Source organism: Chryseobacterium sp. NRRL B-14798 (genome assembly GCF_050470705.1).
In the GTDB taxonomy this organism is placed as follows: Bacteria; Bacteroidota; Bacteroidia; order Flavobacteriales; family Weeksellaceae; genus Chryseobacterium; species Chryseobacterium cupriresistens.
Window position 1 is genome coordinate 4,835,687 of the sequence record NZ_JBFLUL010000005.1, and the last position, 57,671, is coordinate 4,893,357.

At 36.6% G+C, this 57,671-nt stretch carries 46 protein-coding genes (2 of these 46 running past the window's edge); 30 read left to right on the plus strand and 16 right to left on the minus strand.

Annotated elements, in window-relative coordinates; translation table 11 throughout:
• From AB1278_RS22225 to AB1278_RS22240, 4 genes are all read left to right on the plus strand, one after another.
• Window positions 1-377: the 3' portion of a carbonic anhydrase gene (locus AB1278_RS22225; protein WP_110008437.1), read on the plus strand. It extends 259 nt beyond the left edge of the window; 377 of the gene's 636 nt are visible here — the last part of the coding sequence; its start codon lies beyond the left edge, outside the window; the stop codon is at window positions 375-377.
• 673 nt (window positions 378-1,050) lie between these two features.
• The gene (locus AB1278_RS22230; RefSeq protein WP_429817074.1) at window positions 1,051-1,506 is read left to right on the plus strand and encodes a hypothetical protein; all 456 of its coding nucleotides are present in this window, start codon (window positions 1,051-1,053) and stop codon (window positions 1,504-1,506) included.
• Window positions 1,507-1,511: 5 nt separating this feature from the next.
• Entirely contained in the window at window positions 1,512-7,862 is a 6,351-nt protein-coding gene (locus AB1278_RS22235) for an RHS repeat-associated core domain-containing protein (protein WP_429817077.1), read from the plus strand.
• A gap of 2 nt (window positions 7,863-7,864) precedes the next feature.
• Window positions 7,865-8,209 (plus strand): hypothetical protein, encoded by a 345-nt coding sequence (locus AB1278_RS22240; protein ID WP_002982852.1) that lies wholly within the window; start codon window positions 7,865-7,867, stop codon window positions 8,207-8,209.
• A 254-nt stretch (window positions 8,210-8,463) separates the two neighbouring features.
• On the opposite strand, the gene pth is transcribed toward AB1278_RS22240, so the two are convergent.
• From pth to mfd, 7 genes are all read right to left on the minus strand, one after another.
• Window positions 8,464-9,027 (minus strand): aminoacyl-tRNA hydrolase, encoded by a 564-nt coding sequence (pth, locus tag AB1278_RS22245; RefSeq protein ID WP_343639708.1) that lies wholly within the window; start codon window positions 9,025-9,027, stop codon window positions 8,464-8,466.
• Between the two features lie 87 nt (window positions 9,028-9,114).
• Window positions 9,115-10,047: a hypothetical protein gene (locus tag AB1278_RS22250; protein ID WP_227941096.1), complete on the minus strand. Its 933-nt coding sequence runs from the start codon at window positions 10,045-10,047 to the stop codon at window positions 9,115-9,117.
• Window positions 10,048-10,146: 99 nt separating this feature from the next.
• Complete coding sequence (locus AB1278_RS22255) at window positions 10,147-11,022, minus strand: hypothetical protein (protein ID WP_429817080.1); 876 nt, start codon at window positions 11,020-11,022, stop codon at window positions 10,147-10,149.
• 151 nt (window positions 11,023-11,173) lie between these two features.
• On the minus strand, window positions 11,174-11,911 hold the full coding sequence (locus tag AB1278_RS22260) for a hypothetical protein (protein WP_202841701.1): 738 nt from the start codon (window positions 11,909-11,911) through the stop codon (window positions 11,174-11,176).
• Between the two features lie 8 nt (window positions 11,912-11,919).
• Window positions 11,920-12,747 carry a hypothetical protein gene (locus AB1278_RS22265; protein ID WP_137904401.1) on the minus strand — a complete coding sequence of 276 codons (828 nt, stop codon included), beginning with the start codon at window positions 12,745-12,747 and terminating at the stop codon, window positions 11,920-11,922.
• On the minus strand, window positions 12,747-13,568 hold the full coding sequence (locus tag AB1278_RS22270) for a hypothetical protein (protein ID WP_202841702.1): 822 nt from the start codon (window positions 13,566-13,568) through the stop codon (window positions 12,747-12,749). The genes AB1278_RS22265 and AB1278_RS22270 overlap by 1 nt, the downstream gene beginning before the upstream one ends.
• Window positions 13,569-13,940: 372 nt before the next feature.
• Entirely contained in the window at window positions 13,941-17,309 is a 3,369-nt protein-coding gene (gene mfd / locus AB1278_RS22275) for a transcription-repair coupling factor (protein WP_429817084.1), read from the minus strand.
• A gap of 252 nt (window positions 17,310-17,561) precedes the next feature.
• On the opposite strand from mfd, the gene AB1278_RS22280 reads away from it, so the two are divergent.
• The 13 genes from AB1278_RS22280 (at window position 17,562) to AB1278_RS22340 (ending at window position 35,232) form a co-directional block, all read left to right on the plus strand.
• The gene (locus tag AB1278_RS22280; protein WP_227941101.1) at window positions 17,562-17,957 is read left to right on the plus strand and encodes a hypothetical protein; all 396 of its coding nucleotides are present in this window, start codon (window positions 17,562-17,564) and stop codon (window positions 17,955-17,957) included.
• A gap of 181 nt (window positions 17,958-18,138) precedes the next feature.
• A complete protein-coding gene (locus tag AB1278_RS22285; protein ID WP_202841708.1) occupies window positions 18,139-18,429 on the plus strand; it encodes a hypothetical protein in 291 nt (96 codons plus the stop codon).
• A gap of 134 nt (window positions 18,430-18,563) precedes the next feature.
• Complete coding sequence (locus AB1278_RS22290; RefSeq protein ID WP_429817088.1) at window positions 18,564-20,063, plus strand: GH3 auxin-responsive promoter family protein; 1,500 nt, start codon at window positions 18,564-18,566, stop codon at window positions 20,061-20,063.
• 69 nt (window positions 20,064-20,132) lie between these two features.
• Window positions 20,133-20,495 (plus strand): hypothetical protein, encoded by a 363-nt coding sequence (locus AB1278_RS22295; protein WP_110008421.1) that lies wholly within the window; start codon window positions 20,133-20,135, stop codon window positions 20,493-20,495.
• 92 nt (window positions 20,496-20,587) lie between these two features.
• Window positions 20,588-21,823 (plus strand): MFS transporter, encoded by a 1,236-nt coding sequence (locus tag AB1278_RS22300; protein WP_429817417.1) that lies wholly within the window; start codon window positions 20,588-20,590, stop codon window positions 21,821-21,823.
• 303 nt (window positions 21,824-22,126) lie between these two features.
• Window positions 22,127-22,732: a tetratricopeptide repeat protein gene (locus AB1278_RS22305; protein WP_343639719.1), complete on the plus strand. Its 606-nt coding sequence runs from the start codon at window positions 22,127-22,129 to the stop codon at window positions 22,730-22,732.
• A gap of 139 nt (window positions 22,733-22,871) precedes the next feature.
• Window positions 22,872-24,944 carry a T9SS type B sorting domain-containing protein gene (locus tag AB1278_RS22310; protein WP_202841714.1) on the plus strand — a complete coding sequence of 691 codons (2,073 nt, stop codon included), beginning with the start codon at window positions 22,872-22,874 and terminating at the stop codon, window positions 24,942-24,944.
• A 103-nt stretch (window positions 24,945-25,047) separates the two neighbouring features.
• Window positions 25,048-27,195, plus strand: a complete 2,148-nt coding sequence (locus AB1278_RS22315) for a T9SS type B sorting domain-containing protein (RefSeq protein ID WP_411414206.1) — start codon at window positions 25,048-25,050, stop codon at window positions 27,193-27,195.
• A 154-nt stretch (window positions 27,196-27,349) separates the two neighbouring features.
• Window positions 27,350-28,936, plus strand: coding sequence for a replicative DNA helicase (gene dnaB, locus AB1278_RS22320; protein WP_110008416.1), 1,587 nt, complete (start codon window positions 27,350-27,352; stop codon window positions 28,934-28,936).
• 61 nt (window positions 28,937-28,997) lie between these two features.
• On the plus strand, window positions 28,998-29,474 hold the full coding sequence (gene rnhA / locus AB1278_RS22325; RefSeq protein WP_202841718.1) for a ribonuclease HI: 477 nt from the start codon (window positions 28,998-29,000) through the stop codon (window positions 29,472-29,474).
• 165 nt (window positions 29,475-29,639) lie between these two features.
• The gene (locus tag AB1278_RS22330) at window positions 29,640-31,898 is read left to right on the plus strand and encodes a lectin-like domain-containing protein (RefSeq protein ID WP_429817092.1); all 2,259 of its coding nucleotides are present in this window, start codon (window positions 29,640-29,642) and stop codon (window positions 31,896-31,898) included.
• 159 nt (window positions 31,899-32,057) lie between these two features.
• Window positions 32,058-34,316, plus strand: a complete 2,259-nt coding sequence (locus AB1278_RS22335; RefSeq protein WP_429817095.1) for a T9SS type B sorting domain-containing protein — start codon at window positions 32,058-32,060, stop codon at window positions 34,314-34,316.
• Between the two features lie 172 nt (window positions 34,317-34,488).
• Window positions 34,489-35,232 (plus strand): nucleotidyltransferase domain-containing protein, encoded by a 744-nt coding sequence (locus tag AB1278_RS22340; protein WP_202841724.1) that lies wholly within the window; start codon window positions 34,489-34,491, stop codon window positions 35,230-35,232.
• Here the strand turns inward: AB1278_RS22340 and AB1278_RS22345 are convergent.
• From AB1278_RS22345 to AB1278_RS22365, 5 genes are all read right to left on the minus strand, one after another.
• A complete protein-coding gene (locus AB1278_RS22345; protein ID WP_202841725.1) occupies window positions 35,229-37,424 on the minus strand; it encodes a peptidase domain-containing ABC transporter in 2,196 nt (731 codons plus the stop codon). The genes AB1278_RS22340 and AB1278_RS22345 overlap by 4 nt on opposite strands.
• A gap of 18 nt (window positions 37,425-37,442) precedes the next feature.
• A complete protein-coding gene (locus AB1278_RS22350) occupies window positions 37,443-40,541 on the minus strand; it encodes a lantibiotic dehydratase (protein ID WP_202841727.1) in 3,099 nt (1,032 codons plus the stop codon).
• A 20-nt stretch (window positions 40,542-40,561) separates the two neighbouring features.
• Window positions 40,562-41,761: a lanthionine synthetase C family protein gene (locus AB1278_RS22355; protein WP_202841728.1), complete on the minus strand. Its 1,200-nt coding sequence runs from the start codon at window positions 41,759-41,761 to the stop codon at window positions 40,562-40,564.
• An 81-nt stretch (window positions 41,762-41,842) separates the two neighbouring features.
• Window positions 41,843-42,130, minus strand: a complete 288-nt coding sequence (locus tag AB1278_RS22360) for a class I lanthipeptide (protein WP_202841730.1) — start codon at window positions 42,128-42,130, stop codon at window positions 41,843-41,845.
• A 47-nt stretch (window positions 42,131-42,177) separates the two neighbouring features.
• Window positions 42,178-42,465, minus strand: a complete 288-nt coding sequence (locus AB1278_RS22365) for a class I lanthipeptide (RefSeq protein WP_202841732.1) — start codon at window positions 42,463-42,465, stop codon at window positions 42,178-42,180.
• 177 nt (window positions 42,466-42,642) lie between these two features.
• Between AB1278_RS22365 and AB1278_RS22370 the strand changes: the two genes are divergently transcribed.
• The 7 genes from AB1278_RS22370 to AB1278_RS22400 all read left to right on the plus strand — a co-directional run bounded on the left by AB1278_RS22370 (window position 42,643) and on the right by AB1278_RS22400 (window position 51,172).
• Complete coding sequence (locus tag AB1278_RS22370) at window positions 42,643-43,269, plus strand: NAD(P)H-dependent oxidoreductase (RefSeq protein WP_202841733.1); 627 nt, start codon at window positions 42,643-42,645, stop codon at window positions 43,267-43,269.
• Between the two features lie 31 nt (window positions 43,270-43,300).
• Window positions 43,301-44,872, plus strand: coding sequence for an L-aspartate oxidase (nadB, locus tag AB1278_RS22375; protein WP_137904406.1), 1,572 nt, complete (start codon window positions 43,301-43,303; stop codon window positions 44,870-44,872).
• 13 nt (window positions 44,873-44,885) lie between these two features.
• Window positions 44,886-45,746 (plus strand): carboxylating nicotinate-nucleotide diphosphorylase, encoded by an 861-nt coding sequence (gene nadC / locus AB1278_RS22380; protein ID WP_202841735.1) that lies wholly within the window; start codon window positions 44,886-44,888, stop codon window positions 45,744-45,746.
• 208 nt (window positions 45,747-45,954) lie between these two features.
• Entirely contained in the window at window positions 45,955-48,528 is a 2,574-nt protein-coding gene (locus AB1278_RS22385) for a TonB-dependent receptor (protein WP_202841737.1), read from the plus strand.
• Window positions 48,529-48,614: 86 nt separating this feature from the next.
• Window positions 48,615-49,046 carry a hypothetical protein gene (locus AB1278_RS22390; protein ID WP_034691532.1) on the plus strand — a complete coding sequence of 144 codons (432 nt, stop codon included), beginning with the start codon at window positions 48,615-48,617 and terminating at the stop codon, window positions 49,044-49,046.
• Window positions 49,047-49,113: 67 nt separating this feature from the next.
• A complete protein-coding gene (locus AB1278_RS22395; RefSeq protein WP_062673335.1) occupies window positions 49,114-50,106 on the plus strand; it encodes an aspartate-semialdehyde dehydrogenase in 993 nt (330 codons plus the stop codon).
• 58 nt (window positions 50,107-50,164) lie between these two features.
• A complete protein-coding gene (locus AB1278_RS22400) occupies window positions 50,165-51,172 on the plus strand; it encodes a cation diffusion facilitator family transporter (RefSeq protein ID WP_202841739.1) in 1,008 nt (335 codons plus the stop codon).
• 8 nt (window positions 51,173-51,180) lie between these two features.
• Here the strand turns inward: AB1278_RS22400 and AB1278_RS22405 are convergent, their stop codons facing one another.
• The gene (locus tag AB1278_RS22405; protein ID WP_202841741.1) at window positions 51,181-51,627 is read right to left on the minus strand and encodes an exosortase F system-associated membrane protein; all 447 of its coding nucleotides are present in this window, start codon (window positions 51,625-51,627) and stop codon (window positions 51,181-51,183) included.
• Window positions 51,614-52,144, minus strand: a complete 531-nt coding sequence (xrtF, locus tag AB1278_RS22410; RefSeq protein ID WP_202841743.1) for an exosortase family protein XrtF — start codon at window positions 52,142-52,144, stop codon at window positions 51,614-51,616. Before xrtF ends, AB1278_RS22405 begins: the two co-directional genes overlap by 14 nt.
• Before the next feature lie 227 nt (window positions 52,145-52,371).
• Between xrtF and AB1278_RS22415 the strand changes: the two genes are divergently transcribed.
• The 6 genes from AB1278_RS22415 to AB1278_RS22440 all read left to right on the plus strand — a co-directional run bounded on the left by AB1278_RS22415 (window position 52,372) and on the right by AB1278_RS22440 (window position 56,833).
• On the plus strand, window positions 52,372-53,391 hold the full coding sequence (locus AB1278_RS22415; RefSeq protein WP_202841745.1) for an aminoglycoside phosphotransferase family protein: 1,020 nt from the start codon (window positions 52,372-52,374) through the stop codon (window positions 53,389-53,391).
• A 109-nt stretch (window positions 53,392-53,500) separates the two neighbouring features.
• On the plus strand, window positions 53,501-53,908 hold the full coding sequence (locus AB1278_RS22420) for a RapZ C-terminal domain-containing protein (RefSeq protein ID WP_202841747.1): 408 nt from the start codon (window positions 53,501-53,503) through the stop codon (window positions 53,906-53,908).
• A 92-nt stretch (window positions 53,909-54,000) separates the two neighbouring features.
• Window positions 54,001-54,714, plus strand: a complete 714-nt coding sequence (locus tag AB1278_RS22425) for a nucleotidyltransferase family protein (RefSeq protein ID WP_202841749.1) — start codon at window positions 54,001-54,003, stop codon at window positions 54,712-54,714.
• An 8-nt stretch (window positions 54,715-54,722) separates the two neighbouring features.
• The gene (locus tag AB1278_RS22430) at window positions 54,723-55,475 is read left to right on the plus strand and encodes a TIGR00730 family Rossman fold protein (RefSeq protein WP_110008400.1); all 753 of its coding nucleotides are present in this window, start codon (window positions 54,723-54,725) and stop codon (window positions 55,473-55,475) included.
• Between the two features lie 58 nt (window positions 55,476-55,533).
• On the plus strand, window positions 55,534-56,004 hold the full coding sequence (locus AB1278_RS22435; RefSeq protein WP_227941116.1) for a DUF6702 family protein: 471 nt from the start codon (window positions 55,534-55,536) through the stop codon (window positions 56,002-56,004).
• A gap of 277 nt (window positions 56,005-56,281) precedes the next feature.
• The gene (locus AB1278_RS22440) at window positions 56,282-56,833 is read left to right on the plus strand and encodes an inclusion body family protein (RefSeq protein WP_110008398.1); all 552 of its coding nucleotides are present in this window, start codon (window positions 56,282-56,284) and stop codon (window positions 56,831-56,833) included.
• Between the two features lie 59 nt (window positions 56,834-56,892).
• Here AB1278_RS22440 and AB1278_RS22445 read toward each other — a convergent pair whose 3' ends face one another.
• Both AB1278_RS22445 and AB1278_RS22450 read right to left on the minus strand, forming a co-directional pair.
• Entirely contained in the window at window positions 56,893-57,390 is a 498-nt protein-coding gene (locus AB1278_RS22445) for a DUF7336 domain-containing protein (RefSeq protein ID WP_429817103.1), read from the minus strand.
• A gap of 141 nt (window positions 57,391-57,531) precedes the next feature.
• Window positions 57,532-57,671, minus strand: the end of a protein-coding gene (locus AB1278_RS22450; protein ID WP_429817106.1) for a DUF5689 domain-containing protein. It continues 1,267 nt past the right edge of the window; only the last 140 of its 1,407 coding nucleotides appear in the window; the start codon falls outside the window, past its right edge — the gene reads right to left on this strand; the stop codon is at window positions 57,532-57,534.

Genomic DNA, 57,671 nt, shown 5'->3' on the forward strand with positions numbered 1-57,671 from the left:
ATCAGGACATTCTGGGATCCATGGAATTTGGTTGTAATGTTGCCGGTTCCAAGCTTATTGTAGTATTAGGACACACCAAATGCGGGGCGTTGAAAGGAGGCCTTGATGCCGCACAAATTGAAGGACTGGGAATGGATAACCTAAACCACCTTATCAACCATTTCAACCCGATTATCAATGAAATCATTGAAGAAAACGAAGAACGTTCATCAAAAAACAGCTCGCTTCTTGAAAGGCTTAATCAGCAAAACGTAAGAAGTGCGATTGAAGATATCCGTAAGCAAAGTTCAACACTTAAAAATCTTGAAACTGAGGGTAAAATTAAAATCGTGGGAGCCAATTATGACGTTGAAACAGGTGCAGTAACCTGGTTGTAAAAAGTAATATTTTTTTAAAATTCAATTATAATTTACAGAAAATGTCACCGGAATTCCGGTGGCATTTATTTTTTATCGTATATCATCATAAAATAAGATAATTATAAACCTATCTTGTCAATAAATTGGCTTAAACAGCAATATATTTCATTTCAAAGAGATTTAATTTTAATTATTGAAGATTAATTATATATTGCAGTTTCGTTTCTTTTTAAAGAAAAAAGATACGACATAATTTGTAGCTATTATAAGCTATAGCTTTGAAACTAAAAAAACTAAAACTTATATCTCAAAAAAAAAGACTATAACCTGAAATTTTTATTATAAAACATACCTCAAACACTGCAGTTTTACTTTTTAGTAATTTAAATTAATGTGTATTAAAAATTAACAAGAGAAAAAGAAATTATATTCCTCTAATTAATTTCTTGTATGCACAACAATCAAGGATATCTCTCTAATTGTTTGTGCAGGGCTTCAGCCTTAGTGTCCCATAAAGACTATTGTATTGCGATATCCTGCTTTGTAGCCGGATTATAGTATTATACGCTAAAAACACAAGCTATGAAAAAAATCTTCCTGTCAGGATAAGCCTTATCCTGTAATCCCAAAGTAATAGGGATATTCCTCATTTGGAATAAATACTAAACACTAATTCTTATAAAAATTACCCATGAATAAAATTTATTTAAGTGCATTATTATGCACTGGGATAGGCATGTCCTATGCCCAACAAACAGAAGTCTATTTCAAATATGACGAAGCAGGCAGCCAGCGCTACCGGGGGCCTGAAGATATTGCAGGAAAATCTGCAACACAACTTAAAAGTGCTTCCCTTTCCAAAAACCAATTGATAGATGAAAAAACTTTCTGGAAGCAGATACGTCTATATCCGGTTCCGGTAAATGACATCTTAACCATTGACTGGACGGAACAAACGGACACGCTGATAGAATCAGTTTCCCTATATCAACATAGTACAGTACACTGGAAATTTCAGCAGAAGAATATGCCAGGACTTAACAGGCAGTTGAAAATCAATATGACTGGTTATGATTGGGGCGTATACATATTGCGCTTTACCCTGAAAGACGGAAGAATTTTCAGTAAAAACATCACTAAAAGGTAATGGCTATGAAAAAATACAATCATAAGAAAATACAGATATTTTCAGCGTTGTTATTATCTTTCACTTCAATTTTCTGCTTTTCTCAGTATTTTCATGATACTAAGGGAAATATTGAAGTCAACAGAGCCGGACAGCTACAGTTTTCTTTGCCTCTGGACTTGCCTCCCGGTATTAAAACTGTTTCACCTCAGGTAGGTTTAGTGTACAACAGTGAGACAGGGAACGGTATTGCCGGATATGGATGGAGTATTTCAGGAATAACCACTATCAGCAGAACAGGGAAGAACATTGAAAATGAAGGAGAGGTAAAGGGAGTTCAGATGGATTACTCTGATTATTACAGTTTTAATGGTAAAAGACTGGTACTGAAATCAGGTGTATATGGCAAAGACGGAGCTGAATATGTAACAGAGAAATATTCCAACACCAAATTTAAATCAATAGGAGCCGCAGCCGGATGGTCTGGCCCGGAATATTGGGAAGTAACTTTTGAGGATGGTTCTCAGGCATGGTATGGCCGTAATCCGGTTGCCAGAATACCCAATGAATATAATATAAGCGAATGGAAAGATTCACAGGGAAATTACATTACTTACAGTTATGTCCAGGGAACCCGTACTGCCATGATAAGCAGCATAAGCTGGGGTGGGAATATGGATCTGAATACCCCTCATATGAACACCATACAGTTTTCCTATAATGACAGAGACTTAAAAGAGGAATCATATGTACAGGGCCTCAAATCTTACCAAAATAAGATTCTTTCAGAGATAAAGGTACTTACCAATAATAACCAGTTTAAGCGGTACAGCATAGAATATACAGGCAATGGAACCAATTATCAGTTTGTCGGGAAGATCACCGAATATAATGCTAATAACGAGCCTTCCAATCCGGTTACTTTCACTTATCCGGGTATGGTCAATTCTTCTTATGCAGAATATACGGCTGAGCCAGAACCTTTTAATGATGTTAAATTGGTTGCAGATTTAAATGGAGATTCTTATCTGGACTTCCTGATGAATAATGGTACAGTAAAGCTGGGGGCTTTTAACGAAACTTTTACTACAGTTTCCACAGGTAAAACTTTTGCTGGTAATGCTAAAGTAGTCAGTACACTATTAGACGAAGAAGGACAGGTATATAATGGGAATGGAATTGTTGAGTTTAAGGATGGCAGGATCTATGGCTATATTTTTAGAAACAATGCTTTTGTAAAGGTATTCGATAAAAGTCTTGGCAATACTGTTTTTAATTCAGCTGGTGATAATTTAATTCTTGAAGTAGGTGATTTTAATGGCGATGGTATACCTGATGCTTTTCTTGATGATGGCGCACCTGCAGGGTTTAATGTAAAAGGTATTGTAGACCTTAAAAATTCGGCTACTCCTTTAATTAGTCTGCTACTTGATGCTGGAATCAATGAAAATGATTATAAAGAACGAAAGTATACGGATATAGATGGGGACGGAAAAGTGGAAATCATTAATGTATCTGGTACGCAATATACCGTTTTTGAATTTGTAAAAAACAGTGCCGGCCAAAACATACAGAAAATAAGATTTTCCGGAACACTTCTTGAAACCAGAGATCCTGAATTCCCTGTCTTATATGGTGATTACAATGGAGACGGAAAACTTGATTTCGCAATCCCTATTACCGATTATGTGATAGGAAAGCCTGACGACTGGAGATTCTATATGGGCACAGACAAGGGGTTTGTTCCTTTCCTGAAGAAGGAATTCTTCACCTACAGGAAATTCCAGAAAGAAGTGACAGTTGATTACGCCAAATTTGCCAGACAATATTTCTTTTCGGTTACCGATATGAACAAAGACGGAAAATCTGATATTGTTCAGGTATTTTCCTATAACCAGATCAATATGTATAACGCAGCTGGTTCAAGGGATTTCGGTTATGTTGTAAGTGCAAAGATGGCTAATGGATCAGATGTTAGCGGAACACCTAATTTTACTCCCAACTGGTCATTTCAAAGCCCGGTATATGGTACCCCGGATATTCTGGATCTTACTCTCTTTACCCCGATTACCAATTCAATAAAGTCCGGGAATAATTATTATAATGTCTTTTTATACTGGAAGCAGTTCCTGAAAAAAATAAAAGGGCCTACCCCTGTTTCTGAATTGGCAAGAATGACTTCGATTACTCAGGGAGGGGTGACTACATCTGTAAAATATCTGGAAGTAGTTCCGGGTAATACTACGACTCCTGATTTCTACAAGAAAGAAAAGAAAGAGATTTATCCTAAGTATGCTATGACCAGGGTAGATCAGGCATATGCGGTATCCCAGCTTATAGAAGAAGGCAGAAAGCAGGATTTCCGTTACAGAGGCCTTGTAGGAAACCTTCAGGGAAAAAAATTATTGGGATTCCAACAGATAGCCCGTTCTTCCTGGTATGCAGATGGTTTTGAAAATACTAAAATATGGTCCGGATCACAAATAGATCCAAATTTAGATGGAGCACCGGTAAAAGAATGGAGTATCAGGACTAATAATGAAAGTAATATTTTTCCTGCAGATATTTCAGAGAATAATAACCAGCTGCTGAGCTTCGAATCTGTAGACTACAAAGCAGATAAGCTGTTGAATGGTCAGGTAATTACTTCTATTCCCACTGGTAGTCAGTCCAAAATTGTTACTGCCATTGTTCCTAAGTTTGTCAAAACAAAAGATTTTTTAACCGGAAAATTTGTTCAGAAAGTAACAACCTATGAGAACTATTACCTGCCAGCCAAAATTGAAATCAGTACGAACAATGGTTACGGAGTATCTACCACTGAGTTTGACTATACCCATAATATCTGGGGAACCGGAAATAATTATTATGTAGGAAGACCGACAAACAAGGCTGAAAAGAATGAAGCATATGGTGATATACAAAATACCTTTACCACGTATACCTATGAGAATAACCTTTTAAAAAGCAGCCAGTTTTATCCGGGAAATAATGCGACCCAGGCAGTAACAGAAGAATTTTCTTATGACGGGTTTGGGAATATCACGGGTAAAAAGACCATTTCAGGATTAGACGGAAATTCAAAAACTCAGAAAGATGAGTATGATCCTACGGGAAGATTTATCATAAAAAAAACGGATAATCTCGGACTGGAAACCGGGTTTACTTATAACAGCCTTGGACAGGTCCTGACCCAAACAGATCCGAACGGCAATACCCTCACCAACAGCTATGATGTATGGGGTAAACTCCAGAGTTCGGCTTCCAGCTTAACAGGAACTACAACATACCTGTACACTAAAGACAGCCAATACAATGAAACCATTACCCGTAATGATCCCGATGGAGAGGTAGTAAAAGTGTTTACCAACAAGCTGGGACAGGAATATAAAACATCTTCCAAAGCTTTCGCACAGGGGCAGTATGTGTCTAAAGACGTTCAATACGATATCCTGGGTAGAAAGACCAAAGAATCTGAACCTTATTTTGACGGACAGGGAGCCTCTCAATGGAACACCTTTGCATATGATGATACGGTATTCCCGGCTAAGGTAAAAGCCACAGCATTTACCGGGAAGCAGACAGAGACCATTATATCGGGATTGACCACAACAGTAAAAGAAACCAGTCTTCTGGATTACGGCAGAACAACTTCCCAGACACTTGACGCTTTAGGAAATGTACTATCATCTTCCGATAAGGGCGGTACCGTTCAGTTTTCTTATAATGCAGCAGGTCAACAGATCCAGGCTAAATATGCGGAGCATATTGTAACCACAATGTATGATGACTGGGGAAATAAAATACGGGTAGAAGATCCTTCTACCGGGGTATATGAATATCAGTACCTTGGGTATATGGGCGCTCTGTCAAGAGCAATAAGTCCAAAAGGTGAAAAAAGGTTTCAATACAACAGCCTTGGGCAGCTTATCCTACAGAATGAAAAGTCCACCACCGGAAGTGAAACTGATAAAGCGATTAATTTTTCCTATAACAATAAGGGAAGACTTACTGTAAAAGAGGGAACATCCAATGGAAAGAAATATACGTACACGATAAACTATGATCCACAGGGAAGGACTATTTCTTCTTTCCAGGAAACTCCTGAAGCCTACTTTTCACACAAAAATGTTGTCTATGACAGCAAGGGACGAATAAGCTCCTACGAAAAGGCAATACAGACATCCGTTGGAACAACAACAGTTTCGGTGGAAAATCTTTACAATGCGTGGAATGGTGAGCTTTACCAAGTTAAGGAGAAAACCTCAGGGAAAGTTTTATGGGAACTGAAAGAAGCCAACGCAAAAGGACTGCTGGTAAAAGCTAAATTGGGAGCAGCTGAAATTAATAATGAATATGATGGTTACGGATTTTTGACCAATGTTAATCATTCCTCGCTGATAAAACCAGATATTTATAAGGCCTCTTACAGTTTTGATGCGATTAAAAACGAACTCAAAAGCAGAAAATCTCTTCTCCCTTTTGAAACAGAATATTTTGATTACGACGACAACAATCGTCTGGTTAACTGGACAGATCCTGTTTCTGGATTAAAGCCTCTTACCAATAGAAATATTTATGATGCGAAAGGCAGAATACTGGAAAATGACCAGGTGGGAACTATCAAGTATGAAAATGCTGACAAGATCTATCAGGCTACCGGTATGACACTTAATAATGAAGGGCTGATGAATTACGATCATGATTTGGTGCAGACTGTCCTTTATAATGAGAATAATGATCCGGTATATATTGTTGGGGAAAAAGGGACGGTGGCTTTCCAGTATGGTTTAACGGGTATGAGACAAAGAGCTACCTATAAAGGAATTTTTGATCCGGAATCTGATGGAGAGTTTACCAAACTATATAGTGAAGAAGGTAGTTTTGAAGTTGTAAAGAACAATATCAATGGAAAAGAAAAACATACAATTTATATTGAGGGTACTCCATATGAAAGCAATATTGTATTTTTGAAAAACTTTGATGAGAATAGTGGTTCTTTTAAATTTTTGCATAAAGATTATCTCGGAAGCATCCTAGCCATTAGTGATGAAGCAGGAAATATGCTTGAACAAAGGCATTTTGATGCATGGGGTAATCTCACTCATCTTCGCATTGGAAAAAGTAAATTAGCTGTAGGCAAAGCCAGCATCGATGTCCTGATAAATGCCTCCGGAGGATTATTGATAGACAGAGGATATACTGGTCATGAGCATTATATGGAGGTGGGGATTATCCACATGAACGGAAGACTCTACGACCCGCTTCTAAGAAGATTTTTGAATGCAGATGAAAATATCCAGGACCCGTTCAATACTCAGATCTATAACAGGTATGGGTATGTGATGAATAATCCGCTAATCTACACTGATCCAAATGGAGAATTTGCATGGATTGTTGTAGGAGCAGTAATAGGCGGCTATTTAACAGGAGTAAAAGCGAATGGTTCATGGAATCCAGTAAAATGGAACTGGGGAGCGACCTGGGGAAAAATTGCGATGGGAGCTGCTGTAGGGGCATTCACTGGAGGTGTTGGAGCAGCTGTTGGTTCAGCATCCCTTGCTGCCGCAGGCGCCTATGGAATCCAGGGCGGTCTTCTGGGAGGAGCTATTGCAGGAGCTTCAGGAGGAGCCGTTGCAGGAGCTATTAACGGATTTGCCACTGCCGTAATGTTTGGAGAAGATGTGATAGAGGGAACGGTAATGGGCGGCTTATCCGGTGCTGCTATAGGAGGAGCTGCAGGTGCAATCACTGGAGGTATTGGCCAAATTCTCCAAAATGCAAAGGCAGCTCAAATAGGAGCTCCACAAGGAACAATCTTAAAAGGTGCTCCAATTGAAGTAGGAAGGACTCAATGGACTCTAAACAATACACCAAAAACTACCACTGTTGGAGCAACTCCTGTGAAAACTACCCCTATAGAAATTGGGGATATTGGTGTCAGTACTGATCAATATGTAGCGACAAAGATTGTGAACGAACAACCAGTAAAAGTTTATGAGGAAGGGCCACAAAAAATATTCAAAGGAAATTATGCTAGTAATGAAGGAGCATCAAAGACAACCACTTCATTACGCAAAGTTGGCACAGTTTTAGAAAGTGTTGATGATGTTATGGCTAACCCTAATCTTTTAGATGGAAAATCCTATGGATATGTACGTAGCATTTTAGGTAATTCAAAGAATTGGGTTAATGATGTTATGAGACGAAGTACTCGAGCAAATGGTTGGGTACTTCGTGAAATGAATCAGACAGGTAATGATTTTACAGGAAGAATGATACAATATCATCCAGGTACCCCAAGACATTTCAATGGTATGCCATATTGGAAAGTATCATCAGGAAATGGAACTTTTAGAATACCCTTAAATCCATAAATATGAAAAATCAATATAAAAAAATAGTAGAAAGTTTAAAATTATTAGCATCTTCGTTAGAGGAACAGGAGAAATATTTACCCGATTTTGCAGATGTTCCAGATGATGTTACATCAAGTTTTGAAAATGTCTTTTTATTATTACCTTCTCTTATCGAAAATAATAAATTTTCCAACGCTTCAATAGCATCGATTTTACGTTTGAATATTAAAATACAATGGTGTTTAAGAAATGTTGATTTGGATGATTTTTCAAATTCAGAGTGGAATAAAGTAAGAGAAATGGCAAAAAATACTCTTCAAATAATGGGGGAACCTTTTGGAAAACCCGATCTCAATTATATATGAAAAAACTTATAAAAAATTCACAAGTTTAGCAAAATAATATTATAAATGATTTGAAGAGTCAAACATTTTAGCAAAGTGGAAAAAATTGATATTTCTAAATCAGAAGATTTTACCTAAGATTTTAGGAAATCCAGTATAGATTTAGCTAATAAATCACTCTTAAAATGATCAAAGATGACTACCTCTTTTTTGAGATAGTCATTCTTTTAAATAAAATATTATTATATTTAGATCCTCTTGATTCCAATTCTGAATTATTTTCCGTTAAAAGCAGACATCGTATTATTCAATCCGGCAAAAACGAAAGAAAGACCGGCCTTTGCAAAGGTTTCTATTCTTTCCGTAAGCTTTTCAGCTTCTTCTTCATTCCAGGTTCCTAATACATAGTCTACCTGTCTTCCGGCAGCAAAATCTGCAGAGATTCCAAAGCGAAGCCTTGCATAATTTTGAGTCTGCAATACTTCATTGATATTTTTAAGTCCGTTATGCCCTGCATCTGAACCTTTTCCTTTCAATCTTAAAGTCCCGAAAGGTAAAGCAAGATCGTCAGTTATAATAAGAACATTCTCCAAAGGAATATTTTCTTTCTGCATCCAGTATTTCACTGCATTTCCGGAAAGGTTCATATAGGTGTCCGGTTTCAGAACAAAAACTTTTCTGCCTTTGTGCTTTCCTTCTGCCAGCCAGCCAAAATTGGAGGTATTGAATGATGCTTCAAGGGTTTCCGCTATTTTCTCAGCTACTTTAAATCCTATATTATGTCGTGTATTTTCATATTCAGAGCCTTTATTACCAAGCCCCACAATTAAATATTTCATCAGAAATTTTTTGCAAAATTAAGGTATAAAAAATAAAAAACTCAATCTTAGGAAAGATTGAGTTTGAATATTGTTAAAAAAATTCTTCTATTGTGGTTTATAGATGTAATTAACGCCATATCCTTTTGTCATGTAAGTCTGAGGATCATAAACGTAATTGGTACTCTTTACAACCGGTGTTGGAATTGGCGGCGTAAGATCTGTTACCGACCATCTCTTAGGGTTGTTCGGAGACAAGATAAGGCTTTCTTTATCATTGATTATTGTAGATAATAATCTTGAAATTTTATATACATGCGGTAACAATGTGAATGGGCTTACCTGCTCATCATATGCGTAGTATTCGTAGCTGTATTTTCCGGTAACAGCACCAAATGCTCCTCCTGTCATTGTTCCGTAGTGTCTTACTACTTTAGAAACATTATCTCCTACGTAAGTATAAGCTGTCTTAGAATAATCGGTGAAATTAAGTGGGGCCCCGGGAACATCCGGACCGTTTCTCATAATGATTGAATCCAGTTTTCCTGTCGCAGTGCTATACTTAACCTGATAAGATGTTTTCTCTTTTCTCAACAAAGTCTGTGGTCCCGGAGGATCTCCAGGTATTACAGGTGGAGGTCTTCTGAAAATAGAACGGTTTTCAGAAATCGTCTGAAGTTTGCTGTTGTTTCCGTAAGAGAATAATTGAGTGTAGGATACACTGTCTTTATCCAGTTTCCCGTTTCCGTCCAGATCAAGGAAACCATTAAAATTAATCTGGCTGATTTTATCGCCACTGTACATAATATCAGTGATAGAAGCACTGTCTGTGATTACTTTAGTCACGAGAAGCCCGCTATAACGATATTCTGCGATGGTATCTTTATCTGTAATTTCTCTGTATAATGCTCTGGGACCGCTTAACCCTCCTGTTTCGTTAAGATCCAGCAAAGGATTTCCATCCTCATCCAGCATATCCTTGCAGGAATGTACTGAGGAGAAACCTGCGATCAGTAAAATAAAATAGAAAATTTGCTTCATTTCCTTGTAATTGATTATTTTTTTGACAAATATAATTTTTTTTTGCCTAAAATTTGTAATACTATTTATATTCTGGTAAGATTAATAACTATATTTCTACTATAAATTTTTATAGGTAAAAGTTACATTCTGATTTTTCTCAACAACCACATACCCCTGATTATCATAAGAATAGCTTTGAGCCGTATTAACAGGCGCAGCCGGTGATGGTAATTCTATAAACATAGAAGTGGGATTGTTTGGAGATATTTTGTAGAATTGTGCCGGATTGATCAGACTTCGGGTGATGAAATAAACTGATGGCAAGGTAGAATACGGGCTTTTCTGACTATCATAGTTCTGGAAACTATACTTGCTTATTACGGCCGTACTCATATTCGGGTTTCCGTTGATATCCAGCAGACCTTTGGAACAAACAACCTGAATAACATTATCACCATTGTACACAAAACTGTAGTCAATAAATCTGTTATAGGCACTGATTCCACCTTCTTTTCTCTTCTCAAGAATTTTGGTAAGCTTATTGGTGGTCGCACTATAGGTAAATGCATAGTCACTTACAACAGATACAGATGGCGTTGCTCCGGTGGCTGTAGAAGTAGCATTATAAATCTTTTTACCTGTAGCATCAGGAACAATATTAAATTCGTAAGAGAGGCTGGATGCTGCTGAACTTACATATTTGACTTTAGTGATATTTTTATTGGTGTATGTTACCGTTGCTGTATAATAAGCACTTCCGCTAAAAGACTCATCTTTAGATACTGCAGTCTGCAGATCTCCGGTTACCGCTGTAGTAGCATATTCTTCCTGAGAAACATTATTCGAACTAACCTTCGATAAAATCTTTTTAGGAGGTGGCCCGTCATCCAGATTCGGGATGGATTCTGTGGGATCAGAGGTAGTAGTACATGCTGTCAGCAGCCCAAGAAAAGCAATACCGGCAAACATTTTAAAAAAATAGTTTTTTACCATATAGAATTTTTTTAGCTTGTCCAAATATAATTCAATTTTTGATAATACACTTTACTTTATCTGAACAAATTCACAAGAAATAGAGTTAATAAACAAAAAAATCTAAAAACATAACGTTTTTAGATTTCCTATTATTGTATGATCGTGAAAATTAATAAGGCTGCAATATGGATGTCGTCAAAACAGACTGCGACATATCACTGTTGAGAAAAGCTGTATCCACCGCTGTTCCTATTCCAAGTACTGTTCCTGCAATAGCCCTTTTTATACAGGCTACTTTAACGGAATACTGATTTTGGGGAGTAAGATTGGTAAGAGTAGCATTAAGGTTAAAAATCTTATAAGCACCGCTGTCCCCCAATAACACATCCGTTCTCACTGCTCTAAGGGCATCATTTATAAAAACACCACAGGCAAAACTTGCAGAATTTGTACCTGTCTTCTGAACAGTGGTCTGAAATGAAAAAGTAGCTTTGTTTGTACCGTTGGTAACAGAAAATGTATCTACTGTTCCTGGGATTACAGTCCAGCCTCCCGTCAGAGGATCTCCATTACCATAGGGGCTGGTAGCACCACTGGCACCAGAAAAGCTGATTCCGGTTTTATCCGCAACGGTGTTGATAGAAAAAAGAGACATACTTCCCTGCCCGTCAGCAATTTTAATAGCTTTCCAGTCATTTGTACCTAAATCTGCATTATTGTGAAATATATCACCAGCTGTACCGGCAGAACCTTTCAGTAAATCAGTGCCTCCTGTTCTTAATTCTTTTCCTACGTTAAGATCTCCGTTCACATCCAGCATATTAGTCGGATTAGGAGTATTAATACCCACCTGGGCATTTGTTGCAGCTGCTAACAAAAGAGATGTAACAAATAATATTTTTTTCATAATCCTTCTTAATTTATAATCGTGTTAAATACTTCCGGAACTTCATACACATCTATTTTAAGGGAAGACTGTGAAATAAAGCTGTTGATATTGCTATACACATTAGTTCCAATGGTAAGTTTATTTCCTGTACCTGAAGCACCATAGGAACCTAGTCTTGTACATGCAACACTTACCGTATGGTCTCCTTTGGAAAGATTATCTACAATCCCGATCTGAGTATGAGTAAGGAAAGGATATGACGTAGTAATGGCTTTCAAATTTCGCTGTCTCAGGTTGACCAGTTTGTCATCCACAAAAATTCCGCAAGCATAGTCTATAGAGTTGTCTGTACTTCCTGCCGCCCCAAAATCTGCCTGTACAACAGTTTCAAACTGAAAATAAGCTTTACTTTGGGTACTGAATACACTGATTACATGTGAAAGCCCGTCTATTTTCTTGAAGTTGGTAAGAGTACTATATTGTTTTCCCTGTGTAAATGTTCCTCCTCTCGAAGTCATACTTACCGAAGAGTTTTCGGAAGAGGTAAAGGTAATTCCTGTATTATCCGAGAATGAGTTGTTATAAATCAGGTAAAATTTATTAGGTTCGTATTCAGGAATTCGAAGTGATTTCCACATCGGTGGAAAACCTTCACCCTGAGAAACCAGTATCTGGTCATTATTTCCATGAAAAACAGAATTATCAGCAGAATTAAAAACCCCGATTTTATTTCTGAAATTCACATCTCCGTTTACATCAAGTTTTGCTTTTGGGGACTCTGTTTTTATTCCTACCTGAGCTGTCGCCAAAAGACTTATGCTAAAAAGCAGTGTTGATAATAGTTTTTTCATCATTAGTTGTTTTTATAGCTCACGTATTCGATAACATCCATTTTCATGGTAGATTCCAGAGTAAATGCACTGGAAGCTCCATTTGAAGACTGTACATTACGTCCGATCGCAAATTGCGCGGCAGTGCTTGAAGTATCAATCTTTCTGCATGCAATATCAATATTATGAACGCCTACAGGAACGTTCTGCTCAGTATAGTTAAGTGTAAAGATATAATCCTGAAGTCCGGCTTTTCCGCTGTTATTATTGGAAGCGATTCTATCCGGGCGTACGGCTACCAGTGCTCCGTTTCTGAAAACACCGCAGGTAAATCTGACATTTTGTATTGTAGTAGCTGTGGAAGCCTTCATCTCAATACCGGTCTGGAACTGGTAAGTAAGCCTGTTCCTCCCGTTTTTGATGGTAAAAGTATTGCTAAGCCCGTCTATTTTTTTCCAATTCCCTTTTGTGATATCAGAAATGTTATCCCCAACTTTGTTGGTGTAGATACCATCACCGGCAACACCGTCCGTAAGTGAAATAATACCCGTTTGATCCGACGACAGATAAGAATTAATCAGCTTATACTGTCCCTCTTCCATAAAGGAAACATTCAAAGATTTCCACACAGGAGGCAAACCCTCGCCCTGAGAAACCAAAACCTGGCCGTTTAACCCGGCCTCTCCAGCCTGAGTTGAAGTACCTCCTACTCTAAGTTCTTTTCTTAAGGTGGTTTTTCCGTTCACGTCAAGAACGGATTTAGGTTTTGCAGTACCGATTCCCACCTGTGCGTTGGCATAGATTGAAAGAAGTCCAGCCACGCAGCAATGTATTATTGTTTTCATAATTAAGGACTGCAAAGGTACACAACGAAGTCCAAAAAATTCCAGTTATACATCTATAAACCTATAGAAATAAACACATTACAGAATAGAATTAATCACACATAAAAGTAGAATTATTTCTACATAACTCCACTTTTTATAACTCAAAAAAACATTTAACGTCTCAAACCCTTACTGTACGGGGATTTACAGAATTTTTTTAATCATTGAAAAGTGATTTTAAATGCTCAAAAACCGCCTTAATTCTCTTTAACAGGAATATTACAATATAAAAACATGATAAGAATCACAAAAAAACGTGTAAAAAATTAAGTTTTTTACACGTTTCTAATAATTTTTATGATATTATTTCCAGTAACCAGGAATTAAAATTTAATCATGTTCAATGATTGCTTTCAACAAAAGATTAACCTCATCTACATTTTTAACTTTTTCTTTTCTCATCATTAACTGATTACCTTCTTTTCCGGACTTTTCTTTAAGCTGGGCCTCAGAAGGATTCCGGGTCAGATAATTAATAATATGTCTGAATCTGTCTGTCTGATAAAACTTATCCTGAGGATTCCCCGGGAAGTAGCCTAAAAATACTCCGTTTTTCATGACAATCTTTTCAAAACCAATTTCAGCAGCAAGCCATTTCAGGGAAACACTTTTTAAGAGATTGACAGCTTCTTTCGGCAAAGCTCCAAAACGGTCAATCAGCTCCAGTTCAAACTGATGAAGATCTTCTTCGTTGGTAATTTCAGCAATTTTCTGATACAGGAGCAGCCTTTCTTCAGTATTGGAAATATAGAAATCCGGTAGCATCAACTCTAAATCAGTATCAATATTGACATCCTTTACAGATTTGAAAAGCTTTTGTCTGTCTTCTTCATTTTCAAAAAGACTTTCAAAATCAGCATCATCTTTCAGCTCTTCCAAAGCTTCCTGCATTAGCTTCTGATAAGTTTCGAACCCCATTTCATTGATGAACCCGCTCTGTTCGGCACCCAGAAGATCACCGGCACCCCGGATTTCCAGATCTTTCATCGCAATCTGGAAACCACTTCCCAGATCTGAAAACTGTTCAATAGCTTCCAGACGTTTTCTGGCATCGGAGGTCATCATGTCATAAGGAGGAGTGATCAGATAACAGAATGCTTTTCTGTTGCTTCGCCCTACCCTTCCTCTCATCTGGTGCAGATCCGCCATCCCAAACCGATGTGCATCATTGATAAAAATAGTATTGGCATTCGGAACATCTACCCCACTTTCTACTATGGTAGTGGATACTAGAACATCATATTTCCCTTCCATAAAATCCAGAACATTCTTTTCAAGCTGTTTTCCTTCCATCTGCCCATGTCCTGTAATTACTCTCGCATCCGGAACCAGCCTTTGAATAAGCCCTGCAATATCTTTCAGGTTTTCGATTCTGTTATTGATAAAATATACCTGGCCATCTCTCTGCAGCTCATAAGAAACCGCATCACGAAGCGTTTCTTCATTGAATCCTATTAACTGTGTATCCACAGGCTGCCTATTCGGCGGCGGTGTTTTGATAACGGATAAATCCCTCGCCGCCATCAATGAGAACTGCAGAGTCCTCGGAATAGGAGTGGCTGTAAGGGTAAGGGTATCAACATTATTCTTCAAGGTTTTCAATTTATCTTTTACTGAAACTCCGAATTTATGTTCTTCATCAATAATCAATAAACCAAGATCTTTAAATTTCACAGAACTGCTTACCAACTGATGCGTTCCGATAATGATATCTACTTTTCCGTTCTTTAAAGCCTCTAAAGTCTCAGATTTCTGCTTGGCTGTCCTGAATCTGTTGACATAAGCAACATTTACCGGAAAATCTTTTAGCCTTTCTTTAAAGCTTCTGTAATGCTGAAAAGCAAGAATAGTTGTAGGCACTAATACTGCAACCTGTTTTCCATCTGTAGCCGCTTTAAATGCCGCCCTGATTGCAACTTCCGTTTTACCGAAACCTACATCTCCGCACACAAGCCTGTCCATTACCGTATCAGCTTCCATATCTCTCTTTACATCTACGGTAGCCTTTTCCTGATCCGGAGTATCTTCATAAATAAAGCTGGCTTCCAGCTCATTCTGCAGATAGGAATCCGGAGTATACGCAAACCCTTTTGCCGTTTTTCTATGGGCATATAACTGAATAAGGTCAAAAGCAATCTGCTTTACCTTCGCTTTTGTTTTCTGTTTTAAAGATTTCCACGTCGGAGATCCCAGTTTACTCAGAACGATCTCTTTTCCATCCGGCCCATTATATTTTGAGATCTTATGTAAAGAGTGAATACTTACATATAATAAGTCTCCATTTTTATAGGTCAGTTTGAAACATTCCTGAATCTTTCCGTCATTGTTCACTTTCACCAATCCCATAAACTTCCCGATTCCATGATCGATATGGGCAATATAATCTCCGATTTTCAGAGACATCAGGTCTTTCAGGGTAAGCTGTTCAGATTTTGCAAAGGTATTTTTCGCTTTATATCTCTGGTAACGGTCAAAGATCTGATGATCCGTATAAACCAGCAGTTTGTGCCCATTATCGACAAATCCTTCGTGCAGTTCAGACTTAAAGCTTTTAAATGGGAGTTCATGCTCAAGTTCTTCAAAAATAGACTCCAGCCTTTCTTTCTGCTTTTCTGTTGAAAAGGAAATCCAGGTATCAAATCCGTCATTCTGCTTTTCTTCGATATCTTCAATCAGCAGTTCAAAGTTTTTATGAAAAGAAGGCTGTGGAAGCTGCTCCATTTTTACTTCAGTTACTTCTTTCAATCCTTCAATAACTATTCCTCCAAAATCAACCGTTTTGAATTTTTTATAATCGAACAAAAACTCCTGATCAGAAATAAAAAGTTCCTGCGGAGTCCTGTGAGCAATATCTTTACTTAAGCTATCATATTTTTCCAGAGACTTTTCGTAGAACGCTCTTATCTTCTGCATTCCCACCATTCCGTTTCTGGAAATTACAAAACTTTCCGCAGGCAATAACTGCAGCAAAGAAACTCTGGTTCCCGTCACAGAAAAGTTCATATTGGACACCAGCTGAAAATCTTTTACTTTATCTACCGAAAGCTGGGTTTCGATATCAAAGGTTTTAATACTTTCCACTTCATTACCGAAGAAAGTAATTCTGTACGGCTTTTCATGTGAATAGGAAAAGACATCTACAATTCCTCCTCTTACAGAAAACTCTCCCGGTTCTGAAACGAAATCAGCCTGCTGGAAATGATAATGATTAAGCAGTTCATCCACAAAATCAAAATCAAGCTGATCCCCAACTTTTATATGATGGGAAATTGCTTTAAAATCTTCCTTTTTCAATACCTTTTCAGATAAAGCTCCAGCATAGGCAACAATCACTTTGGGAGACCTCCCGGAATTTATTTTATTCAGGACCTCCGTTCTTAAAACCAGATTCGCATTCTGAGTTTTTTCTACCTGGTAAGGTTCAAGGTGGGTTGCCGGAAAGTATAACACTTTATCCTTACCCAAAAGATCCTCCATCTCCGTATTGGCATACAAAGCATCCTCCTTATCATCTACCAGATAAAGAATATTTTTCTTCTGGACCAAAAATAGCTCCGCCACAAAAATAGAAACCGAAGATCCCGCACTTCCCTTTACGGTAATATGCTGATTGTTTTCTAACTGGGTAAAAATTTCTTTTCCAAACTCTTTCTGCATAAGGTCTGGAAGGAACTTTTCATTGATGGATTTTAACTGCATAAATAGTGATGGTATAAACGACAAAGCGATTTCGGGAGTTTTCCGAAACCGTTTTATGATACACAAAGGTAAGGATATTTTTTCTCTTCCTCTGAAAAACGGAAGGACTGACGGTTTAAAATGAACGACTTACCCTTATAATTCTTAATTTTTTACAATTTTATTTAATAACCTGTTAAAAAGATTCAACTATTTTCTTCGTGGCATAGTGTTTGGCTTTTAAGTTATAACCAAACATTTAAGAATAATATTATGAAAAAAGCAATTAAAATCTTAGGAGTTATGATGCTGTTGGTATTTACAGCATTATCTTTTTCGTCGTGCAGTAAAGATGATGATCCGGTAAACAATGAATTTTTCGCAGGAACTTATAAAGGAAAAGTTTCTTATAATGACGGAGGATCCACCAATATCAGCACAGATAACGGAAGTGTATTTGTAACAAAGATTGCCAGTGGCACCAAGTATAATTTTGCTTTCTCCAACAGTATTCCGGATCTTAACGGAATAGAGTTTAATCAGGAAGGAGATCATACTCTTGTTATGGTTGGTTCTACAGCAACTTCTTACATAAGAATTGATAATAATGACTTAAAAATATTATACGCTAAGGATGGCAAAACGTGGACAGCCAATTGTACGCGCTAGCCATGTCTATTTATATATTATGCAAGCCTGTTTCTGTAAATGGAGACAGGCTTTTTCATTGTAAATGAAGTGTTTTAATTTTTTTTTAAGCTGTAATAAACTTTAGTTAAGTTTGAAAATCCCGGTTTTGTAGCCTGCTTTTTGTATATCTTTATTCAACAAAAAACAAACAATAATTCTTATGAAAAAATTCTTATCTGCAATGTCTTTGATCCTGGGATTAGGACTTGCCACTGCTCAGCAGACTGCTCCCGCTAAAAGTACTCCCGCGCATCCACCAGTAAAAGCAACACCAGCTGACAAACCGGCTGAAGTGAAAGCAGCAAAACCGGCAATGGATGCAAAAGCAGCTAAGCCTGCACAACCGGCTGCCAAAATGAAAAAAGACGGTACTCCGGATAAGAGATATAAAGAAAACAAACACCTGAAAAAAGACGGCACTCCTGATAAAAGGTACAAAGCAAACAAATAAGCATAACATTAACATATAGTTGTTATTTTCATAATCAAATTTCGAAAAGCCGGTGGAACCAGTTCCATCGGTTTTTTTATGTGAAGCTTCATAAAAATGATTTCAGATTCTCTACTTATTTATAAATTTGACCCATGTTAAACTTCTTCAAGAAAAATGCAGCGCTGATCTGGGCAAAAAAACACGTCCAAAAAGCAGAGGATTTCAAAAAAAATGCTGAGAAAAACCAGGAAGACTTACTCCTTTCTCTGGTGAATACTGCTCAAAAAACACTTTTCGGGCGGGAACATGATTTTGAAAATATTCATTCTGTAAAAGAATTTCAGGACAGAGTTCCTGTAGCTGATTATGAAGATCTGAAACCTTATATTGAAAGGGTAAAAAAAGGACAGGCTAATATTCTATGGACAGAAACTCCGGAGTATTTTGCCAAAACTTCAGGAACCACTTCCGGTTCTAAGTATATTCCGATTTCCAAAGAAGGAATGCCATTTCAGATTGCCGGAGCTCAAAGCGCCTTATTTCATTATATCAGCAGAAAAAACAATGCTGATTTCGTGAATGGAAAAATGATTTTTCTCCAGGGCAGCCCGGAGCTGGAAGAAGTATTCGGAATAAAAACGGGAAGGCTATCAGGTATTGTAGCGCATCACATTCCCAATTACCTTCAGAAAAACCGTCTGCCAAGCTGGGAAACCAATATTATGGAAGACTGGGAGTCTAAGGTAGATAAAATCATTGAGGAAACGGAACATGAAAATATGACTCTGATTTCCGGAATTCCGCCGTGGCTGATCATGTATTTTGAGAAACTAACAGAGAAACACGGTAAAAAAATCAAACAGCTTTTTCCCAATCTTCAGCTTATTGTTACCGGAGGCGTTAATTACGAGCCATATCGGGATAAAATGGAAGAATTATTGGGAGGAAAGGTAGATATTGTTCAGACCTTTCCTGCTTCTGAGGGTTTTTTTGCTTTCCAGGATGATTATACCAAAGAAGGACTTTTATTATTAACCAATCACGGGATTTTCTATGAATTTATTCCTTTGGAAGAATATGGTAAGCCCGGAGCAAGAAGATTAACTTTAAAAGAAACTGAGCTTCATAAAGATTATGCATTAATTCTTACAACCAATTCCGGTTTGTGGGCCTATTCTATAGGAGATGTTGTAAGATTTATCAGCAAAGATCCCTACAGGGTTTTGGTAAGTGGAAGAACAAAACATTTTACTTCTGCATTTGGAGAGCACGTGATTGCTTTTGAAGTAGAGGAAGCAATGAAAGCTGCCCTTGAAAAATATCCGGCACAGATCACAGAATTCCATCTGGCTCCGCAGGTAAATCCGGCTGAAGGACTTCCCTGTCACGAATGGCTGATTGAATTTGAAAAAGAACCTGAGAACCTGGAAGCATTCAGGGATGACCTTGATCTGCAGCTTCGTAAAAGAAATACTTACTATGATGATTTGATTTCAGGGAATATTTTACAGAAATTGCAGATTACGAGACTTAAGAAAGGAGCATTTCATGAATATGCCAAATCCCAGGGAAAATTAGGGGGCCAGAATAAGACACCAAGATTGGCTAATGACAGAAAGATTGCAGATTTATTGGGAATTTACAAATTTTAATCATATTTTTTCAATTCCAAAAACGTATATTCAAAAAAAATTATAAATTTGAAAAACTAAAAGAAAATAATGAAAGCATCTGTACTGTTGAAATCATCTTTACTAACATCTTTATTTGTTATTACATCTTGTGCTACTACAAAATACAGCGAAGATATTTCAAAAAACAACTACTCTAATCTTGAAGCCGGAAAAATATATAAAGTAACGATGAGAGATGGCTCACCAAAGCAGACCATCTTATTCAGAAACGTTGTTGGTGAAAATCTGGTAGGTACAGCCGGTAAAAAAGACAGTACAGAAGTAATTATTCCTAAAGCCAATGTGGCTGCTGTAAAAGACAGAAGAAAGGCAAGAATTGCTGCAGGGGCTACCATCATTGGCGCAGCAGGTGTTGCCGCTATCGTACTAAGTTCTACAAGAGCGGACTAAAATAGATATTATCTTTTGAGACTTATTTAATATATCTTTCAAAAACTGACATATAAATGGCCCTAAATAAATTTTTAGGGCTATTTTTGTTCATGATTTCCTTTACCCCGTTACAAACATTACAAAATGTTGAATTCAGAAATCTTCTCACCGGGAGATTTTTTATTGTTTTAGCTTTCAGAATGCTTGCCACTTTATTAGGATGGTGGGTGTATCAATTAACAAAAGATCCTTTTTCAATAGGCCTTATCGGACTTTCTGAGGTAATTCCCGCTGTAAGCTGTGCGTTGTATGCCGGACATGTTATTGACATGAACGAAAAAAAGAGACTGCTCCTTATTTGTAATTATGCTTATATTTTTCTGATCGGACTTCTACTGATTCCCGCATTCTTTAATGTGGAAATGCACTTTACAGGTCATCAGATTACCTATTATATTTATGGAGTTATTTTTTTCACAGGGATAGCAAGAGCCTTTATCGGTCCTATTGTTCCTTCCATGATTCCTAAAATCGTAAAGAAAGAAAACCTTCCGAATGCAGTAACCTTAAACCAGGCAACTTTCCTGATATCTTCTGTTTGCGGCCACGCTATTGGCGGTGTTCTTATTGGGTTTATCGGGGTAAAATGGACCCTGGTTGCTATTTTAACATTAATATTTGTTGCATCGTTATTCTTCTGGCAGCTTCACAAACAGCATTCGGAATATAAAAAGGAAACAGTAAATGTAGTGGAAAGTATGCGTGAAGGGATTTCGTATATTTTTAAAACCAAAGAAATTCTGGGAGCGCTGTGCCTTGATATGTTTGCCGTACTTTTCGGTGGTGCTGTAGCTATGATCCCTGTATTTGCGACTGATATCTTACATTCGGGAGCTGAAGGTTTCGGCTTGCTGAACGCTGCTTCAGATATTGGCTCCATGTGTATTATTACTATTTTGTCTATTGTTCCTCTTCGGAAAAATCAGGGGAAAATACTTCTTGCGGTTGTTACCGGATTCGGTTTATGCATCATTGGATTCGGGTTATCAAAACTATACTGGCTGTCTTTTATGTTTCTGGTGATGAGTGGAATGCTGGATGGAATTTCGGTGGTCATCCGCGGTACCATTGTTCAGCTAAAAACGCCTGATCATATCAGAGGACGTGTTCTGAGTGTGAACTCCATTTTCATTATGTCCAGCAATGAAATGGGACAGTTCGAAAGCGGGCTTATGGCCAAATTACTGGGAGTAGTACGCTCTGTTGTATTTGGCGGCTGTATGACTGTTTTAGTTGCAATGCTTGTAGGAAGCACCAATCCTAAATTGAGAAAGATGCAATATTAACTTATTGTTTACCAGCCTATTTAAAATCGGATATTAAAAAAATCAAAATCCGAAATACTTAAAATCAGAATAGAACGTTTTCTATTCTGATTTTTGTTTTATACTTGTTTTTTAAAAAATTATTAAAGAATTCAATCTCAAATATTTATTAAAACCGCTCATATATTTGCGATCTATGCATTATTGAATCCCAAAAATAAAATACCACATTTAAAACCAATACATTACTTTCATTAAATATATCCTAAAATCTTTAATTTAACGTTAATAATTTTTTATATTTGCTTCATAAAATATCCCCCTATGACTAAACTTTTACTAATTTTGAGTTTTCTCGTGACAGGTTCTCTGATGAATGCTCAATTTTTTTCAGATCAAACCTTACAACAAGCTGTTTTACAATTCGATAACGCTAAAACAGAAAACGATTACGATATGCTATTTTCCAGATTTTCAGAAGCTAAAACTTCAGATAAATGGCAGGCTAATTATTATGCAGCAGCAGCATTGTATCTTAAAACGAATTTCCTTTTAAATAACAGTCCAAACAGCCCTCTTGGAGAGCCTAATGAGACTGCAAGAAAACTGGCCATGCAATCCCTTGCTTCTGAAAAGAACAATGGAGAAGTAAATCTTCTTCTTGCGCTTATTCATTTTCAGAAAATCAGAATAAAAACAGCGGCAGATCCACAAAAGGAATTAAAAACCGTGGCAGGTTTCATGAATAAGGCAGAAACAACTTTAAAGAACAATCCAAGACTTTCCTTTCTAAAAGCTGAAATTGCTGAAAAGCAGGGAAACAAGACTGAAGCTATAAAGCTATATCAAAAAGCAGCCAAAGAATTTGAAACATCAGGCATTGCATCCAGTTCACCCAACTGGGGAAAACAACTGATCGGAACAAATTAACAATAAGTAAAATGCATGATCTCCTGAGCTAATTGGGACGATCAGTTTTTTTGTTATGAAAGATTTCGAAATTATCAGATAAAAAGAGCATTTTTAGTAATTAAACAGTTTTAATATTTGTTTTTAAAAATTAATTCTCATGAAAAAAACATTACTTGTTTTCTTAATCATATTTTCACATATTTTATTTGCCCAGTCAGATTGTGGTACTGCAATGGCGGTCTGCGGTAACTCTGACATTTCATATACACCAGGCGGACACGGAGACATTGCGGAAGATCTGGGCGGATGTTTAACTTCTGACGAAAAGTACTCGGTATGGTATTCTTTTACGATAGCTACAGGCGGAACCCTTACCTTTGAAATCATCCCTAACGACCAGAGTGATGATTATGACTTTGGTGTTTATGGGCCTGACAAATCCTGCTCAAACCTTGGTACCCCAATACGTTGTTCCTATTCCGGACTAAGTGGGAATACAGGTCTTAACATGACCTCTACAGATCTTAGTGAAACCGCTACAGGAGACAAATGGGTAAAATACATGGATGTATTGCCTGGCCAGACTTACTATATCATTGTGAATAACCACAGAGAAACAGCTAACGGATTCAAATTATCATGGGGCGGAACGGCTACTTTATCGTCTCCGTTCACCGATCCGAATATACAGCCTCACCCATTTGTACCTCCGGGAATTCCAGGGGCTAACCCTAATGACCCAAGAGAAGTAATCATATGTTCTAATCCGGCGACTTTTGATTTTGCATCGTTATCAGCAGGAATTCTTAACGGCAATCCAAATTTCAGCATCAGCTATCATACAAGTCAAAATGATGCCTTAACCGGCAACAACCCTCTTGTTGGTCCTCAAACGGTTACTCCTGTTGGTGTTTATTTCTACAGTATCAATTATACTGACCCGACAAACCCTAACAGCCCTATTAATAAATGCAGACAGACCGGTAAATTTAAATTTAAAGATGGTACCATCAAGGCAACAGACGTAACGTTAACAAGCTGTAACAATAATAATGCAGGTACGGCAACTTATGACCTTACGACTGCAGATGTTTTCCCTGACCCTACCGCAACCAAGAAATATTATTATACTTTATACGATCTGAATAACTCAATTAATGAGATTACCAACATCTATCAGTTTGTTTCCGCAGAGGGTAAAATATATGTAAAAGTAACTTCTGTATTCGGATGTAGTGATATTGCAGAAATTACCCTTAAATTCTATCCGCAAATTATTGCAAAAGATGCAGAATTAAGATCATGCTTTATTGAAGCGAATCCTTCCACAGCCTTATTCAACCTTGATAATGCTGCTGTTATCACGCCACAGGCAGGTATCACTAAAAAATACTTTCCTTCACTAACAGATGCAATTGACGGAACCAATGAGATTTTAAATGCTAATTATATTGCACCAAGCGGTTTAGTATATGTAAGAGTGTCTGACACCAGAGGATGTTATGTAGTGGTAAAGATTGGTTTAACTGTAATTGCCCCGGTAACATCCAGTGTATTGAAAGACAAAATCATCTGTATGGAAGATACTACCACTTTGGATGCGGGACCTGGATTCAAAAGCTACGAATGGAGTACCGGAGCTACAACACAGTCTATCAAAGATGTAGGCGTAGGAGTTTACTGGGTAAAATTAAAAACAGGGGAATGTGTTGCCACTCAAAAAGTAACGGTATATCCTTCTGAACAGCCGGTAGTAACAAATGTTGATATTTCCAACACTACATTAACGATCAATGTTATTGGAGGAACTCCGGATTACCAGTACTCTATGGATAAAATTTTATGGCAGGCTTCCAATACATTCTCTAATGTAGCAAGAGGAACTTACAAAGTGTATGTAAAGGATGCTTATGACTGCGAGCCTATTGAAGTTACAGTAGTTGTTCCTAATCTTATCAATATGATTACTCCAAACGGAGATGGTATCAATGATGTTGTAGATTATTCTGCGATGGCAGACAAACAGAATCTTATTTTGAGTATCTTTGACAGATACGGAACAAAAATCCACCAGGGAGACAAATCCAATGGTTACAAATGGGATGGCCGAATTGGAGGCAAGAATATCCCAACAGGTACCTACTGGTATTCTGTAACATGGAACGAGAATGACAAGAAGAACACTCCTTTCAAGTTTTCAGGTTGGATTGTTGTAAAAAACAGAGAATAAAACACCTTAGAATACAAAAAGCCGCTTTGGCGGCTTTTTCTTTTACAAATAGTGATAAAAATTTATTGATTTCAAGTTTGTTTAACAAAAAAAAGTTTTAACAATGAAAAAAATATTACTCCTTTTTATTTTATTGATAACGCAAATGGCCTTTTCACAGTCAGATTGTGTCACAGCAATTCCCATCTGTGGTAATTCTGACATTTCATACACCCCTTCGGGCCCGGGGAATATAATAGAAATTCTTAACCAAAACGGTGGATGCCTCAGTACCAATGAAAGATATACAGTTTGGTACACTTTCACAGTATCCACACCAGGAACACTGGCATTTACAATAAAACCTAACGATCAGGATGATGATTATGATTTTGCAGTTTACGGACCAACAGCTAACGGCTGTGCTTCGTTACAGAATGCGGATCACGTTTTCATACAGCCCATAAGATGTAACTATAGCGGTACTTCAGGAGATACAGGTCTCGATCTGACTCTTGCTCCACCAGCCGTATTCCCTACCAATCCTCCGGGTGTTACATCGAGTATGAACAATGGTAAATGGAGTCCTTATATGGATGTATTGGTTGGCCAGACTTATTATCTGGTTATTGACAACTTCAGTAGATCTGTTAATGGTTTTTCTTTAGAATGGACAGGGACTGCAAGCTTAAGTTCAGCATTTAACGATCCTGTTCTTTCGCCTAACCCATTTATCGCGCCGGGTATTCCGGGAGCGGCTCCTAATGATCCTAATCAGGTAATGGTTTGTGCGCTACCTACCCAGTTTGATTTTACAACATTATCTGCAGCTATTATTAATGGTAACAGCACGAACTTCAAGGTTACTTATCACAAAACAACCAACGACGCCCTTACAGGACAGAATCCTCTTACAGTAACTACTGTAGACGGAGTTACAACATATTATTACAGAATTGTGTATCAGGATCCCACCAATCCGACCAATCCTATCAACGGATGTTTCATAACCGGAAAATTCAAGTTTGTCAATGTAGGTATCTCTGCCAATTCAGCTACTTTATACTCCTGTAACAACAACGGAGCGGGTACTGCAAAATATGACTTAACAACAGCCAATGTATTTGGAGGAACCGGAGCAACGATCAAGTATTATGAAACGGCGGCAGATATGAATGCAGATATTAATGAAATTACAGATCCTGCCAACTATGTTTCTGCTGAATCTACCATCTATGTAAAAGTAATTTCTTCTTTCGGATGTATCGCAACTACTACGATCAGATTATTATTCTACCCATCAGTTGTACTGAAAGATGCTGTACTCCAAAACTGTTACATCGATAATGATGTGACGCGTTCGACATTTGATCTTTCCAAAGCAGATATTGGTGTACCTGTTCCAACCCCTACCGGAACTATTATTAAGTATTACACAACAGTAGCTGATGCGAAAGCACAGACAAACCCTATTATAGCGGCATTAAACTATCTTTCAGAAAGCAAAACAGTATATGCAAGAGTGGATAATGACAAACAGTGTTATTCAATTGCTAAAATAGACCTGGTAGTATTACCTCCTGTAAAATCAGCGGTATTAAAAGATAAAACAATCTGTGCTGAAGCCAAAACTACCCTGGATGCAGGTCCTGGATTTGTAAGCTACGAATGGAGCACTGGTGAAACTACACAATCTATCAGCAATGTAGGTGTTGGTGCTTATTGGGTAAAGCTTCAGACCGGAAAATGCTTCACACTTCAGGAAGTACGTGTACATGCAAGCCTTCAGCCGGTGGTATCAGGAATCGAAATTACCAACAACAATATTACTGTAACAGCTACAGGAGGAGTTCCTCCTTACCAATATTCTGTAGACGGTGTTAACTGGCAGGATTCCAATACATTCACAGGACTTCCAAGAGGAGAAAATACAGTATACGTAAAAGATACTTATAACTGTACACCTATCCAGGTAACAATAACAGTTCCTAATCTTATTAACGCCATTACTCCGAACGGAGATAATGTAAATGATGTTATCGACTATTCAGCATTAGCTTACAAGAAAAACCTTATCTTCATTGTATATGACAGATATGGAAACAAACTTCATGAAGCTAAGAAATTCAATAACTTTACATGGGACGGAACTGCCTTTGGTAAGAAAATTCCAACAGGAACGTACTGGTATACGATCTCCTGGAATGAAAACAATAAAAACAATACCGAAACTAAATATTCAGGATGGGTATTGGTAAAAAATAAAGAATAAGTTATACTTCATCTTTTTAAAAAATCACCTCAGACCGGGGTGATTTTTTTTATCAACAAGACCAACCTCCTGTTTACAGCATTTTACGAAAGACTGCTAATAATTTGTTGAATACTATTTTTTTATTATTTTTTAAATAAACTATCTTTGCACCATGGCGCAGAAAGAAACATTATCATCCCTGACACACGGAAACTTTGCAAAAGAATTGTCTATTGCGGATGGAAAAATGCCTCCCAATGCAGTGGACTTTGAAAGACTGGTTATCGGAACTTTTTTGATTGACAAAAAAGGTCTTGACCATTCCATTGACCTTCTTACCCCGGAGGTATTTTATGACCCCAGACATCAGGTCATTTTTTCTACTATTCTAAAATTGTATGAAGGCAACCACCCGGTAGACTTAATGACAATCATTCAGGATTTAAAAAAAGAAGACAAGCTGAGCCAGGCAGGTGGTGATCATTACATTATTGACCTCACCATGGGAGTAAGCTCATCCGCCCATATCGAATATCACGTACGTGTTATTCTTGAAAAGTATATTTTAAGAAGCCTTATCAATGTTTCTGCTAACGTAATTGATTCTTCCTACAAAGAATCTACAGATGTTTTTGAACTTCTGGACAAGGCAGAACAGTCTTTCTTTGAGATTACCAACGGAACTATCAAGAAAGGATTCGATACTGCCAACTCATTGGTAAAACAAGCTATTGACACGATTAAATCGTTAAAAGATAAGCAGGGACTTTCCGGAGTTCCTTCAGGATTCAGAGATGTGGATAAGGAAACCGGAGGATGGCAGAATTCTGACCTCATCATTATTGCCGCCCGTCCGGCGATGGGTAAAACAGCCTTTCTTCTTTCCATGGCAAGAAATATTGCAGTAGGCCACAAAATTCCTATGGCTCTGTTCTCTCTCGAGATGGCCTCAGTACAGCTTATCACCAGAATGATTGCTTCTGAAACAAGAATTTCCTCAGAGAAACTAAGAAAAGGAACCCTGGATGATGAAGAATGGCAGAGACTATTTTCCAATGTATCTGAACTGGAAAACGCTCCTTTATATATTGATGAAACACCTTCCCTTTCCATATTCGACTTCCGTGCAAAATGCCGAAGATTGGTGATGCAGCATGGAGTAAGACTTATCATGGTTGACTACCTTCAGCTGATGACAGCCGGTGGCGGTGGAAAAGGAGTTGGAAACCGTGAACAGGAGATCTCCATGATTTCACGTTCATTAAAAGCGATTGCAAAAGAACTTAACGTACCGGTAATTGCTCTTTCCCAGCTTTCAAGAAGTGTGGAAGCCCGTCCCGGAAAAAGACCTCAGCTTTCAGATCTGAGGGAATCCGGAGCAATTGAGCAGGATGCGGATATCGTATCTTTCATCTTCAGACCGGAGTATTATAAAATTACCGTTTGGGATAATGATGAAGAAGGACAGGAAACTTCTACTGAAAACCAGGCCGAACTTATCATTGCAAAACATAGAAATGGTGCTACAGCAGATGTCAGATTATCTTTCTTAAAACATTTTGCCAAATTCGGTGACATTGAAGCTGCATTTGATGGTGGTGCCGGAGGAGGATATCCTTCCAACTTTGGAGAACCAAGCGGCTTTGACAAGATTAAAACAACGATTCAGCCAGGAGCAGCATTTGATCTTCCGGACAACTCAAAACTTTCCGGTTCTTCAATGAATGATTTTGATGACGATGATGATTTCCCGTTTTAAGAAAGACTAAAGTTTAGATCAGTTTAATTGTAGTCAATACATCCATTTTTAAAAAACAGGTTTGAGAATCGAAATTTATACCGACGGGGCTTGCAGCGGAAATCCGGGAAAAGGCGGATATGGAATTCTCATGCGTGTTCCTGAAAAAAATTACCAGAAAACATTTTCCAAAGGTTTTCGGAAAACGACCAACAACAGAATGGAACTTCTGGCGGTCATTACAGCATTGGAAAAACTGAAATCTACAGAAAACGATATCCACGTTTACACAGACAGCAAATATGTATCTGATGCGATCAACCAGAACTGGATTGCCGGATGGATCAAAAGAGGCTGGAAAAACGTAAAAAATCCAGATCTATGGAAAAAATTTGTAGAGCTGTATAACAAACACTCCCCAAAAATGCATTGGGTAAAAGGTCATGCCGGGCATTTTGAAAACGAGCTTTGCGACAAATTAGCCGTTGCAGCAGCGAGTTCTCCCGATCTTGAAATCGATACTTATTTTGAAGGTTTGGACAACAATTCGTTATTTTAATTTAATTAATGTAAATATTCAATAGACACTACAATATTCACCATTATCTCATAATTAGCAGTATTTTTTTAAAATATTATTAAAATTTAAGCGAAATTAACATTAAATACACATTATTTAACTGGGATTTAATATCTTTACATATTAATCTAAGTCCCATTATAAATGAATAAAAATCTATTATTGTATTTATCTGTTTTTTTACTCTGTATAGCCGGGAAGTCCTTTGCCCAGACTTATCAGCTTATCGGAAACCCGGTAACAACAACCGGATGGACCATGGTTTCTCCCACCCAGGTAAACACAGATTTTATTCAGCTTACACCGGATACCAACAACCAGTCCGGTTCTATCAGGCTGAATGACCCCATCAATTTAAAATATTGCGACAAATGGAGAGTAGAATTTGATTTCAGAATGGACTCCAACCAAACCTCCAACGGTGATGGAATTGCCTTCTGGTATCTCGCTAACCCTCCTGTTGCCAGCGTATTAGGATCCGGACTTGGGGTATCTCAAAATGCAGTGGGTCTTGTGGTAGGGCTTGACACTTACAACAATACCACAACTGCTACCATGAGCAAGGTTCACGTGGCTTACGGGCAGGTTCAAAATACAACAGACACCAATAACGTTGAGTTCTTTAACGTTCCCGGAAGTTCTTTCCATTCACCGGATCTGAATACTACACAACCGTTTCAGGGAACCACTTTTAAACATGTGGAAGTGACAGCACAGGTAGATCCCGCAGCTCCTACCAGCTGGATCATAAAAATAACAATAGACGGTAATGTAATTTGTAATCAGTCTTTTGCGCCTTCAGGCACTGCTGCTGCAATGACAGTAGGATATTTTGGTTTTTCAGCATCTACAGGAGGAGCAAGATCAAGACATTCCATTAAAAATGTAAAAATTTATACGGATAAAGTTCCTATTTTACAGGATTCAGCAACACAGTCATTCTGCCCCAACCCTACAACCGGATATGGATCTGTAAACCTGACTACTTTCAACTCACAATTTGTCAGCAACCCTTCCAATTATACATTTACCTATTATCCGTTTGGAAGTTCTACACCTATTGCTAATCCTGCCAATTACCAGTTCAATGCCAACACAACGGTTACAGTGGTTATTAAAGATAATGCAGGGCTGCTTTGTGATAACCCGGATGGTAAAATTTTATTGGTTCTAGCTCCTTTCAAAGCGGAAGACAAAACGATTACGGTATGTAACAATAACAAAGCAGGAACAGCCACTTTCAACCTGAATACAGCAAATGTTACAGGTGTTCCCGGTGCTGTTAAAAAATACTACAAAACGTTGGCAGATCTTAATGCAGATACGAATGAAATTCAAAATCCCGGCAACTACTTCTCTGCTCCCGGAGAAGTATATGTAAAAGTAACAACCCCTCAGGGATGTACAGGTACAGCTAAAATTACACTGGCATTCTATCCGGATACCCCTGTGAAAGAAGCTACTTTAAGATCATGTTTTATTGAAAATAATATTACAAGTGCTATTTTTAATCTGACTGCCGCAGATGTTACAACCTTAGGTACTGGTGCTGCCAAAAAATATTACACCTCTATAGCGAATGCTCTGGACGGAGTCAATGAAATCATGAATCCTCTTCAGTATTTATCTACAACTACTGCCGTGTATGCTAAAGTAACGGATGCCAACGGCTGTTTTAATATTGCTAAAATAAACCTTATTGTATTACCTCCTGTAACGTCTTCTGTCCTCAAAGACAAAACCATCTGTATCGGAGAAAAAACAGATCTGGATGCAGGACCTGGATTTGACGGCTATGAATGGAGCACGGGAGCAACAACTTCATCGATTAAAGATGTAGGAGTAGGTCCTTATTGGGTAAAATTGAAGACCGGTAACTGCATCACTACACAGACTGTCAATGTAAAAGCATCTACAAATCCTGTGATTTCCAGCATCGATATTGACAACAACACCATAACAGTAAATGCAGCAGGTGGAACACCTCCATATCAGTTTTCTCTGGATGGAGTGAACTGGCAGCCTGGCAATATATTCACAGGTTTAGCAAGAGGCGAAGTAAGAGTGTATGTAAAAGATTTTTACAACTGCACCCCTGTTGAAGTTCAGATTACCGTTCCTAACCTGATTAACGCCATCACTCCAAACGGAGACAATGTAAATGATGTTATTGACTATTCAGCGCTGGCTTACAAAAAGAATCTTGTATTCATCGTTTACGACCGATATGGCAATAAATTGTATGAAGCCGGAAAAATGAGAAATTTCACCTGGGACGGCACAGCTTCCGGTAAAAAGGTTCTTACAGGAACTTACTGGTACACCATTTCATGGAACGAAAACAATAAAGACAATACTGAAACAAAATACTCAGGCTGGGTATTGGTTAAAAACAGAGAATAAAATTACTATCAGAAACTACCTCATTTGGGGTAGTTTCGGTGTTAAAAAACAGAATTTGCCCAAACAGAGATTGGGATCAGATATTGATTTCTCACCGGTAATTTAAATTTAAAAAACAATTTTATATCAAAAAAACAATAACATCATAATCCATCCACTATGAAAAAAGATATACTCATTTTTTTACTGACTATCTTATTATGCCTGCCGGGAAGGTTTCTTTCGCAAACCTATCAACTTACCGGAAACCCTGTAAATACAACGGGCTGGGATCTTGTCTCTGATGCTGTAGTAAGCGGAGACTTTGTAAGACTGACAACTGATCAGACCAGCAGATACGGGGCTGTAAAGTTATCCACCCCTATCACTCTGAGCTATTGTGATAAGTGGAAAGTGGAATTCGATTTCAGAATTGACGGAAACGGAACCACTCAGTTTGGAAAAGGAGACGGTTTTACCTTCTGGTATCTCGCTAATCCACCAACAGGATTTGTATCAGGAGGAGGACTGGGAATTCCGGCCAATGCTTCCGGGCTCATGGTTGGTTTTGATATCTTCAACAATACCACTGAAGGCCAGATGAGTAAAGTTCACATTCTTTATGGTACCAATAATACAGCCGGGAACAATATTGAGTTCAACACGACTCCGGGAAGTACTTTTCACTCTCCGGATCTTATTGCTACCAATCCGTTTGTAGGAGACACTTACAGACATGTTGAGGTAAATGGAGAAACAGATCTTACCAACCCGACAAACTGGATTATCAAAGTGAGAATAAACGGTGTTCTTATTGTAGATCAGTCTTTTGCTCCTTCCGGAGGTGCTGTGGGAATGTCACAGGGATATTTTGGCTTCTCTGCAGCAACCGGAGGTGCCAGCGCAAGACATTCTATTAAAAATGTTAAGGTATTTGTGGATAAAGTTCCTATCCTAAGCAATACCATAACGCCTTTTGTATGTACAAATCCTGCTACAGGAAATGGTACAGTAGACCTTACTTCTTATAATTCCCAATTTGTAAATAATCCCGGAAATTATATTTTCACATATTATGTATTAGGAAGCTCAACGCCTATCGCGAATCCTTCAAATTTCCAATATTCAGGAAATACGACAATCAAAGTGGTAGTCAAGGACCCTACTTCCACTCTCTGCGATAATGGCGACGGTGTTATCCAGCTTAATCCTACTCCATTTGCAGCAACCGATGCCAGTCTGACCGGATGTAATAACAACAATGCCGGGACAGCAACATTTGACCTCAACACGGCTGCTGTAACAACTGTTGCCGGAGTTACCAAAGAATTCTACCCTACTTTATACGATTTGAACAATGGTACGAATCAGATAACAAACCCTTCTGCCTATGCGTCTGCAGCAGCAACAATATATGTAAAAGTAACGACTCCTCAGGGTTGTGTGAGCACAGCTAAAATTACATTGAACATTTACCCTATTGTGGTTGTGAATGATGTTGAAATAAAATCCTGCTTTATCGAAACCAATCCGTCTATGGCATCCTTTAATCTTACAGGAGCTGTCGTTTCTCAGGGTGGACTTACAAAAGAATATTATCCGTCCCTGGCAGACGCTATCAGTGGAACCAATGCAATATCTACTCCGGCAGCATACATTGCTCCTAACGGTGTGGTTTATATTAAAGTATTCAGCTCAAACGGATGTTATTCTATTGCTAAAGTTACACTAACTGTCATCCCTCCTGTTTATTCAAGAACTTTGCTAGACAAGACAATTTGTATAGAAAATACAACTACTTTAGATGCAGGCGCAGGTTTCAAAAGCTACGAATGGAGCACAGGAGCTACTACTCAATCTATCAAAAATGTAGGAGTAGGTACTTACTGGGTAAAACTTAAAACCGGAGATTGTGTTGCAACACAGAAAGTAACAGTATACCCTTCCGACAATCCGGTTATTACAACGGTTGACATTTCGGGAAGCACGGTAACAGTATATGCCAATGGCGGAACTCCTCCTTATCAGTATTCTATGGATAATATCAACTGGCAGGATTCCAATGTGTTTACCAATATTACCAGAGGAGAAGCAAAAGTGTATGTCAGAGACGGTTATAACTGCGTTCCTGTTGAAGTCAATATTACAGTACCTAACCTTATCAATATCATTACACCTAACGATGACGGCAAGAATGATTTTATAGATTATTCAGCTTTGGCCAATAAACAAAACCTGGAAATAGCCATTTTCGACAGGTATGGTTACAAAATGTTCCAGGCCGATAAAACCAATGGTTACAAATGGGCAGGAACTACCAATGGAAGTAAAAAAGTTCCTACAGGAAACTATTGGTATTCTGTTTCATGGAATGAAAATAATAAAAACAGTACTCCGATAAAATTCTCAGGCTGGATTGTTGTAAAAAACAGAGAATAATTACACTTTCCAAAACATCAAAAGAATCACCCCGCCGGCCGGGGTGATTTTTTTGTATGAACAGGCAGGAGATATTTCATTTTAAAGACTCTTTATTCATATTCAATGCTTAAATTTGTCGTATGAATTATTTGGAAGCTTTAAGCAGAATAAATTTCATCAAAAAATTTACATGGATTTAAAGAGTTTAGAAGAAAAAATTATTTCGAATTTTAAGGCAGAAAATATACATGGGATTCTTCTTGCAGGAAGCTATGCTACAAATACACAAACTGAAGATTCTGATATTGACATTAGACTTATTTTCAGCAATGACAGGAAACATACTGTGAAAGGAATAAAATATATTGATGGACTAAAAATCTCATACTTTGGAGAAAACGCAGACAGGGTAAGGAGAAGAATGTCTGTTGACTTTTCAAGAAACAGCCGTTTTGAAGCAAGATTATTTGCTTTAGGCAAGATTTTATATGATTGTGAAGGAAGCGTTGAAGAATTAGTGCAATATGCTAAAATTTTCATGGAAAATTCTTTTCAAAAAAAATTAACTCAAGACGACGTTATTTTAAAAATGTACTCATTGCATGTACGTCATGAATCTCTGTCAAATACTACAGTTTCAAGCCCTATATATGTGTACAACTATATATCTTTTATGAAAGCAGTTCTTGTTACCTATTCAGCTATTCTTAATTACGAAACAATAATTGATATTAAACCTGATAAGATATTGACCAATACCACTTACCGGGAAATCAATCAATGGAAAGATTTTCCTGATCAGGATTTTGTTGAATTATGGATAAAGGCAATATCTGAAATAACCCCTAATAAATTAGAGGTTATTTATCAATATTTACAATCTAAAACTTTAGTTATTGAAAGAAAAGATTTTGAAGTGGTTTATAGGGATTAATTCAAATCAAGTTGGTTTTTAATTAGCTCAAAATAAGCTCCTTTGGCGTTGACAAGCTCATTATGTGAGCCTTCTTCAATAACCTTCCCTTTATCTAATACTATAATTTTATCTGCATTCTTTACAGTAGAAAGGCGGTGCGCTACAATCACGGCTGTTCTTCCTTTGAAAAACTGATTTAAATTATCAATAATCACTTTTTCATTATTGGCATCTAAAGAACTTGTTGCTTCATCAAAAAAAATAAAATCAGGAGCTTTATAAACAGCCCTTGCTATAAATAACCTTTGTCTCTGTCCACCACTTATCCCTACTCCTTCGTTTCCAATTTTAGTATTATAGCCCAGAGGTAAGCTTTCTATAAATTCTCTCACATTGGCAACATTTACGGCATTAGCAAGTCTTTTCTTATCTATATGATCATCTCCTACTGCTATGTTATCTGCCACTGTATCATTAAATACATATCCGTCTTGCATTACAATACCAACATTCTCTCTCCACATTCCCGGAGAAATTCTGCTAAAATCTGCTGTATCAATTTTTATATTCCCCTCCTGAGGCTCATAAAATTTCAGCAATAACTTAATAAGGGTTGATTTCCCACTTCCACTTGCACCAACAATAGCTGTAGTTTTTTGATAAGGAATTATAAGGTTTAAATTTTCAAAAATATTTTTATACCCGCCAACATATTTATAACTGACGTTATTTAAAACAATATCTCCTCTTGGCACCTCATACAAGTAATGTTCAGTATTGCTTTCTTCATTATCTTTCTCATGTATTTCATTTAATCTCTCCAGAGAAATATTTGCATCCTGTAATTGTTTTACAAACGAAACTACCTGTCCAATAGGTCCATTCAACTGTCCTATAATGTATTGGATAGACATCATCATTCCTAAGGTAATTTCGCCATCTACAACTAATTTCGCAGATAAGAAGCTGATTACCATATCTTTCATTTGGTTAATAAATCCTCCTCCTATTGACTGCCATTGTTCCAACTTTAGTCCCTGTATATTGAGTTTAAAAATCTGAACCTGTGTGGATTCCCAGCCCCAACGCTTTTTTTGCTCGGCGTTGTTCATTTTAATTTCCTGCATGCCGTTGATAAGTTCAATCACTTTACTCTGAGTTTCGGACAGTTGAGAGAAATTTTTATAATCCAGTTCTTTTCGCTTCTTAAGAAAAAAAAGTACCCATGAGGTATACAAAATAGCGCCTATAGCAAAAACAATAAATAACCTGTAATCATAGAGCAGTAATATAACACTGTAAATAAAGAAGTTGACAACTGAAAAAAGGGTTGTAAGGGTTGATGTTGTTAACAGCTGCTGAATCCTTGAATGATCACCAATTCTTTGCATTAGATCTCCTGTCATTCTTGTATCAAAATAATTAATAGGAAGCTTCATTAGCTTAATAAAGAAATCGGACACTAAAGAAATATTGATCCGGGAACTAATATGCAATAAAATCCAACTTCTTACAATTTCTACCCCCATTCTTCCCAGGTAAAGCATAAATTGGGCAATGAGAATAAGATATATAAAATTTATATCATTATTTTGTATCCCCACATCCACTATACTCTGAGTAAGAAAAGGAAGTATTAATGACAACATACTTCCTGCTAACAAACCTATTGCCAATTGAAGTATTAATCTTTTATATTTCAATGCATAAAGACTCAGAAACTGAATATCAAGTCTGTTTTTTTTATCATCCCAATCCGTTTCATAAAAAGCTGGGGCAGTCTCTAGAAGCAGCGCTATTCCCTCCTGAATATTTTCATCTGCATTATTTCCTATCCAACGTTTTAAAAACTCACTTTTTGTAAATGTAAGCAGCCCATAACTTGGATCGGATACATATACCATTTCATCCTTCCCCTTCTTTATCTTATATACAACAACAAAATGCCTTTTATCCCAATGGACAATACAAGGGAGAGGCACTCCGGCAGCAAGTGTCCTAAAACTAATTTTAACCCCTCGGGACCTAAATCCTATTTTTTCTGCTGCAGTGCCAAGATGCAATAAATTACTTCCAATTCTTGTTGTTTGTGTAAGATCCCTTATCCGCTGCAGATTTATGTTTTTACCATAATATTTACTAATAATCCTCAAACAAGTAGGACCGCAGTCTTTTGCGTCAGGCTGCTTATAAAAAGGAAACTTATTCAAAGTATACTTTCTGAACATTTAATTGTTGTATAATGATACTGATTTTACTTCCCTTGCTACAATAGACTGATATTTTTTATAAAGAAAAAAGTAAACTCTAAACTCGTTAAAACGCTGCTTTTCGGAGAATAATCTATTTACTGTCATATGAATATAACTTCCTAAAACATTAAAATATTCATCCTTGATTTCATTTTTAATGCTCAATAAAATATTTTTTACTTCAGAGTTATTAATAACTTCAATAATAGCGGGGGTAAGTCCTTTTGAAATAGTGATATCCTTAATTCTCCGAAGTTCATCATGCAAAGAGTTCCTTAACAGTTTATCGCTTTCATAATTAAATTCTTTTGCAAAATAATTGAAATTCCGCTCAAGAAACCTTAACTTATCATGATTCATCCCTAATGTATCCAAATACTCCTCTATTGTGAAATAACTGATCAGAAACAGATAATTATAGTTTATAGGGCTGAAAGATTTGTATAAATTATAGACAAACTTAGAATCGTGATAAAAAAATGTTTCAGAGTTGATTATATTTTTACCTTTATATCTTTCCAACTCCCTTGTATAGGTATCCTGAACCACTCCGGACACTTTACCGGATTTTATATACGTATTAAAAATTTGGCTTATACCTGTTGTAACAACAGAGATATTAGCAGGATCTTTTACATTCAAACGAATTCTAAGATGACGTTTAGGATCTGCATATCTTATGAAAAACCATTTTTCAACAAGTCCTTTCTTCACTAGTTTTTTTTCAATATAGTCTGCTATAGCCACCAAAAATTTATTGGAAAACTTATCCCCAATATAGACTTTAAAATAAACCCACTCCGAGCCTGGAATAAATGTTCTTGTTATAGCGTCTTTGCTTGAAGCTCTTATCTTTAATGGATAATTTTTTTTGCTTTCCTTCTTGATAAAAGGCACTACTAATTCTTTACTGTACTTTGGTAAAGAATTGTCATCTGTTATTTCCAATAGACATTCATGTAAAATAATCTGTTTATCGTTTTGATTGATATATTTTTGGAACAATTCAATTCCTAAATCGGTTGAAAAATCAAAATAAAGGATGTTATCACTCTCTTTGAAAACAACCATATCCGTAACATTCAATTTACTTTTTATCTCAGCAAAATTCTTTTTAAACTGATCAAAATCTTTAGATTTTCTTAATTTACTAAAGTTGTTTCCTTTTATAATCCAATAAGCTTGTTGAATAATAATCCCTTTATAGACAACTCTTGGTAAATACTCTTGTATATCCTGCACAATTCCCCAATCCCAAATAAGTTGAGAATCAAAATTCTGAAACTGCATATCGCACAAAAAATGATAAATAGGTAATCCATTTCTTCTATAGCTATGAGCATTAGAAAGTCTTGGCTTGATAGGTTTATTTAATTTTTCTGAAAACAAATAAAGTTCATTGTTGATCATTTGTATATATAAATCATTAACATAAACCTTTTGATTTTCAGAAAGCAGGGAATTGGCTAAAAATGGGATCTCATATTCTCCAAAATAGGGCCTAGCAATTACATTTCCTACTCTAGCTTGTGGCAAATGAACTATTTCCGCATATATATAATTATTATTTCTAGCTTCTATAATATCCACCAAATCATGAAGTTTCTCATAAAATCCCTGATGCATACCACAAAACCTTCCAGAAAGGCCTGTCATTGCAGGAGAATATGATGTTACATGAAATAATGGCTGTTCTTTTCCCGGATATACGTTGAGCAAGTAAGTAAATCCCGGCTCTGCTGTTTCAATATTTATAACATCAGAAAAGTTCTCTTTTATATCACGATCAGTAATTTCAATTTGTTCAGAATTATTTTTTAAATATTCATGATATTTTTTTAAAGCAAAAGCAGTAAACTTTGTTTTGCCCGTTGTTTTAGATTCATAAATATCTTTTGTACTTACTGCGGATTTATATCCAATTCCAATTTCTTCATCTAATACTTCCGTAAGTTTTACTTTTCTATCTTCATATCTTTCTGAAAATGCTCTTTTAAAAATTTCAAGCTGAAAATGCTTGGGAGGATAGGATTTTGAAAAAGCTGAAAAAACAGATAGTAAATTGCCAAGGTCATGCCTTAAATCAGATGACAAAGTATAATCTTTTATAGGACTTACCACATCCAACTGTATCAGATTTTTTTCAGGGAGATTTGGCAGGAACTCTTTTAACAGTATGTATATTTTTTTATAGAATTCAATATTAGACTGCCTGGCATTAACTTTCCTTAACAAGGATTTTATCTCTTGTAAAATATTTTTCAGCAATAAAATTTCATCATCAGTATCAGAATTAATATCTCTTAGAAATGCCAACAATACATCAAAATAATCACGACCTGTAATATTAACATCAAGATTTGTTGTTAAAAGTTTACAATCTATAAGGCGATCAATATAAACCTCAATATCTTCTTGCTCTACATCATATTGATCAAGGATTTTGTTAATCAATGTTTCATATTTGATTCCTTTTCTGGAAATTTTAATAATAAAATTGATAAGGTCATCAGATTCTATGGAAACCAAATGATGTGTTCTCATCCCTTTTCTAAACCTATATTCTATATATCTGTAATCATCTTTAGTTTTATAAAGACTTGTATTATTAGAAAGAATAAAGTATTTTTTAACACCTTTAATTTTTGAAATATATTCTCCTATCTGAAAAAGAACTTCCATATCCAGTTTAGGATAGTAATCTAATACTTCAGTGGCTGAATCATTTTTACATTCGCCGGAATTAAAGTTTCCTTCCCTAAAATTTGCAAATAGCCCAAAAGGTGTGGCTCTGGTCGAAGCCCTTATATAATATTTAGTCAAAGAATGCACCATTCTTTTTCTTTCTTTATCAGACAATCTGGAAGGTACTGTTTTATATTTTATAACCTCGTTATATAAGATATCAGAAGCAAGGTATAGACCTTCTTCCAACTGGTAGTTCTCAGTAAATTGTTTTACAAGATAATCCAATATAAATTGTTCATTACCCTGATTGATGATACTATAAAAATCAAAAAAATTATTGATTGGTAAAAGCGGTTGCCTTGCAGCGTAGAAGGTACTTTCGTACATATACAAAATAATTTTAAAATTTAAATCAGTAAGGCTTCTCCCCATTTAATATCAGGATTAACAAGAGACAACAAAGTAAGTCCAACTCCGCTTAATCCTTGCAAAAAACCAAAATCATTATAATGGTTTATTTGATTATTCCAAGCACAATGTCCTGTAATCAACTTATCATTATCTGTATTTAAAAGTTCAAGAGAAGCATTTTTCCAGTAATCAACGCAGTCTTTATACTTATTTCCTTCAGTTAAAATACTAAACTTATTAAAAATATGCATTATCCCCGATGAACCATGACATACTGCAGCATCTCTTACAAAACCTTCCTGCAAGTCTTTCCGTAGAGCTGATTTTTCCATACATTGTAAAGCTTCTTGCTGAAACGAAGCATTCCCTAATCTCTTCCCAACATCCCATAAGGCTGCTGCAACACCAAGATCACCATAACACCACCCCATGCGTGATCCTTTTGAATAGAAATCTGTTTTTTCTAAGGCAGGAATAGAAGATGGATAAAGTGAGTTTCTGTTATCCTTATATTTATAATCTATGATTGTTTGAGTTGTATCCTCAATTAATCTTTTCAGTATGTTATCATTAGGATTTAACTCATATGCTTTTGACAGAACTGACACCACAGCCGGCTGGCCATGAGCAAGCCCGAAATTGATAAATTTATTTAGTTTTTGAGTATCCTCTAAACTAAAAAAAGGCCAATACATTTTTCCTTCAGGAGTATATTCCACAATAGAATGCAATTTAGAAATAATTCCTTTTGCATATTCATTTAAAGCTTTCTCATCAGTAAGGAAATAATGCAAAGCCCCAGTAGCACCATGAAGAAAATCAAAATTTCCCTTATCTAATTCATTAATAGCATAATTGAAAATAAGTTCATCCAGATCTGATAATACATCGCCTGCTTCAAAATCTACAAACTCTTCTTGGTTAAAAAACTTCAGAAGCCATGCAAAACCTACTACTCCATTACTATATCTGATATCACCTCGTTTAAGCGCAACACTAATATTAGAAATAATTTCATCACTAAGTTTTTCTCCTCTTTCTAGGCTATCATTATCATTAAATTGCTTACTATGATAATAATAAAACAAACCCAACCCACCAAGATCACCTAAAAGACCTGTTTTAAGATTTGCAACATCCATATATGAACTGGTTTTTGATTTAATCTTTTCCAGCTCTTCAAAAATAATATTCATATAATTTATCTGGTCACACAAAAAAGGATAACACTGCAATACTGTTATCCTTAATATGTTCTGTAGTTTTAAATACCGTTATTAAGTTCTATTACATTCAGGAGATACATCCTGTGTGAGTTGACACCATCCTGATGCACAGTTATCACTCATTCCACAAAGATCACTATACTCTATAACACCACTACAAGGATCTGTTTCTACACCACAATAGCGAGAGCATTGATCTGTATTACAGTCCGAAGCTTTAGTGTATGGAACAGTGGTAGTATCATCACCCCCGCCAATTACTTTTTGAGCTTCATCCATAGATAAATTAAGAATATCTTCTTTCTTAATTTCCAGTTTTGCGATTTTCTTTTTTTGCATGTCTAAATGTTTGGTTAAGTTTTAATTTATACTAAAATTATCTTGTATTATGTTCTGTTACACTCAGGAGAAACCTCTTGTGTCATTTGTCCTCCTCCCGTTCCACAATTATCAGTCATTCCACAAAGATCCGTATATTCAATAACTCCACTACAAGGATCTGTTTCTACCTCACAATAGCGAGAGCATTGATCTGTGTTACAGTCCGAAGCTTTAGTGTATGGCACAGTGGTAGTATCATCACCTCCGCCAATTACTTTTTGAGCCTCATCCATAGATAAATTAAGAATATCTTCTTTCTTAATTTCCAGTTTTGCAATTTTTTTCTTTTGCATAATAAGTTATGTATTTAATGACTAGATAAATATATAATTTTTTCAATATGCAGAGATATTTTTATATTTTTTTAACATTAAAATATTCAATACTAAGGGATATATTTTTACACTTATTAAAAAATATATTTAAGAATTAATTTACTTTATTCCATCTTCAATTCCTAAATTTGTCCTATGAATTATTTGGAAGCTTTAAGCAGAAGATATTCTGTAAAAAAATTCAATCATCAGATTATTCCTCAGGAAACCCTTCACAACATTCTTGAGTCAGGAAAGCTGTCTGCCAGTTCGCTGGGACTTCAGCCTTATAAAATTGTGATTGTTGAAAGCGAGGAGATGAAACAGAAATTAATTCCCGCCTTTTATAATCCATCTCAGATTTCCACCTGTTCCCATCTTATTGTTATTATCTCAAAAAAAATCATAGAAGAGAACTATATCCGGGGCTATTTTAATCATATTTCTGAAGTAAGGGATACTCCAATGGAAAAACTTGATTCTTTCAGAAACAGCATTAATCAGCATATTAACCAGAAAACACATGATGAAATTTTCAACTGGGCAGAAAAACAGTCTTATATAGTATTGGCCAATCTTATGTATGCCGCAGCTATTGAAAATATAGACTCCTGTCCTATGGAAGGTTTCCGCCAGGATCTTATAGAAGACATTCTGAATGTCAATCCTGAAACAGAAAAAGTAACCGTTACCCTCGCTTTAGGTTACCGCTCCGAGGAAGATCACTTCCAGCACATGAAAAAAGTAAGAAAACCAAACGAAAAATTGTTTAAATTTATTTAATATTTTAAACGATTGTACCTAAAGCCAGCATATGATAAAAGCGGATGTATTAGTAATCGGTTCCGGCATTTCCGGACTTTCCTATGCCATTAAAGTTTCTGAACAGCACCCTGATGCCAAAATTATTATTGTAACCAAGTCTGATGAAGACGAAAGCAATACCAAGTATGCACAAGGCGGTCTCGCCGTCGTTACAGATTTTCAGAATGACAATTTCCAAAAACATATAGACGATACCATGCGTGCCGGCGACGGTGAAAACAAACGTGACGTCGTAGAAATGGTGGTAAGAGAAGCTCCCGCGAGATTCAATGAAATTGTAGAATGGGGAGCACAGTTCGACATGAAGAACGGTAAATTTGCTTTAGGAAGAGAAGGAGGCCATACTGAAAACAGGATCGTACATCATAAAGATATTACAGGTTTTGAAATCGAAAGAGCTTTATTGGAAACGGCCAATAACAGCCCGAATATCGAAATCCTGGATCATCATTACGTTATTGATATCATTACACAGCACCATGTTCCCGGAAAAGAACTTAACGAAGGAGACATCCACTGCTACGGTGCTTACATTCTGGATGAGAAGTCCAAAACCATCAAAAAAATTACTTCTAAAATAACGCTTGCTGCCACAGGAGGTGCAGGACATGTTTACAAAAACACCACCAATCCTACGATTGCAACAGGGGACGGAATTGCTTTTGTTGCCCGTGCCAAAGGAAAGGTTTCCAATATGCAGTATTACCAGTTTCACCCAACAGCTCTCTACAGCAAAATGGATGGAATGTTGTTTTTGATTTCTGAAGCCGTTCGTGGAGACGGAGCAAAATTAAGAACCAAAAGGGGCGAAAAATTCATGCATAAATATGATGAACGTGAAGAATTAGCTTCCAGAGATATCGTTGCAAGAGCCATTGACGCTGAAATGAAAATTACCGGAGACGAATTTGTCGGCTTGGATTGCAAGGAAATGAACCATGAAAAATTCCTGGAACATTTCCCTAATATTTATAAAAAATGTAAAGATGAAGGAATTGATCCTTTCACTCAGCTGATTCCTGTTGTACCTGCCTGCCACTATTTAATGGGAGGTATCGAAGTAGACAGAGACGGACAATCCTCTATCAGAAATCTTTTTGCTGTGGGTGAATGTACCAACTCAGGACTACACGGTGCCAACAGGCTTGCTTCAAACTCTCTTCTTGAAGGTTTGGTTTTCGGGCATAATGCCGCAATGAAAACAGTAGAACTTCTGAATGAAAACAGTTTCAACTTTGATGACCTGAAAGCCGTTCCGGAATGGAATGAAGAAGGAATGAAAATCATGGACGAAATGGTCATCGTAAGCTATCTCAGAAAGCAACTTCAGGAAATGATGAGTGATCTGGTCGGAATCGTCAGAAGCAACAGACGTCTGAATATGGCATTACAGAAGCACCAGGAAATTGCCGCCGCAGTTGATGAAATATACCACTACTCTATTCTTTCCCCCCAATTATCGGAATTAAGAAACCTTACAACCGTTGCCCATCTCATCATTACCCAATCCATGGAAATGACGGAGAATAAAGGAGCATTTTATAATAAAGACTTAGCCTAACAGAAATCACACAATGAAAAGACCAGCATACGTAACAGATAAAGCATTAAAGACATTTATAAAAAACGCTCTTGAAGAAGATATTCAGGATGGAGACCACTCTACTCTTTCTACCATACCACAGGACCTTGTACAAAGTGCTAAACTTTTGGTAAAACAGGACTGTATTCTTGCAGGCGTTGAGCTGGCAGAAATCATCTTTAAAACATTTGATAAGAATTTAAAAGTAGAGGTTTTCATTAAAGATGGAACTCCATGTAAATTCGGAGATGTAGCGCTTATCGTTACGGGAAGTGCAAGATCTATCCTTTCCACAGAGAGATTTGTTCTTAACTGTATGCAGAGAATGAGTGGGATTGCAACTCTTACTCATGAATGGGACTCAAGGTTAGTAGGGACCAAAACTAAACTTTTAGATACAAGAAAAACGACTCCCAATTTCAGAATGTGTGAAAAATGGGCAGTGGCTATTGGCGGCGGAACCAATCACAGGTATGGTCTTTATGACATGATCATGCTGAAGGACAATCATATTGATTACAACGGAAGCATTACCAATGCAGTAGCAATGGCAAAGGATTACGTTAAAAAGAATAAGAAAAAGTTAAAAATAGAGGTTGAAACAAGAAATCTTGAAGAGGTACAGGAAGCTATCAATGCTAAAGTTGACAGAATCATGTTAGACAATATGGATGTAAAAACGATGAAGGAGGCTGTAAAAATGATCAAAGGTTCTTGTGAATCTGAAGCATCAGGAGGAATTACCCGCGATATGCTGAAAGAAATTGCCTCTACAGGTGTTACCTATATCTCTGTAGGGGCCCTTACCCACTCTGCTGAGAATATAGATTTGAGTCTCAAAGCAGTGAAATAGCGTTGAATTTTTAACAAAAACACCCCCAGTTTGTTAAAAATTCAATAACATGACTTTTTTCATACAAAAATTCAATTTTCAGCCACAATACTGATTTTTAACACTTTAACATTATTAAGACTTTTTAAAAATTAACATTGAGTTAATAATAGTTAAATTTAATTTTGCGAATTTTGCAGAAAATTAAATCTAATTATTACTAACGATTATGAAATTAATCAACAAATCGATGCTAACTGCAGTAATTACTTTATCTACAGCTAGTGTCTATTATGCTCAACAGGTTCAGGACTCTACAAAAATTAAGTCCAATGATATTGAACAAGTTGTATTAACTGGTGTTGCAGATATCGCCAAGGATAGAAAGACTCCAGTAGCAGTTTCAACAATTAAAGAAGCACAGATTGTTGAAAAATTAGGTAACCAGGAGTTTCCTGAGATCCTAAACACAACTCCATCCGTTTATGCTACTAAAGGAGGTGGTGGTTTTGGAGACTCTAAACTAAATATTAGAGGATTTAACCAAAACAATATTGCCGTAATGGTAAACGGTATGCCAGTAAATGATATGGAAGGAGGATCAGTTTATTGGTCAAACTGGGCAGGACTATCTGATGTAACTTCTGCAATGCAGGTACAGAGAGGACTTGGGTCTTCCAAATTAGCAATTGCGTCTGTGGGTGGCACTGTAAATATTCTTACAAGAGCTGCCGACAAAAAACAAGGTGGAATAGTTTCTCTGGGAGTTGGTAACAATGACTATGTAAAATCTCTTTTTGCATACAATACAGGAAAATCTGAAAAAGGATGGTCTTCTTCATTTCTAATGTCCAGAACTGCAGGTTCTATGTATGCGGACGGAACCAAGTTTGAAGGATATAACTATTATTTTGCATTAGGATACAAAAAACCGGGAGGTAATCATGATTTTCAATTTACCATTACTGGGGCACCTCAATGGCATAACCAAAGGTCATATGCTATTGCTATTTCCGATTATATAAAATTCAACCCTGATCATGATGGAACTCCAGACAGAAAATATAACTCAGATTGGGGCTATCTGAATGGAAGACAGTATTCAGCAAGAGTAAACTATTATCATAAGCCTGTATTATCCTTAAACTGGGACTGGACACTGAGTGAAAAGTCTAAACTTAACACGGTATTATATGGTTCTTTTGGTAGAGGAGGAGGAACAAACACTACCGGTTCTGCCAATGGAAAGAGCTTAAGTACTTTTAGAGATCAGAATACCGGATTATATAATTTTGATAATGTTGTTGCAGCTAACCAAGCGTCTACACCAGATAAAGGAGTGCTTATCAGAAATGCATCTATTAATTCACACAACTGGTTTGGTTTAATTTCAAGCTTCAACCACACCATCAATGATAACTTTAAGTTCTCTGCGGGTGTTGATGCAAGATACTATTATGGATACCATTACCAGGTAGTAACTGATCTACTAGGTGCAAGCGGATATATTGATAAAAATAACAAAAACATTCCACCTAACTTAGTAACAGCAGTATCCAAACCAGAAGCTAGCTGGAATCCATTTGGCGGAAAAATTGACAATATAAATAATCAAATTGGCTATAGCAATGATGGGGAAGTACTTTGGTATGGAGCTTTTGGCCAGTTCGAATATACAAATGATAAAATCTCTGCGTTCGTTCAAGGGTCTGTATCTAACCAAGGATTTCAAAGAATTGATAACTTTATTGTTGATGGAGTTACAAAATCAAAGAAAGGAGAAATTATGAATACTAAAACAGGTTTCAAAAATCTGTTCGGATACAATATCAAGGCTGGAGTTAATTACAATATTAACGAACAACACAATGTTTTTGGGAATGTTGGATACTATGAAAAACAGCCGTTTTTCAATGCAGTATACAGAAGTAATGAGAACATCGTTTCTCCGGATCTTACAAATGAAAAAATATTTGGTGTAGAATTAGGGTACGGTTTCAGATCTGCAAATTTCAACGCTAATGTTAACTTATACAGAACAACTTGGGATGACAGATATCTTAGAAGATCTAACCTAAGAGATCTTGTTGCAGGTAAGACGGCTTATGTAGAAATGAATGGACTGAATGAAGTTCACATGGGAGTGGAAGTAGATGCTAACTATAATCTTAATAAAATATTAACCATCAATGGTATGTTCTCTATAGGAGACTGGTACTATAAAGGAAATGCAACTGCTACTCTTTTTGAAGACAGCACAAACCAGCCACTTAACTTCCCTGGAAGCACAAGTAACGAAGCTACATTATACCTAGATAAAGTAAAAGTTGGTGACGCAGCACAAATGACAGCTGCTTTAGGAGTAACAGTAAAACCTATTAGAAACCTAAGCTTCGATGCTACATGGAGAAATACAAACAATCTGTACGCTAGTTTAGATGCTTTCAATTTCAGAACTCAAGCTGCTGCTCAAAAAGGTACATTAGAATTACCTAGCTACAATTTGTTTGATTTAGGACTTTCATATAGAATCAACCTAAACAACAAACAACAGTACTTCACGATTAGAGGTAATGTTTATAACTTATTCGATACAACATACATCGCTGAATCAAATACAAATACTCACGCCAACCTTACAGCACAGGAATATGCTGAAATCAAAGGTGGAACAGTTGCTGGTCTTGCTAAAGAATATGCAGCTTACCAGGCAGCAGGCAATTACAAAGGAATCAGCCAAACTAACCAGGTATTCTTCGGATTCGGAAGAACCTGGGCAGCAACATTATCATTCAATTTCTAATAATATCACAATATTAGATTTTCTCAATATCAATCCCGGCTTTGAGCCGGGATTTTTGTTATCTTTGTGTACAAAAAAATAGGATTATGGATTTTTACAACATTTTACTTAATGCCCACAAAGGATTCGGGTATCTTGAAATTCTTTTGGTAACATTATTTGTCATTGCACTTTTGGCTACCATGTTCGGTTTCAGTGGAAAAGTGAACAAATTTTTGAAGAAAACAACGCTTTTCACAATGATTTTCTTCCACGTTCAGTTTTTATTGGGAATCATTATGCTGATCACCACGTTCAGCAAAGGATTAAATATGGGAGAAGTAATGAAAAATGCGGCATTGAGATTCCAATATGTTGAACATCCATTCTCTATGCTTATTGCGGCAGTTTTGATGACGATTGTCAACAAAAAAGTAAAATCCAATGATACTATTTCTTTAGGAGTAGTAATTATGGGATTGATTGCAGTAGGTTTATTTGCATTTGCATTCCCTTGGACAAGAGTCTTCGGGGCTTAAAACAGACAAAAAAATTATATGCGTTATAATTTATAAATAGTTTAATCTTAAATTTTTAATTAAATCAATGAAAGTAGCTGTAGTAGGTTCAACAGGAATGGTTGGACAAGTTATGCTTAAAGTTTTGGAGGAGAGAAACTTCCCTGTAACAGAATTAATTCCGGTAGCATCCGAAAGATCTGTAGGCAAGAAGGTGAAGTATAAACAGAAGGAATTTACCATCGTAAGCATGAAGGACGCTATAGCTGCCAAACCGGATATTGCTATTTTCTCTGCAGGTGGATCTACTTCGCTTGAATTCGCTCCTCTGTTTGCAGAAGCAGGAACAACAGTAATTGATAATTCTTCTGCCTGGAGAATGGATCCTGATAAAAAATTAGTCGTTCCTGAAATCAATGCTGATGTTTTAACAAAAGAAGATAAAATCATCGCAAATCCGAATTGTTCTACCATTCAATTGGTAATGGTTCTTGGGCCATTGAACAAAAAATATGATTTAAAAAGAGTAATCGTTTCTACTTACCAGTCTGTAACAGGAACAGGTAAAGCTGCTGTAGACCAGTTAAACGGTGAAATAAGTGGAGATGAAACTACTGAAAAAGTATATCCTTATCAGATCTTCAAAAATGCATTACCACACTGTGATGTATTTGCTGATGATGATTACACAAAAGAAGAGATCAAACTGATGAAGGAGCCTAAGAAGATTTTAGGAGACGATACCTTTAACTTAACAGCAACTGCTGTAAGAGTTCCGGTTCAGGGAGGACATTCTGAAAGTGTAAACATCGAATTCGAAAATGAATTCGAACTGGATGAAGTAAGAAAAATCTTATCTGAAACTCCTGGTGTCATTGTAATGGATGATGTGAAAAACAACCACTACCCGATGCCTCTTTATTCAGAAGGAAAAGACGAAGTTTTCGTTGGAAGGATCAGAAGAGATCTGTCACAGCCTAAAACGCTCAACCTCTGGATCGTTGCAGACAATCTGAGGAAAGGAGCAGCAACAAACGCTGTACAAATTGCAGAATACCTGGTAGCAAACAACTTAGTATAAACTAACAAAATAAAAAAGAGTCTCAGAATTGAGATTCTTTTTTTTATCAAACACTTATATGAACACCCAGAAAAGTACCCACAAAGAGAAAATAGGATTTCAAAAGCTTATTGCCACATTTGGAATCATCCTTTTTATCGGAAAGATCATTGCCTGGAAACTGACTAATTCTGATGCTGTTTTTTCTGATGCCATGGAAAGCATCGTTAATGTCATCAGTGCATTTATGGGATTATATTCACTTCATTTAGCGGCTAAACCTAAAGATGAAGACCATCCTTATGGCCATGGGAAAGTAGAATTTGTAACTTCGGGTATAGAGGGCGCCCTTATCGCTATTGCCGGTGTTATGATCATTTATGAAGGGATTCATAGTCTTATTGTAGGGAAAACGCTAAGCAAAATTGATCTTGGGATCTGGATTATTGCTGCCACAGCAGTTATTAATTATCTGCTGGGATATATCTCTATTAAAAAAGGAGAAAGAGAAAATTCTCTGGTTCTTATTTCATCCGGAAAGCATCTTCAGTCCGATACCATTACAACTCTCGGAGTAGTTGCCAGTTTAATTATTGTTTACTTCACCAAAATCTATTGGCTGGATTCTGTAGTAGCATTAAGTTTTGGGCTTTACATCATATTCGTAGGCTATAAAATCGTTCGAAAATCTCTGAGTGGCATTATGGATGAACAGGATCCTGAAATATTAAATCAGGTGATTAAAATCCTTGAAGAAAACAGACAAACAGAATGGATTGATGTGCACAATATGAAAATCCAGCAATTCGGTTCCTCCTTACATATTGATGCCCATATTACCCTGCCGTGGTATTATGACCTTCGTGATGCTCATGATGAAATGGAAAAAGTAATTATTCTCCTTGCCAAAAACATTAAACGTACGATTGAATTCAATTTTCATATGGATGACTGTAAACCAATTTCATGCCCGGTATGCCAGATCAAGGACTGCCCTGTCCGCGAAAAAGATTTCGTCAAACGTGTAGAATGGACTCCGGAAAATGTAACGAGTGTCGATAAACACACAATTATTGAGGAAGAATAAAATTCAGATTAGCTTTTCCTGCTTTCTTTACTGATCATCTGTTTTCTGTAATAAAACATCGGAACAATCAGCAGTATAATTAATGGCTGAATCACGAATCTCCTCATATAAAAGGAAAAAAGATATCCTATTTCAAATTTACTATGAATGCAATACAGATAAATCGGTAATGTAATGACAAAGACGACAATCATCATCACTGCTCCCTGTATTGTCCAGTCTTTATTTCTGAATAAGCCGTAAATAATCAGACAGGAAAAAAAAAGATTTAAAATAAACCTGAAAACATGACCAGCAATCAGTCTTCCCCATTCGAAGGCAGGGAATTCAATATGTTTATTGGCTTCGTGAAAGTAGTCTAAAAAAGGGTCATAAAAAAGAGTTCCTTCCAAAGCTCTTACTCCTATCAATCCGCATACGCCTGCGATCACCAGAAACCAGCTAAGAATTTTCATGTTTTAAGGCAAAAAATTTAATCCAGATCAGCCAAAGGACAACTACACTTCCATAAATAATAGCAGGAAAAATAAAATCGTGAAACATCTTTCCATATTCCTTATGGTCGGACATCACGATATTTAACCCTACTATTCTCAAAAGGTTTATCATGTATAATAACACTAGTCCTGCTCCCACAAAAACAAAAGTTTTCATTCCCTTATAAAAGGCAAAAACAAAAGATACAAATAAAATGATGACAGAAACGGCATTGCACCCTTCCACCATTCTCGTCACATAATTCTGTTTAACATAAAACCAAACCTGCTCGTTCTTTACATCGTCATAAAGTTCTGTAGGATAACCTATCGCGTTCTGCAGAGAAGTTACCTGACTGGCAATCATTCTTGAAAAAGAATCCAATCCGGAGTCTTTCCCACTATTCAGATAAAACTGATAGGCAAAAAGCAACACCAGGTAGATAACAATAAAACGCAATAAAATACCTAAAACAGGTTTAAAGTCTTTCAGCATACTACAAAGATAAAAATTAGCCTGTAATATCCTGAATTTGAATAAAGAAAGTTAAAAACCAAAAGTAAAAAACAACCAATTTAACCTATAAGGCTTAAAATTTTTCATAAAAACATTCAATAAAATCAAAATTCTACACTACCATTCTCATGCTCTTCCACCTTCTTAATCACTTCTTTACACTATAATTTCCAACTCACGTTAATTTAGTATATTTGTTCCATATTATGACTTCTGAAAACGCAAAACGATTTTTTGAAAACCATTTAGGTAAAAAATCTTCCGAATTCGTCACATTAGCTCAAAGCGGATCCGCGAGGGTCAATTTTCTGGCCGCTGCCGGTACCGAGAAATACATTATCACGTACAATGAAAATATCCCGGAAAATGAAAGTTTTCTTTACTATTCCCAGGTATTCTCAGATCTGAGCCTTAATACTCCTTCCATCCTTGCTGTTTCAGAGGACAGAAAGATGTATATCCAGGAATTTTTGGGGCAGCAAACTCTTTCTGAGGTAATTGCAAAAGATCACTTGTCTCCCACTGTACAATCTTTGGTTAAGCAGACCTTAGAAAAGCTTTACCAACTGCAGATGCAGACGCAAGGTAAAATCGACTTTTCCAGAACCTTTGAATATGAAAGCTATGATGAGCTTCCTGTGATTCATGATTTGTATTATTTTAAAAATTTTGTCGCCGATTTTCTGGAGCTTGAATACAACAAGTCGACTCTCCTTAAAGAGTTCAAAAAAATTGCTGTACTTATTGAAAATCTTGAACCTAAAGGAATTATGATCCGCGATTTTCAGGCAAGAAATATCATGGTGAATGAAAGAAATGAGGTCTCTTTCATCGATTACCAATCGGCAATGAAAGGTCCGTTGACGTATGATGTCATCTCTTTTCTTTTTCAGGCTAAAGCTAATTTCCCGGACGATTTTAAACAGGAAATGCTGCAATATTATATTGAGCAGTTTGAAGATCCTGAAACAAAGGTTCAGTTAAGAAATGCAGTGATGCCTGTACAAATGATGCGATTTCTGCAAGTTTTGGGAGCCTACGGATTCCGGGGGCTGATCCAGAGGAAACAGCATTTCATAGCCAGTCTGGAGCAAGGAATTCAGAATATTACTCAATTTGCAGATTCATGGCAACAGATGAACAACTACCCGGAACTGCAGAAAGTAATTCAGCAACTGACATCAGAGAAGGCAAAGCAAAAAATTGAAGAAATAATAAATAAATAAGCCTTTGGCTCCGCTCAGACTGACAAGATTGAAAATATTTGATCAAAGTACAAAGCGACTTCAACATTACTAAATAAGCCTTAATGGTTTAAAAAAGATAAAAAAGAATATGCTACACATCGAGATACACAGTTTTTCATACAAAAAAGGAGGAATCCCTAAAGACAATTCAGGCAATGGCGGAGGGTTCGCTTTCGACTGCCGTGGAATTTTAAATCCGGGAAGAGTTGAAGAATATAAAATCCAGACCGGAAATGACATAGGAGTTCAGGAATATCTGGAAACAAAAACGGAAATGCCAAAGTTTTTAGAACTGGTAAAATCTCTCGTTTCCATCAATATTGATAATTATTTAGAAAGAGGCTTTGAACATCTGCAGATTAATTTCGGATGCACAGGCGGACAGCACAGATCGGTATATTGTGCCATAAAAATTGCAGAATTTATCAAAGAAAAATATCCTGAAGGTACTGAAATCACCCTTCAACACGATGAACAACCGCAACTGAATAAATAAACGATAAGTGATCATTGATAAATGATTTAATTTCATTTATTGATGATACAAAGTATTATCATTCATCAATTACCATTTATCAATTATAAAAAATGAAAGCTCTAATTTTCGCAGCAGGGAAAGGTACCAGATTGAAACCTTTTACAGATCACCATCCGAAAGCTTTGGCAAAAGTGAATGAAGTTCCGCTTCTCGAAAGAAATATTAATTACCTTAAAAGCTTCGGAATAAAGGATTTTGTTATCAACATTCATCATTTCGGAGAACAAATTGTTGATTTCCTGAATAAAAACAATAATTTTGGATGCAAGATTGAAATCTCCGATGAGACCAGCGAACTGCTGGAAACGGGTGGCGGCTTGATATTTGCAAGAAAATTTCTTGATCACGGAGAAGATTTTTTAATCATGAACGCTGATATTCTCACCGACCTGAATATCAATGCTCTGGTGGAATACCACAAAAAGATAAAAGATTTTGCTACTTTAGCGGTTTCGGACAGAGAAAGTTCGAGAAAACTCCTTTTCAATGATGATATGGTTTTGAGAGGCTGGCTCAATGTGCAAACCGGAGAACAAAGGCTGGCTGAATTCAATAAAGGCTTTAAGGCCCTTGCTTTCAGTGGAATTCATTGTATCAATCCTGTCATCTTTGAAAAAATAAAAAGAACAGGCAAATTCTCTGTTATGGAAGAATATCTGGATCTGATGCAAACCGAGCACATACATGGTTTTGTACATGACAGCATTCTTATTGACGTTGGAAGACCATCATCCGTAATAGAAGCCGAAAAACACTTTAAATAAATTTTGCAATGGAAATTGATGAAACCAGAGATGAAAGCTTAATAAATCCGGAACTTGATATTAACGAAACAAAACTACATAACAGTTTCAGACAGAAAACCTGGGATGAAACAATCACCAAGGACAGCTGGATGGTCTTTAAGGTCATGGCTGAGTTTGTAGACGGCTATGAAAAACTGGCTAAAATCGGCCCATGTGTTTCTATATTTGGTTCTGCCCGACTGAAGCCGGAGAACAAATATTATGAAATGGCTGTAGATATTGCTGAAAAGATTACCAAGCTAGGTTTCGGAATCATTACCGGAGGCGGCCCGGGGATCATGGAAGCGGGGAATAAAGGAGCTTTTAATGCCAAAGGAAAATCTATAGGACTTAATATTGATCTGCCTTTTGAACAACATTTCAATCCTTATATCAATAAATCTTATTCCATGAATTTTGATTACTTTTTCGTGAGAAAAGTAATGTTTGTAAAATACTCTCAGGGATTCGTTGTGATGCCTGGAGGATTTGGAACCCTGGATGAGCTTACGGAAGCGATGACGCTGATTCAGACCAATAAAATTGGAAAATTTCCAATCGTTTTAGTGGGAAGCGAATTCTGGGGAGGATTACTGGATTGGTTTAAGGCAACTCTGTTAAAAGAAGGAATGATTGCTGAAGATGATCTTGAACTTTATCGTGTGGTAGATACTGCTGATGAGGCTGTAGCACATATTAAAGCTTTTTATGACAAATATTCTGTGAATGTAAATTTTTAATTGGCATATTATTTGTGACTTATAACGAACAACTATGATTGTAAATCTATTAATTAAGATGAAAAAACTTTTATATATATCAGGAATTTTAACATTTTTTGTGTTAATGAGTTTTATGTATGTAGACTTTTTCTCTTCAATGACCAAAGTGGACTATATTGATGGAAGCAAGACATTGAAGTTTACCACAAAAATGAATACAAGCCATATCTCTGACGCTATTAAAATCAACCCTAATACGGCAGGATTTGAAGCAGAGGTAAAAAAATATGTGAACAATAATTTTGATGTATTTGTCAATGGCTCTCCTAAAACGATTACCTTCACAGGAAGTCAGGTCAGCGGAGAAACTGTATGGGTATATTTTGAAACCGGAGGTGTTTCGGATATCAATACTTTAAAGATTAAAAATACGATCCTTTTAAGCGCTTTTCCTAAGCAGATCAACATTGTCAACATTGCCTATAAAGGCAGCCAGAAAACAATGAATTTTCAGAGAGGAAAAGAAGTGAACGAGGTTTCTTTTTAAACGAAAATTAGATTTAACCATTATAAAATGGGTACCCTGGAAAGTCAAATTTTTCAGGGTATTTTTTTGGGGCTGGTAAAAAATCACCATAAAGAGATTAATTAAGTACAAATACCTAATCCTAAATTTCAGCATTTCCACTCTACTATTTTCATTTTCAGCAATGTACATTTGTATTGTAATTACAACCAGGAAGGTGAAGCCGGATTCACTTAAATAACGGGGCGGAATCTGAAAAGCCAGACGAGTAAGAAACACCAGACAAAAACTAAATATCATGGAAGATATAGAACTAAAATCATCCAGTCAGGAAATTGATGTCCTGATCGTTATTGACACAGATTATGTAAGATCTACTTATCCAAATCCAAGTAAGGATCCTAATAATCCTACAGGAATTGATCATAACAGCCAGCATATGATCGTTTCAAATGCCAACGCTATTTCCGGACAGGGCACAGCTGATCTGAACTTCAGTGCAAGAGCCGGAGATATAGTTTCTTTCAGAGGAACATCAATCTATCAAAACTCTGATGATGCTGTGATCATCTATAATATTAAATACTGGTCCGGTGATCAGGTTTTTAACAGCTTTATGTACAATTCTGTTGAAAGAAGACAGGCTGCGGTACCTAATTTGAATTCTCAAAACGGTCTTCCTGCTGCCAGCGCTGATATTACTTTTGCAAGTATCGATTCTAAAGTAAAAGCTACAGGAACAGAGAATTTCTATGTACAGTTTGGACTTTATATTTTAGATCCGAATGACAGTAACAAACAGATTCTGTACGGTTACTTTTACTGGGATCCAACAATTACGGTTAAATAAAAGAAAATAAAAAACCACTGCATCTAGATAGACTGCAGTGGTTTTTGCTTTTTAGTATCTCAAAATCCCGTAGACCATAAAAGAATATCAAGGTCTAACTCACTTATATTAAAATCATTCTGATGATCTTTAAAACCAGGCTTGTCTTTCAGTTCTTCAATAGCTTTTTCTGCTTTTTTTAAAGATGAAAATACTCCGATATATCTTTCGTCATCCAGAAAAGTATGTATTGTATAATAATGGCTGACACTGAAAACCTTATTTAAGCCTAATTCTTTTATTGAAATACAGTTGGCATCTATGTCGTCACCTTTTTCAATGTAGTCACGTCCAATTTCACCGATGACCTCCAGAAATCCTTCATTCCAATGTATCTTATCCAGAATATAACAATCGGCAACAAATGATTTGGGATAATCTCTAAATCCAGGAAGAACAACTGCTTTGGCTTTCAACTTTTCTAAGTTTTCAACACTATTAGAAAATCCAAGAAATTTAGTATCTGTTTGGGATTCATCGGTGTAAGTATGATTTAATGCATAAATGAAATATTCCATCTTAATATAGTTTCTGTTTTTAGAGATAAAAGTATTAAATCCTTAATTGATTTAATATCCACTATTAAAATAAAATCGGGCAGCTTGAAAGCTGCCCGATTTTTATAAAGTGTGTATTAGAATATATTTTATCCTAATGAATTACTCAATTTTGATGTTATCAATCTGAAGATCATACACTCCACCATTCCCGGTTTTGATAGCAAACATATCTTTTCCGGCTGTAGTGTTAATATCTGCAATTCCTGTAAGGGTAAGCTCAACTAATCTCCACTGTCCAT

Excerpts from the sequence above, each read along its gene's own strand:
- AB1278_RS22385 (WP_202841737.1), top strand. The coding sequence starts at position 45,955 with ATGAAATTAATCAACAAATCGATGCTAACTGCAGTAATTACTTTATCT.
- AB1278_RS22285 (WP_202841708.1), top strand. The coding sequence starts at position 18,139 with ATGAAAAAATTCTTATCTGCAATGTCTTTGATCCTGGGATTAGGACTT.
- AB1278_RS22415 (WP_202841745.1), top strand. The coding sequence starts at position 52,372 with ATGACTTCTGAAAACGCAAAACGATTTTTTGAAAACCATTTAGGTAAA.
- AB1278_RS22250 (WP_227941096.1), bottom strand. The coding sequence starts at position 10,047 with ATGAAGCAAATTTTCTATTTTATTTTACTGATCGCAGGTTTCTCCTCA.
- AB1278_RS22405 (WP_202841741.1), bottom strand. The coding sequence starts at position 51,627 with ATGAAAATTCTTAGCTGGTTTCTGGTGATCGCAGGCGTATGCGGATTG.
- AB1278_RS22280 (WP_227941101.1), top strand. The coding sequence starts at position 17,562 with ATGAAAAAAGCAATTAAAATCTTAGGAGTTATGATGCTGTTGGTATTT.
- AB1278_RS22355 (WP_202841728.1), bottom strand. The coding sequence starts at position 41,761 with ATGAATATTATTTTTGAAGAGCTGGAAAAGATTAAATCAAAAACCAGT.
- AB1278_RS22445 (WP_429817103.1), bottom strand. The coding sequence starts at position 57,390 with ATGGAATATTTCATTTATGCATTAAATCATACTTACACCGATGAATCC.
- xrtF (WP_202841743.1), bottom strand. The coding sequence starts at position 52,144 with ATGCTGAAAGACTTTAAACCTGTTTTAGGTATTTTATTGCGTTTTATT.
- AB1278_RS22430 (WP_110008400.1), top strand. The coding sequence starts at position 54,723 with ATGGAAATTGATGAAACCAGAGATGAAAGCTTAATAAATCCGGAACTT.
- AB1278_RS22435 (WP_227941116.1), top strand. The coding sequence starts at position 55,534 with ATGAAAAAACTTTTATATATATCAGGAATTTTAACATTTTTTGTGTTA.
- AB1278_RS22295 (WP_110008421.1), top strand. The coding sequence starts at position 20,133 with ATGAAAGCATCTGTACTGTTGAAATCATCTTTACTAACATCTTTATTT.
- AB1278_RS22350 (WP_202841727.1), bottom strand. The coding sequence starts at position 40,541 with ATGTACGAAAGTACCTTCTACGCTGCAAGGCAACCGCTTTTACCAATC.
- AB1278_RS22360 (WP_202841730.1), bottom strand. The coding sequence starts at position 42,130 with ATGCAAAAAAAGAAAATCGCAAAACTGGAAATTAAGAAAGAAGATATT.
- AB1278_RS22340 (WP_202841724.1), top strand. The coding sequence starts at position 34,489 with ATGGATTTAAAGAGTTTAGAAGAAAAAATTATTTCGAATTTTAAGGCA.
- AB1278_RS22330 (WP_429817092.1), top strand. The coding sequence starts at position 29,640 with ATGAATAAAAATCTATTATTGTATTTATCTGTTTTTTTACTCTGTATA.
- AB1278_RS22420 (WP_202841747.1), top strand. The coding sequence starts at position 53,501 with ATGCTACACATCGAGATACACAGTTTTTCATACAAAAAAGGAGGAATC.
- AB1278_RS22255 (WP_429817080.1), bottom strand. The coding sequence starts at position 11,022 with ATGGTAAAAAACTATTTTTTTAAAATGTTTGCCGGTATTGCTTTTCTT.
- AB1278_RS22425 (WP_202841749.1), top strand. The coding sequence starts at position 54,001 with ATGAAAGCTCTAATTTTCGCAGCAGGGAAAGGTACCAGATTGAAACCT.
- AB1278_RS22390 (WP_034691532.1), top strand. The coding sequence starts at position 48,615 with ATGGATTTTTACAACATTTTACTTAATGCCCACAAAGGATTCGGGTAT.
- AB1278_RS22265 (WP_137904401.1), bottom strand. The coding sequence starts at position 12,747 with ATGATGAAAAAACTATTATCAACACTGCTTTTTAGCATAAGTCTTTTG.
- AB1278_RS22300 (WP_429817417.1), top strand. The coding sequence starts at position 20,588 with ATGATTTCCTTTACCCCGTTACAAACATTACAAAATGTTGAATTCAGA.
- AB1278_RS22315 (WP_411414206.1), top strand. The coding sequence starts at position 25,048 with ATGAAAAAAATATTACTCCTTTTTATTTTATTGATAACGCAAATGGCC.
- AB1278_RS22400 (WP_202841739.1), top strand. The coding sequence starts at position 50,165 with ATGAACACCCAGAAAAGTACCCACAAAGAGAAAATAGGATTTCAAAAG.
- AB1278_RS22440 (WP_110008398.1), top strand. The coding sequence starts at position 56,282 with ATGGAAGATATAGAACTAAAATCATCCAGTCAGGAAATTGATGTCCTG.
- AB1278_RS22310 (WP_202841714.1), top strand. The coding sequence starts at position 22,872 with ATGAAAAAAACATTACTTGTTTTCTTAATCATATTTTCACATATTTTA.
- AB1278_RS22230 (WP_429817074.1), top strand. The coding sequence starts at position 1,051 with ATGAATAAAATTTATTTAAGTGCATTATTATGCACTGGGATAGGCATG.
- AB1278_RS22395 (WP_062673335.1), top strand. The coding sequence starts at position 49,114 with ATGAAAGTAGCTGTAGTAGGTTCAACAGGAATGGTTGGACAAGTTATG.
- AB1278_RS22270 (WP_202841702.1), bottom strand. The coding sequence starts at position 13,568 with ATGAAAACAATAATACATTGCTGCGTGGCTGGACTTCTTTCAATCTAT.
- AB1278_RS22235 (WP_429817077.1), top strand. The coding sequence starts at position 1,512 with ATGAAAAAATACAATCATAAGAAAATACAGATATTTTCAGCGTTGTTA.
- AB1278_RS22335 (WP_429817095.1), top strand. The coding sequence starts at position 32,058 with ATGAAAAAAGATATACTCATTTTTTTACTGACTATCTTATTATGCCTG.
- AB1278_RS22365 (WP_202841732.1), bottom strand. The coding sequence starts at position 42,465 with ATGCAAAAGAAAAAAATTGCAAAACTGGAAATTAAGAAAGAAGATATT.
- pth (WP_343639708.1), bottom strand. The coding sequence starts at position 9,027 with ATGAAATATTTAATTGTGGGGCTTGGTAATAAAGGCTCTGAATATGAA.
- mfd (WP_429817084.1), bottom strand. The coding sequence starts at position 17,309 with ATGCAGTTAAAATCCATCAATGAAAAGTTCCTTCCAGACCTTATGCAG.
- AB1278_RS22305 (WP_343639719.1), top strand. The coding sequence starts at position 22,127 with ATGACTAAACTTTTACTAATTTTGAGTTTTCTCGTGACAGGTTCTCTG.
- nadB (WP_137904406.1), top strand. The coding sequence starts at position 43,301 with ATGATAAAAGCGGATGTATTAGTAATCGGTTCCGGCATTTCCGGACTT.
- dnaB (WP_110008416.1), top strand. The coding sequence starts at position 27,350 with ATGGCGCAGAAAGAAACATTATCATCCCTGACACACGGAAACTTTGCA.
- AB1278_RS22290 (WP_429817088.1), top strand. The coding sequence starts at position 18,564 with ATGTTAAACTTCTTCAAGAAAAATGCAGCGCTGATCTGGGCAAAAAAA.
- nadC (WP_202841735.1), top strand. The coding sequence starts at position 44,886 with ATGAAAAGACCAGCATACGTAACAGATAAAGCATTAAAGACATTTATA.
- AB1278_RS22370 (WP_202841733.1), top strand. The coding sequence starts at position 42,643 with ATGAATTATTTGGAAGCTTTAAGCAGAAGATATTCTGTAAAAAAATTC.
- AB1278_RS22260 (WP_202841701.1), bottom strand. The coding sequence starts at position 11,911 with ATGAAAAAAATATTATTTGTTACATCTCTTTTGTTAGCAGCTGCAACA.
- AB1278_RS22240 (WP_002982852.1), top strand. The coding sequence starts at position 7,865 with ATGAAAAATCAATATAAAAAAATAGTAGAAAGTTTAAAATTATTAGCA.